General features: G+C 61.8%; 53 protein-coding genes and 1 pseudogene (1 of these 54 running past the window's edge). 17 read left to right on the forward strand and 37 right to left on the reverse strand.

Annotated features, from left to right (window positions below):
- The first annotated feature begins 389 nt into the window (after positions 1–389).
- Positions 390–1,277 (forward strand): threonine/homoserine exporter RhtA, encoded by an 888-nt coding sequence (gene rhtA / locus CKW13_RS20430; RefSeq protein WP_095110584.1) that lies wholly within the window; start codon positions 390–392, stop codon positions 1,275–1,277.
- Positions 1,278–1,440: 163 nt separating this feature from the next.
- Positions 1,441–1,722 (forward strand): hypothetical protein, encoded by a 282-nt coding sequence (locus CKW13_RS20435; protein WP_095110585.1) that lies wholly within the window; start codon positions 1,441–1,443, stop codon positions 1,720–1,722.
- A 4-nt stretch (positions 1,723–1,726) separates the two neighbouring features.
- Here the strand turns inward: CKW13_RS20435 and CKW13_RS20440 are convergent, their stop codons facing one another.
- Positions 1,727–2,296, reverse strand: coding sequence for a TetR/AcrR family transcriptional regulator (locus CKW13_RS20440; protein ID WP_095110586.1), 570 nt, complete (start codon positions 2,294–2,296; stop codon positions 1,727–1,729).
- Positions 2,297–2,389: 93 nt separating this feature from the next.
- Here CKW13_RS20440 and CKW13_RS20445 point away from each other — a divergent pair, with 93 nt between their 5' ends.
- The gene (locus CKW13_RS20445) at positions 2,390–3,130 is read left to right on the forward strand and encodes an SDR family oxidoreductase (RefSeq protein ID WP_095110587.1); all 741 of its coding nucleotides are present in this window, start codon (positions 2,390–2,392) and stop codon (positions 3,128–3,130) included.
- Positions 3,131–3,162: 32 nt separating this feature from the next.
- Positions 3,163–3,753, forward strand: a complete 591-nt coding sequence (locus CKW13_RS20450; RefSeq protein ID WP_095110588.1) for a 2-hydroxychromene-2-carboxylate isomerase — start codon at positions 3,163–3,165, stop codon at positions 3,751–3,753.
- Between the two features lie 40 nt (positions 3,754–3,793).
- On the opposite strand, the gene CKW13_RS20455 is transcribed toward CKW13_RS20450, so the two are convergent.
- The 4 genes from CKW13_RS20455 to earP form a co-directional block, all read right to left on the reverse strand.
- The gene (locus CKW13_RS20455; protein WP_095110589.1) at positions 3,794–5,590 is read right to left on the reverse strand and encodes an aminopeptidase P family protein; all 1,797 of its coding nucleotides are present in this window, start codon (positions 5,588–5,590) and stop codon (positions 3,794–3,796) included.
- A gap of 48 nt (positions 5,591–5,638) precedes the next feature.
- Positions 5,639–6,808: a cysteine desulfurase family protein gene (locus tag CKW13_RS20460; RefSeq protein WP_095110590.1), complete on the reverse strand. Its 1,170-nt coding sequence runs from the start codon at positions 6,806–6,808 to the stop codon at positions 5,639–5,641.
- Positions 6,809–7,046: 238 nt separating this feature from the next.
- A complete protein-coding gene (locus tag CKW13_RS20465) occupies positions 7,047–7,619 on the reverse strand; it encodes an elongation factor P (protein ID WP_095110591.1) in 573 nt (190 codons plus the stop codon).
- Positions 7,620–7,667: 48 nt separating this feature from the next.
- Positions 7,668–8,801 (reverse strand): elongation factor P maturation arginine rhamnosyltransferase EarP, encoded by a 1,134-nt coding sequence (gene earP / locus CKW13_RS20470; protein ID WP_095110592.1) that lies wholly within the window; start codon positions 8,799–8,801, stop codon positions 7,668–7,670.
- 136 nt (positions 8,802–8,937) lie between these two features.
- Between earP and CKW13_RS20475 the strand changes: the two genes are divergently transcribed.
- Positions 8,938–9,318 (forward strand): hypothetical protein, encoded by a 381-nt coding sequence (locus tag CKW13_RS20475; RefSeq protein ID WP_095110593.1) that lies wholly within the window; start codon positions 8,938–8,940, stop codon positions 9,316–9,318.
- 2 nt (positions 9,319–9,320) lie between these two features.
- Positions 9,321–9,803, forward strand: a complete 483-nt coding sequence (locus tag CKW13_RS20480; RefSeq protein WP_095110594.1) for a GreA/GreB family elongation factor — start codon at positions 9,321–9,323, stop codon at positions 9,801–9,803.
- Between the two features lie 8 nt (positions 9,804–9,811).
- On the opposite strand, the gene cysB is transcribed toward CKW13_RS20480, so the two are convergent.
- The 4 genes from cysB to CKW13_RS20500 form a co-directional block, all read right to left on the reverse strand.
- Positions 9,812–10,786, reverse strand: coding sequence for an HTH-type transcriptional regulator CysB (gene cysB, locus CKW13_RS20485; RefSeq protein ID WP_095110595.1), 975 nt, complete (start codon positions 10,784–10,786; stop codon positions 9,812–9,814).
- A 110-nt stretch (positions 10,787–10,896) separates the two neighbouring features.
- Complete coding sequence (locus tag CKW13_RS20490) at positions 10,897–11,397, reverse strand: universal stress protein (protein ID WP_095110596.1); 501 nt, start codon at positions 11,395–11,397, stop codon at positions 10,897–10,899.
- Positions 11,398–11,482: 85 nt separating this feature from the next.
- Entirely contained in the window at positions 11,483–12,376 is an 894-nt protein-coding gene (locus CKW13_RS20495) for a 5'-nucleotidase (RefSeq protein WP_095110597.1), read from the reverse strand.
- 34 nt (positions 12,377–12,410) lie between these two features.
- Positions 12,411–12,797, reverse strand: a complete 387-nt coding sequence (locus CKW13_RS20500; RefSeq protein WP_095110598.1) for a co-chaperone YbbN — start codon at positions 12,795–12,797, stop codon at positions 12,411–12,413.
- On the opposite strand from CKW13_RS20500, the gene CKW13_RS20505 reads away from it, so the two are divergent.
- Together CKW13_RS20505 and CKW13_RS20510 are read left to right on the forward strand one after the other, a co-directional pair.
- Positions 12,796–13,239, forward strand: a complete 444-nt coding sequence (locus CKW13_RS20505; protein ID WP_095110599.1) for a pilus assembly protein PilZ — start codon at positions 12,796–12,798, stop codon at positions 13,237–13,239. The genes CKW13_RS20500 and CKW13_RS20505 overlap by 2 nt on opposite strands.
- 135 nt (positions 13,240–13,374) lie before the next feature.
- Positions 13,375–14,451 (forward strand): 3-deoxy-7-phosphoheptulonate synthase, encoded by a 1,077-nt coding sequence (locus tag CKW13_RS20510; RefSeq protein WP_095110600.1) that lies wholly within the window; start codon positions 13,375–13,377, stop codon positions 14,449–14,451.
- Between the two features lie 60 nt (positions 14,452–14,511).
- Here the strand turns inward: CKW13_RS20510 and CKW13_RS20515 are convergent, their stop codons facing one another.
- Positions 14,512–15,273: an SDR family oxidoreductase gene (locus tag CKW13_RS20515; protein WP_095110601.1), complete on the reverse strand. Its 762-nt coding sequence runs from the start codon at positions 15,271–15,273 to the stop codon at positions 14,512–14,514.
- 233 nt (positions 15,274–15,506) lie between these two features.
- On the opposite strand from CKW13_RS20515, the gene CKW13_RS20520 reads away from it, so the two are divergent.
- On the forward strand, positions 15,507–16,514 hold the full coding sequence (locus CKW13_RS20520) for an NADP-dependent oxidoreductase (protein WP_095110602.1): 1,008 nt from the start codon (positions 15,507–15,509) through the stop codon (positions 16,512–16,514).
- 43 nt (positions 16,515–16,557) lie between these two features.
- Here CKW13_RS20520 and pyrF read toward each other — a convergent pair whose 3' ends face one another.
- The 5 genes from pyrF to CKW13_RS20545 all read right to left on the reverse strand — a co-directional run bounded on the left by pyrF (position 16,558) and on the right by CKW13_RS20545 (position 21,077).
- Complete coding sequence (gene pyrF, locus CKW13_RS20525) at positions 16,558–17,256, reverse strand: orotidine-5'-phosphate decarboxylase (protein WP_176465156.1); 699 nt, start codon at positions 17,254–17,256, stop codon at positions 16,558–16,560.
- 111 nt (positions 17,257–17,367) lie between these two features.
- The gene (locus tag CKW13_RS20530) at positions 17,368–18,420 is read right to left on the reverse strand and encodes an AI-2E family transporter (protein WP_095110604.1); all 1,053 of its coding nucleotides are present in this window, start codon (positions 18,418–18,420) and stop codon (positions 17,368–17,370) included.
- Between the two features lie 71 nt (positions 18,421–18,491).
- Entirely contained in the window at positions 18,492–19,298 is an 807-nt protein-coding gene (locus CKW13_RS20535; protein ID WP_095110605.1) for a DUF4892 domain-containing protein, read from the reverse strand.
- A 121-nt stretch (positions 19,299–19,419) separates the two neighbouring features.
- Positions 19,420–20,274 (reverse strand): alpha/beta hydrolase, encoded by an 855-nt coding sequence (locus CKW13_RS20540; RefSeq protein WP_095110606.1) that lies wholly within the window; start codon positions 20,272–20,274, stop codon positions 19,420–19,422.
- A complete protein-coding gene (locus tag CKW13_RS20545; RefSeq protein WP_095110607.1) occupies positions 20,271–21,077 on the reverse strand; it encodes an alpha/beta fold hydrolase in 807 nt (268 codons plus the stop codon). Before CKW13_RS20545 ends, CKW13_RS20540 begins: the two co-directional genes overlap by 4 nt.
- Positions 21,078–21,273: 196 nt before the next feature.
- Here CKW13_RS20545 and CKW13_RS20550 point away from each other — a divergent pair, with 196 nt between their 5' ends.
- On the forward strand, positions 21,274–24,258 hold the full coding sequence (locus tag CKW13_RS20550; RefSeq protein WP_095110706.1) for an RHS repeat-associated core domain-containing protein: 2,985 nt from the start codon (positions 21,274–21,276) through the stop codon (positions 24,256–24,258).
- 6 nt (positions 24,259–24,264) lie between these two features.
- Here the strand turns inward: CKW13_RS20550 and CKW13_RS20555 are convergent, their stop codons facing one another.
- The 5 genes from CKW13_RS20555 to CKW13_RS20575 all read right to left on the reverse strand — a co-directional run bounded on the left by CKW13_RS20555 (position 24,265) and on the right by CKW13_RS20575 (position 28,528).
- The gene (locus CKW13_RS20555; protein ID WP_095110608.1) at positions 24,265–24,708 is read right to left on the reverse strand and encodes a hotdog fold thioesterase; all 444 of its coding nucleotides are present in this window, start codon (positions 24,706–24,708) and stop codon (positions 24,265–24,267) included.
- Between the two features lie 31 nt (positions 24,709–24,739).
- The gene (locus CKW13_RS20560) at positions 24,740–26,395 is read right to left on the reverse strand and encodes an AMP-binding protein (protein ID WP_095110609.1); all 1,656 of its coding nucleotides are present in this window, start codon (positions 26,393–26,395) and stop codon (positions 24,740–24,742) included.
- A 303-nt stretch (positions 26,396–26,698) separates the two neighbouring features.
- Positions 26,699–27,139, reverse strand: a complete 441-nt coding sequence (gene sixA, locus CKW13_RS20565) for a phosphohistidine phosphatase SixA (protein WP_095110610.1) — start codon at positions 27,137–27,139, stop codon at positions 26,699–26,701.
- Positions 27,136–27,483 (reverse strand): DUF4389 domain-containing protein, encoded by a 348-nt coding sequence (locus tag CKW13_RS20570; protein ID WP_095110611.1) that lies wholly within the window; start codon positions 27,481–27,483, stop codon positions 27,136–27,138. Before CKW13_RS20570 ends, sixA begins: the two co-directional genes overlap by 4 nt.
- 19 nt (positions 27,484–27,502) lie before the next feature.
- A complete protein-coding gene (locus CKW13_RS20575; protein WP_095110612.1) occupies positions 27,503–28,528 on the reverse strand; it encodes an NAD(P)H-dependent glycerol-3-phosphate dehydrogenase in 1,026 nt (341 codons plus the stop codon).
- Positions 28,529–28,768: 240 nt separating this feature from the next.
- Between CKW13_RS20575 and CKW13_RS20580 the strand changes: the two genes are divergently transcribed.
- From CKW13_RS20580 to fabB, 5 genes are all read left to right on the forward strand, one after another.
- Entirely contained in the window at positions 28,769–30,850 is a 2,082-nt protein-coding gene (locus CKW13_RS20580; RefSeq protein WP_095110707.1) for a TonB-dependent siderophore receptor, read from the forward strand.
- Between the two features lies 1 nt (position 30,851).
- On the forward strand, positions 30,852–31,784 hold the full coding sequence (locus CKW13_RS20585) for an ABC transporter substrate-binding protein (protein ID WP_095110613.1): 933 nt from the start codon (positions 30,852–30,854) through the stop codon (positions 31,782–31,784).
- A complete protein-coding gene (locus CKW13_RS20590; RefSeq protein WP_095110614.1) occupies positions 31,781–33,682 on the forward strand; it encodes an ATP-binding protein in 1,902 nt (633 codons plus the stop codon). Before CKW13_RS20585 ends, CKW13_RS20590 begins: the two co-directional genes overlap by 4 nt.
- A gap of 247 nt (positions 33,683–33,929) precedes the next feature.
- Positions 33,930–34,445: a 3-hydroxyacyl-[acyl-carrier-protein] dehydratase FabA gene (gene fabA / locus CKW13_RS20595; protein WP_095110615.1), complete on the forward strand. Its 516-nt coding sequence runs from the start codon at positions 33,930–33,932 to the stop codon at positions 34,443–34,445.
- Positions 34,446–34,456: 11 nt separating this feature from the next.
- Positions 34,457–35,677, forward strand: a complete 1,221-nt coding sequence (fabB, locus tag CKW13_RS20600; protein ID WP_095110616.1) for a beta-ketoacyl-ACP synthase I — start codon at positions 34,457–34,459, stop codon at positions 35,675–35,677.
- Positions 35,678–35,814: 137 nt separating this feature from the next.
- Here the strand turns inward: fabB and CKW13_RS25045 are convergent, their stop codons facing one another.
- The 4 genes and pseudogenes from CKW13_RS25045 to CKW13_RS20615 form a co-directional block, all read right to left on the reverse strand.
- A complete protein-coding gene (locus CKW13_RS25045; RefSeq protein ID WP_371856249.1) occupies positions 35,815–36,678 on the reverse strand; it encodes a methyl-accepting chemotaxis protein in 864 nt (287 codons plus the stop codon).
- Positions 36,670–37,440, reverse strand: a pseudogene (locus CKW13_RS25050) (MCP four helix bundle domain-containing protein); the annotation flags it as partial. The gene CKW13_RS25045 and the pseudogene CKW13_RS25050, both read right to left, overlap by 9 nt.
- A 137-nt stretch (positions 37,441–37,577) precedes the next feature.
- Complete coding sequence (locus CKW13_RS20610; RefSeq protein ID WP_095110618.1) at positions 37,578–38,042, reverse strand: DUF3859 domain-containing protein; 465 nt, start codon at positions 38,040–38,042, stop codon at positions 37,578–37,580.
- Positions 38,043–38,112: 70 nt separating this feature from the next.
- Positions 38,113–39,117, reverse strand: coding sequence for an amidohydrolase family protein (locus CKW13_RS20615; RefSeq protein ID WP_095110619.1), 1,005 nt, complete (start codon positions 39,115–39,117; stop codon positions 38,113–38,115).
- A 168-nt stretch (positions 39,118–39,285) separates the two neighbouring features.
- Here CKW13_RS20615 and CKW13_RS20620 point away from each other — a divergent pair, with 168 nt between their 5' ends.
- Entirely contained in the window at positions 39,286–39,702 is a 417-nt protein-coding gene (locus tag CKW13_RS20620; RefSeq protein ID WP_095110620.1) for an OsmC family protein, read from the forward strand.
- Positions 39,703–39,818: 116 nt separating this feature from the next.
- Here CKW13_RS20620 and htpG read toward each other — a convergent pair whose 3' ends face one another.
- From htpG to CKW13_RS20635, 3 genes are all read right to left on the reverse strand, one after another.
- Positions 39,819–41,723: a molecular chaperone HtpG gene (gene htpG, locus CKW13_RS20625; protein WP_095110621.1), complete on the reverse strand. Its 1,905-nt coding sequence runs from the start codon at positions 41,721–41,723 to the stop codon at positions 39,819–39,821.
- A gap of 108 nt (positions 41,724–41,831) precedes the next feature.
- Complete coding sequence (locus CKW13_RS20630) at positions 41,832–42,275, reverse strand: PaaI family thioesterase (protein WP_095110622.1); 444 nt, start codon at positions 42,273–42,275, stop codon at positions 41,832–41,834.
- A complete protein-coding gene (locus tag CKW13_RS20635) occupies positions 42,272–42,748 on the reverse strand; it encodes a PaaI family thioesterase (protein WP_095110623.1) in 477 nt (158 codons plus the stop codon). Before CKW13_RS20635 ends, CKW13_RS20630 begins: the two co-directional genes overlap by 4 nt.
- A gap of 158 nt (positions 42,749–42,906) precedes the next feature.
- Between CKW13_RS20635 and CKW13_RS20640 the strand changes: the two genes are divergently transcribed.
- Positions 42,907–43,167, forward strand: coding sequence for a hypothetical protein (locus CKW13_RS20640; protein ID WP_095110624.1), 261 nt, complete (start codon positions 42,907–42,909; stop codon positions 43,165–43,167).
- Between the two features lie 63 nt (positions 43,168–43,230).
- Here the strand turns inward: CKW13_RS20640 and CKW13_RS20645 are convergent, their stop codons facing one another.
- From CKW13_RS20645 to sdhA, 10 genes are all read right to left on the reverse strand, one after another.
- Positions 43,231–43,632, reverse strand: a complete 402-nt coding sequence (locus CKW13_RS20645) for an MAPEG family protein (RefSeq protein WP_095110625.1) — start codon at positions 43,630–43,632, stop codon at positions 43,231–43,233.
- Positions 43,632–44,369, reverse strand: a complete 738-nt coding sequence (locus CKW13_RS20650; RefSeq protein ID WP_095110626.1) for a DUF599 domain-containing protein — start codon at positions 44,367–44,369, stop codon at positions 43,632–43,634. The genes CKW13_RS20645 and CKW13_RS20650 overlap by 1 nt, the downstream gene beginning before the upstream one ends.
- Before the next feature lie 188 nt (positions 44,370–44,557).
- Positions 44,558–45,871: a branched-chain amino acid transport system II carrier protein gene (brnQ, locus tag CKW13_RS20655; protein ID WP_095110627.1), complete on the reverse strand. Its 1,314-nt coding sequence runs from the start codon at positions 45,869–45,871 to the stop codon at positions 44,558–44,560.
- Between the two features lie 419 nt (positions 45,872–46,290).
- Positions 46,291–47,172, reverse strand: a complete 882-nt coding sequence (gene sucD, locus CKW13_RS20660) for a succinate--CoA ligase subunit alpha (RefSeq protein WP_020299222.1) — start codon at positions 47,170–47,172, stop codon at positions 46,291–46,293.
- A complete protein-coding gene (gene sucC, locus CKW13_RS20665; RefSeq protein WP_095110628.1) occupies positions 47,172–48,338 on the reverse strand; it encodes an ADP-forming succinate--CoA ligase subunit beta in 1,167 nt (388 codons plus the stop codon). Before sucC ends, sucD begins: the two co-directional genes overlap by 1 nt.
- A gap of 218 nt (positions 48,339–48,556) precedes the next feature.
- Entirely contained in the window at positions 48,557–49,993 is a 1,437-nt protein-coding gene (lpdA, locus tag CKW13_RS20670) for a dihydrolipoyl dehydrogenase (protein WP_095110629.1), read from the reverse strand.
- A gap of 99 nt (positions 49,994–50,092) precedes the next feature.
- Complete coding sequence (gene odhB, locus CKW13_RS20675) at positions 50,093–51,310, reverse strand: 2-oxoglutarate dehydrogenase complex dihydrolipoyllysine-residue succinyltransferase (protein WP_095110630.1); 1,218 nt, start codon at positions 51,308–51,310, stop codon at positions 50,093–50,095.
- 44 nt (positions 51,311–51,354) lie between these two features.
- The gene (locus CKW13_RS20680) at positions 51,355–54,186 is read right to left on the reverse strand and encodes a 2-oxoglutarate dehydrogenase E1 component (RefSeq protein ID WP_095110631.1); all 2,832 of its coding nucleotides are present in this window, start codon (positions 54,184–54,186) and stop codon (positions 51,355–51,357) included.
- A 262-nt stretch (positions 54,187–54,448) separates the two neighbouring features.
- Positions 54,449–55,153 (reverse strand): succinate dehydrogenase iron-sulfur subunit, encoded by a 705-nt coding sequence (locus CKW13_RS20685; RefSeq protein WP_095110708.1) that lies wholly within the window; start codon positions 55,151–55,153, stop codon positions 54,449–54,451.
- Positions 55,154–55,164: 11 nt separating this feature from the next.
- A protein-coding gene (sdhA, locus tag CKW13_RS20690) for a succinate dehydrogenase flavoprotein subunit (RefSeq protein WP_095110632.1) crosses the window boundary here: on the reverse strand, positions 55,165–56,057 show its 3' portion. Its footprint extends 880 nt past the window's final position; only the last 893 of its 1,773 coding nucleotides appear in the window; its start codon lies beyond the right edge, outside the window — the gene reads right to left on this strand; it ends in the stop codon at positions 55,165–55,167.

Below are 56,057 nucleotides of genomic sequence, written 5' to 3' on the forward strand. Positions count from 1 at the left end.
CTTTCAAAGTTTCGCTGGGAAATCTTTAACAACTTCAACCACTTGCGCTGACGATCGCTCGTTAGCGGGAGGCGAATTCTACAGCGTTACTCGCTGCTGTCAACACCTCTTTTTCAACTCCTTTCGGGCTTCGATGACCTGAAGCTCCGCGCTGTCGAAACCTGCATAACTCTTTGTTTACCAAGGAGTTTTCCGTTTCGACTGCGCCGGAAGTGGGGCGAATTATAGACAGATATAAATCGCCGTCAACCGTTAATTCAGGTTTTCTATCAATACAAAAGCATCGCAAACAATCTTAGCCCTGGGGAAGTGCGCACTATATTGCTCATTCCTCTAGATTTGAGCATCATACACCTCGTATTATCCCCCCTACAGGATGGCGCGACATCATGACCAGCCCTCAACGCAGCCTCGCCTCCACCCTGTTCCCGGTTGGCCTGCTATTAATAGCCATGACTTCCATCCAGTCCGGTGCGGCCCTGGCCAAAAGCATGTTTCCCGTGGTCGGCGCACAAGGCACCACGACGCTGCGTTTGATCTTTGCCAGTTTCATCATGCTGCTGCTATTGCGCCCTTGGCGTGCCAAGTTAACCTTTGCATCCTTGCGCACAGTGATCGTGTATGGCGTCGCACTGGGAGGGATGAACCTGCTCTTCTATATGTCACTGCAAACCGTCCCGCTGGGAATCGCGGTGGCGTTAGAGTTCACCGGGCCGTTGGCGGTCGCGATCTTCGCCTCACGCCGTGTCCTGGACTTTCTCTGGATAGCCCTGGCGATCCTGGGTTTGCTGTTGCTCATTCCCACAGGCGAGACCCGCGGTGGGATTGACCTGCTCGGCGCAGGCTACGCATTGGCCGCCGGAGTGTGTTGGGCGCTCTATATTCTGTTCGGGCAAAAGGCTGGGGCAGACAATGGCGTTCAAACCGCGGCCCTGGGGGTGATGATCGCCGCACTGGTTGTCAGCCCCATCGGCATTGCGCATGCGGGCGCAGCGCTGTTGACACCCGCCCTGATCCCCGTTGCGCTAGCGGTCGCTATCCTGTCTACCGCCCTGCCCTACACGCTGGAAATGGTCGCGTTGACCAAAATCCCCACCAGGACCTTCGGTACCCTTATGAGCATCGAGCCCGCCATCGGCGCGCTATCTGGACTGCTGTTCCTGCATGAACACCTTTCCCTGACGCAATGGCTGGCAATCCTGTGCATTATTCTTGCTTGCGTAGGGGCAACGACGACTATACGCAGGGAACCCCACGTCGTTGTTGCACGCGATTGAGTCTGATTTGACGAAGCTCTGGCATTTACCGCTCAATTAGGCCATGTTTAGCCGCAACCCGGTGTAAGCCATGGATTTTTTCGCAAGGGATAGCTTCAGTTGGCATATAGCGCGGATAAAGCCAGGCTCAGGGCCCGCTGCGAAGCAAGCTATAAGGAAGGGAATGAAACACGTTTTGATACTGCTAGCAGTACTGGCGATTGCGGGCTGCGCCGCGACGTCTAAAACCTCGGTCAAACACGGCAAGAAAGGCGTGCATATCAACTGCTCTGGCCTGTCCTCCTCGTGGGACAAGTGCCACACCCGCGCCGCCAACTCCTGCGGGGCAAAAGGCTATAAGGTCATCGCCAAGTCAGGGGACTCCGTGGAAGAACCGGGCGACTACCTCTTTGGCCTCAATCCGGCGGGCTACACCAGCCGAAGCATGATCGTGATCTGCAAGTAAGCACTCACTCGTCGGCTTGACGGGCAACCTGACGCCGGATTTGCAGACGATTGGTCGTCAACACGGTGTTTTGCAACGCTGGATCGACCATCATCCGCGCAACCACCAGCGCGCCCACGCATTGCGAAAGAACAGCCCAAGCCAAACTTTCGCTTTCCAGGGTACGAGCCCAGTTCTCGTGCAAGCGACAAATCCATTCCTGGGCCCGCAGTCGCACCTCAACATCAGAACGGGCAATCTCAGCCCCCAGCGCCGGCAAAGCACACCCAACCTCTGGCTGTTTAACGTGGGCCATGCTCAGGTAATGGTTCAGGCAACGCTCCAGCCGTTCCAGGCTCTGTTCGCCCTCACCACTTAACCGCTCAAGGCTATGCCGCAGTTCGCGCTCGACAATCGCGCCGAACAATTCGTCCTTTGATGAAAAGTGGCTGTAGAACGCCGCACCGCTAAGGCCGATGGCTTTCATCAAGCCATCGACGCCCACGGTAGAAAAGCCCTCTTTCTTGGCCGAGAGCGCACTGCTGGCCAGTAACCGTTCCCGGGTTTCCTGCTTGTGGCTTGCTGAATAACGCATGGCTTCCCCTCTGGCTGTCCATCTTGACGCAGTCGAAATCGTAGCATAACGTTCGCTTAGCTAACGACCGTTAACCAAAGAGAGAGGCGTTCCATGACCACGGCGATCAACAATAAGAAAGTGGTGCTGGTAGTAGGTGCGGGCGATGCAACCGGCAGCGCTATCGCCCAGCGATTTGCCCAGGAAGGTTTTATTGCCTGCGTCACTCGGCGCAGCGCGGGCAAACTGCAACCCTTGATCGACGCCATCCACGCAAGCGGCGGCCAGGCCCACGGCTTTGCCTGCGATGCACGCAAGGAAGATGACGTCATTGAGTTGATCGAGCACATCGAGAGCCAGATTGGCCCAATCGAGGCGCTGGTCTTCAACATCGGCGCCAACGTGCCGTGCAGCATCCTCGAAGAAACCGCACGCAAATACTTCAAGATCTGGGAAATGGCCTGTTTTTCAGGCTTTCTCAATGCCCGGGAAGTGGCCAAGCGTATGGTCACTCGCCAACGCGGCACCATCCTGTTCACCGGAGCAACTGCGGGGCTTCGCGGCGCGGCTGGGTTTGCCGCGTTTGCCGGGGCCAAACACGGGATCCGCGCACTGGCCCAAAGCATGGCCCGGGAATTGGGGCCGCTGAATATTCACGTCGCCCATGTGGTAGTCGATGGCGCCATCGACACCGATTTCATCCGCGACAACTTCCCGCAAACGTACGCCCTCAAGGACCAAGATGGCATCCTTAATCCACAGCACATTGCCGAGAACTACTGGTTCCTGCACAGCCAGCCGCGGGATGCCTGGACCTTCGAACTCGACCTGCGGCCCTGGAGCGAGCGCTGGTAACCCGACCATCACGACCATCAGAGGCTAACAACATGAGCAAGACGCTCGAATTCTTCTTCGACCTCGGCAGCCCCGCCACTTACCTGGCCTACACTCAACTCCCCGAACTCTGTGCCCAAGCAGGGGCCGAGTTGGTTTACCGCCCGATGCTCCTGGGAGGGGTGTTCAAGGCCACCGGCAATGCTTCACCCGTGACCATTCCAGCCAAGGGCCGCTACATGCTCCAAGACCTCGGGCGCTATGCGCAGCGCTATGGAGTCGCGCTCAACTTCAACCCGAATTTTCCCATCAACACACTGCTACTGATGCGCGCCGCAACCGGCGTGCAACTGCGTCAGCCCGAGCGCTTTATTGAGTTCATCGATTGCCTGTTCAAGGCGCTGTGGGTGGACGGGCGCGACCTGAACGACCCGGTAGCGCTTACCGCAGCGCTGGCCGAGCGCCATTTCAGTACCGATGAAATCCTGGCCTTGAGTAACGACGAAGAAGTGAAAGCTTTGCTCAAGGACACTACCGAGCAGGCCATCCGGCGTGGAGTCTTTGGTGCACCGAGCATGTTCGTCGGTGACCAGTTGTTCTTCGGCCAGGATCGTTTGGACTTTGTGCGTGAAGCGTTGGCTTGAACCAGTGGCCGCCGTACACAAGTGACGGCGGCCCTTGATATCAAATGGCCTCGGTGCGCTCAATCAACCACGCCAACGCCGCCCCCTCCACCAACGGGCGCAAACGCTGGCGCACTTGTTGGTGATAGTCGTTGAACCAGTCGCGCTCTTCCTGAGTCAGCAATGACGGCTCAAGGCAGCGGGTGTCGATGGGGCACAGGGTCAAGGTTTCGAACTTTAGGAATTGGCCGAACTCGCTGGTATCAGCTTCGCGGTTAAGGGCCAGGTTTTCGATGCGCACGCCCCAGCGGCCAGGGCGATAGGTGCCCGGTTCGATGGAGGTAATCATCCCCACTTGCATGGCGGTGTGCGGTGCGGGGGCTGCCTGGTAGGCGATGACCTGCGGGCCTTCGTGGACGTTGAGGAAGTAGCCCACGCCGTGGCCCGTACCGTGGCCGTAATCCACGCTTTCGGCCCAGATCGGCGCGCGGGCGATGGCGTCGAGCAACGGCGACAGGATGCCTTTGGGAAACCGGGCCCGGGACAAGGCAATCACGCCCTTGAGCACGCGGGTGCAATCGCGCTTCTGCTCCTGGCTCGGTGTGCCAACCGGCACCATGCGCGTGATATCGGTGGTACCGCCCAAGTACTGGCCACCGGAGTCGATCAGCAGCAAACCGTCCCCTTCGATCACCGCGTGTTCTTCTTCGGTTGCGTGGTAGTGCGGCATCGCACCATTGGCATTGAAAGCCGCAATGGTGTTGAAGCTCAGCGACACATAGCCCGGACGCCGCGCCCGGGCGGCGGTCAGTTGTTCGTCGATGGTCAACTCGGTAATGCGCTGCCGACCCCAAGCTGCTTCCAGCCAGGCGAAGAATTCGCACAGGGCCGCGCCGTCTTGCTCCATGGCCTGACGGATATGCTCGGCGTCGGCCTGGCTCTTCTGCGATTTGGCCAGGGTGGTCGGGTTCAGGCCTTCGACCAATTTGACGGCGCTGTCCAGGTTATCCAGCAGGCCTACGGTCACCCGCGCCGGGTCCACGTGCAGGCTCGCCCCAGCCGGCAGCGCGCTCAAGGCCACGGCCACCTCGCTGTAGTCACGCACGCTCACACCATCGCGCTCAAGCACGGCACGCAGCGAGCTGTCGACTTTGTCCAGGGCCACGAACAACGTGGCCTGCTCTTGGCCGATCAAGGCAAAGGAGACGAACACCGGGTTGAACGACACGTCGGCGCCACGCAGGTTGAACAGCCAGGCGATGTCATCGAGGGTGGCGATAAAATGCCACTCGGCATTGGCGCTCTTGAGGCTCTGGCGCAACGCGGTGAGTTTTTCCACGCGGCTGACGGTGGCTTGTGGTGGCAGGTGTTGATAGATCGGCTGGCTGGGCAGAGCCGGGCGATCATCCCAGACACATGCCAGCACGTCGATATCGGTACGCAGGCTCGCGCCACGGGCAGTGAGTTTGCCGCCCAGAGTACGTGCCGCGGCCACGGCCATCACCGCGCCATCGACCGCCACCACCGCACCTTGCGGAGTTTGTTCCGCCAGCCAGTCCAACGGGCCGGGTTGCCCAGGCAAAAGCTTGACCAACTCGATACCGCTGTCCTTGAGTTCCTTGGTGGCCTGCTCCCAATAGCGGCTGTCGGCCCACACACCGGCGAAATCCTGGGTCACGATCAGTGTGCCCACAGAGCCATGGAACCCAGATAGCCATTGCCGCCCTTGCCAGTAGGCCGGCAGGTACTCCGACAAATGCGGATCGGCCGACGGCACCAGCAAGGCATGAATGCCTTCGCGGCGCATCTGTTCACGGGTGCGCGCCAGGCGCTGGGGGATCAAGGGCTGCGTGCTCATTACATCTCCTGCTTGTCACGGATCATTGTTATGGGTGGGCCTGCCCGTTCAAGGCGCGGTAACGGCCCAGAACGCGGGGGCACTGGCGATTGCCGCTTTTATCAGTAGAACAGCCTGGTCGATGTCCTGCTCGCAGGTGAAGCGCCCCAGGCTCAAGCGAATAGTGCGCCCGGCGGCGCGAGCATCATGGCCCAAGGCCAACAACACGTGGGACGGCGCATTGCTCGCCGAATTGCACGCCGATGTGGCGGAAAACGCGATGGACGCACTCAACGCCGCCGAATCGAACTCACCTTCATTAAAGGTCAGGCTCAAGGTATGAGGGATACGCTGCGCGGCGCTGCCGTTAAGGCGTACGCCGGCAAGTACCCTCAGTGGCCCGATCAGCCGTTCGTGCAGCGCTGCGATGCTCGCCGCTTCCTCGTCGAAAAACTCGGCGGCCAGAGCAAACGCCGCGCCCATGCCTGCGATCTGGTGCGTGGCCAGGGTGCCCGAGCGCAAACCGCCCTCATGCCCGCCCCCATGAATCTGCGCCTGCAGGCCCTGGCGCGCGCGTGGCCCGACATACAGAGCGCCAATGCCCTTGGGGCCGTAAATCTTGTGGGCGGAAAAGGACATCAGGTCCACCGCCCACTCCTTCAGGTCGATGGCAACTTTACCCGCACCCTGGGCCGCGTCCACATGCAGCAAGGCACCGTGCTCGCGCACGACCTGGCCGATGGCGGGGATGTCGTTGACAGTGCCCAACTCGTTGTTGACCAGCATCAGCGACACCAGGAAGGTGTCGTCGCGCAGCGCCTCGCGCACCGCTTGGGCAGTGATGAGGCCTTCGGCGTCGGGCGCCAGGTAAGTCACCGCAACGCCTGCCTCTTCGAGTTGGCGGGCGGTATCGAGAATGGCTTTGTGTTCGATCTGGCTGGTGATGACATGGCCGCCCGTAACACCGCGAGCCTGGGCCACGCCCTTGAGGGCGAGGTTATTGGATTCGGTTGCGCCGGAGGTCCAGACAATCTGCCCGGCCTCGGCGCCGATCAGGTCCGCGACCTGCTGGCGCGAGCGCTCGACCGTTTGCCGGGCCTGCTGGCCATAGGCGTGGGAGCTGGAGGCGGGGTTACCAAAATTTGCGTCAAACCCAAGACACTCAACCATGACTTGAATGACTCGCTCATCCACAGGGGTGGTGGCGGCATAGTCGAAATACAACGGGCGCTTATTCATGCTTCATGTCTCATAGAGCATATTCCGGGATCAGGTCGGCTCGTCACTGGAAATCTGGCGAGGGGCCAAAACGGCAGGACGTCAGCAATACCTGATCGGATGCAGTTAAAGAAGAACGACTTCATTTAAAAGTGCGTAGGAACGCTCCTAAAGTTGAGCTTAACAGCCCCAGTGTTTATGTGGCGCCCATAAAAAAGCCCGACGCGAAGTCGGGCTTTCATCACGCACGAACCAGGCGTTAAACCTTGGCGCGGCCCTTGTAGGAGCCACCTTCGCGGGTGTCGATCTCGATCCAGTCGCCGATTTCAACGAAATCTGCAACGCTGAGCTCGGTACCGTTTTTCAGTTTGGCAGGCTTCATCACCTTGCCCGAAGTGTCGCCGCGAGCGGAACCTTCGGTGTAGTCAACCTGACGCACGATGGTGGTCGGCAGCTCTACGGAAACCAGACGCTCTTCGAAGAAGATCGCTTCGCAAACATCGGTCATGCCTTCTTCAACGAAAGGCAGAACGGCTTCGATGTCTTCGGCGTTCAGTTCGTACATGGTGTAGTCAGTGGTGTCCATGAACGTGTAGGCGTCGCCGCTGATGAAGGACAGGGTCGCTTCTTTGCGGTCGAGGATCACGTCATCGAGCTTGTCGTCGGCGCTGTAGACGGTTTCGGTCTTGTAACCAGTCAGCAGGTTCTTCAGCTTGGTCTTCATGATTGCGCTGTTACGACCGGACTTGGTGAACTCAGCTTTCTGAACCAGCCAAGGGTCGTTGTCGATACGGATGACCATACCGGGTTTCAGTTCTTTACCAGTTTTCATTACGAATATCCGAATTTGGATGGGATTTACAAAAATCAAGGCCGCGTATCATATCCAATTTCCCCGAAACTGCACCAGCGCCGCAGCAAGATCGGGCCGTGAGGCCTGTTCCAGACACCAGGCGCGGGCATGCTGCTGGAGTTCTGGCCAGTGTTTTTGTGCCCCGCGCCACGGGCCGGCCATGTCCACGCCCCCATTCCACGCCCGCCAGAGGTCGGCCAGGGCCTGCCCGGCGGCGGGCGAAAGGCCTTGGGTGTACAGGGCCAGGAAGGCTTCGAGCTTGTCCAGGTGGATGTCTTCTTCCTGCTGGTAGATGTGCCACAGCAGCGGCTTGCCCGCCCATTGCGCACGCACGAACGAGTCCTCGCCGCGCACGCCGTTGAAATCGCAGCACCACAGCAAGCGGTCGTAATCGTCCTGGGGAACAAATGGCAACACCTGCACCGTCAGGGCCTGGCGCTGCTGCACCGCGCCCACCGCCAGGGCCTCGACACCCAGCCAGCGCTGCACATCCCCCAGTACCCGCCCTTCGGGCACCAGCAGATGGGTGGGCGCGGGGTCTTGGGCCAAGGCGTCGAGCCAACTGGCCAAGCCGGTATTTTCATAGGCGAACAATGAGATCAAGCGGGCACCCGGCGTGGGAACAACCCCCAACCCCTGCAGAAACTCGGATTGGGCCTGCCCATCGCGCTGAAATGCCGCACAACGCTCCAGCAACCCGGCCTCGCGCAGCAAACCGCCAGTACCGGCCTGAAACCCGGGGAAGAAGAAGAACTTCTGTACCTGTTTGTACTTCACCGATGGCAAACCGTGGCAACCGATTACCCAGGGCTCGGCGCTCAAGTAGTCGAGGTTGAGCCACAACGGTGTGGGTTGCCTTGCGGCCATGGCGTCCATGTAGGCCGCCGGCAATTGACAGGCGAATGCGGCAATCACCACGTCCGCCGCGTCGGTGGCCGACCACTCGGCGGCCCAGTGCCGCACCTCGACACGCTGCTGCACCTGCTGCTCGGCCTGCACATCAATGGCCGGGCACAAGCGCTCGAAAGCGCGCAGGTCATCGACCCACAGGCGCACAGCGCAGGGGTGTTCGGCCACCAGTTGCCGGGCCAGGCGCCAGGTCACGCCGATGTCGCCGTAGTTATCGACGACGCTGCAAAAAATATCCCAGCGGGCTTTCATTGCGGGCTCCCTGTGGCGAAAAGCTCGATTGTCCGCATAAATGCCACCGCGCAGAAGGGCCGTGGCCGATTAATCTGCCCCGGGCCTGTGCGACAATCGCCGCCATGCCCGATCAAGCCGCCATTAGGAGGCCACCATGCCTTACCGCTCTCGCTCGCGCCTTGTACCGCACCTGCGCTTGAGCCTGTCCATCGCCCTGGGCCTATGGTTGGGCTTTTTAGCCATTGCCCTGACCTGCTGGCTGGCCTCGCGCTTTGTCTTCAGCGCACAACTGGCACCCGTCAGCCGCGCCGTCGAGCAGTTGGCCCAGCTGCCCGTGGTGCAGGCCCCGGCCAGCAACCCGATGTTCGAGCAATACCAGGAAAACCTGCGCCGCAACGAGCAGCGTCAGGCCCTGGACAACAGCCGCAGCGATGCGCGCAACCTGGCCAACCCCAAGTGCCAGTTCTGGCTGCAACAAGACCAGACCGCCCCCAGCGACAAGAGCCGGGCCAATGTCCTGCAATTTTGTGATTGAGCATGAATAAGCACAGCGTCCACGCCCTGATCCTCGACAAACTCCAGGCCGATCTCGACATCGCCCAGCGCGCCGCGCAGACCGCCTACGAAACCGCCACACACGAAGAAAACATCGCCGAGAACAAATACGACACCCTGGGCCTAGAGGCCTCTTACCTGGCGGCCGGCCAGGCCAAGCGCGTGGAGGAAATCCGCCAGGCCCTGGCGTTGTGCCAGAACATGGCCCTGCGCCCTTATGACGAGAGCACCGGCATCCAGGTCGGCACCCTATTGGGGCTGGAGGATGAGCAGGGGCGCCAGCAGTGGCTGTTTCTTGCCCCCGATGGCGCGGGCCTGAAGGTGCAACTGGTGGGGCAACCGATTACCGTCATCACCCCGCGCTCGCCCCTGGGCAAAAGCCTGTTGGGCAAGTTCGAGGGCGATGAGGTGGACATTAGCGTGGCGGGCGCTCGGCAACAGTTCACTGTCACCGAGGTGAAATAAACCGCGTTCTAGTGCACCGGCAACTCGACGCCGTGGAACAGTTCTTCCAGCTCCTGCTTGTTATGGCAGGCAATCGCCTTGGCCATCACTTCGCGGGTCAGGTGTGGGGCGAACTTCTCGATGAAGTCGCACATAAAGCCCCGCAGGAAGGTGCCGCGGCGAAAGCCGATCTTGGTCACGCTGGACTCGAACAACTCGCTGGCGTCGAGTACCACCAGGTCATTGTCGAGCTTGGTGTCGACCGCCATTTTCGCCACGATGCCTACGCCCAGGCCCAGGCGCACGTAGGTCTTGATGACGTCGGCGTCGGCGGCGGTGAACACCACTTTGGGGGTCAGGCCGCGATGGCTGAAGGCTTCGTCGAGTTTGGAGCGGCCGGTAAAACCGAACACGTAGGTGACGATGGGGTATTCGGCCAGGGCTTCGAGGGTCAGCTTCGGCAGCTTGGTCAGCGGATGGCCCTGGGGCACCACGACGCAGCGGTTCCAGCGGTAGCACGGCATCATCACCAAATCACCGAACAGCTCCAGGGCTTCGGTGGCGATGGCGAAATCCACAGTGCCATCGGCGGCCATTTCGGCGATCTGCATCGGCGAGCCCTGGTGCATGTGCAGCGCCACGTCCGGGTATTGCTTGATGAAGTTGCTGATGACCGGCGGCAGCGCATAACGCGCCTGGGTGTGGGTGGTAGCGATGGACAGGGTGCCCTTCTTCTCGTTGGAGAATTCCTGGGCGATCTGCTTGATGCTCTCGACCTTGCGCAGGATTTCGCCGGCGGTATTGATGATCCGCTCGCCGGCGGGGGTGACGCGCGTCAGGTGCTTGCCGCTGCGGGCGAAAACTTCGACACCCAGTTCGTCTTCCAGCAAACGGATCTGTTTGCTGATGCCCGGTTGCGAGGTGTAGAGGCTTTGGGCGGTGGCGGAGACGTTGAGGTCGTGGTGCGCCACTTCCCAGATGTAGCGCAATTGTTGGAGCTTCATATGTATCCCTCAAAGCAGATAAACGCCGCGGGCATCAGCGGCGGTATATAACTATAAGAATGGTTTGAAGAATAAATCTAGAACTTTTTTATCAAAGCCACATTTGCGTTTCACACATCGCTCTGGCGTCTGCGCTGCAATAACGGCACCAAATAAACCGGCACCCGGGACAACTGCAACACCCGCGCCGCCGTACGGCCCAAGGGCGTTTCCCCGCCCGCGCCGTGGCTGTGACTTCCTACGATCAACAAATCGACTTCAAGTTTCGACACCTGCTCCAGAATCACCTGCGAGGGATCCCCTTGCAGCACCCGGACCGAGCGGATCAGCGCCAGGTCCTGCTGCCCTTCCCCCAACTCCTCACGAAAACTGTCGAGCACCCGTTGCTCGATACTGGCCATCACCGTACTCAGGCCTTCACTGTGAAACTCGTTCAGGGCCCGCTCGTCAAGATAGCTCTGCAGTACAGACTCAGCGAACAAGCCCATGGGCTCCACGGCGTGAACGACATGCAGGTCTGCCTTGAAGGTCCGGGCCAGAGCCAAGGCGTGTTGCAGCACAAGCGGTGCATACAAACCGAGGTCTGTGGCGTACAGCATCGAACGAATCATACGGCCTCCTCGCATGCCAACATGGCGCGGATTGACTCAGCTTAGCAGCGCCTCGGGGAGTGCGACGGGCCCTGCGCCCGCAGGTTCAAGGACGCGGTTCGTTGCTCACGCCATGGGGCACATGGCCGGTGGCAACCACCTCGCGGGCCAACTCGCAATGGCCAGCCTGGTCGTCGAAAAACACGTCGGCACCAAAGGCCTCCAGAAACGCCGACTTGGTCAACCCGCCAAGAAACAGCGACTCATCGAGGCGGATGTCCCACTCGCGCAAGGTGCGGATCACCCGCTCATGGGCCGGGGCCGAGCGGGCGGTGACCAGGGCGGTGCGAATCGGGCAGGTTTCGCTGGGAAATTCGCGCTGCAACAGGTTCAACGCCGCCAGGAAGCCCTTGAACGGGCCACCGCGCAACGGCTCGCGGGCCGACTGCCGTTCACTGGCCTGGAAGGCTTCCAGGCCGCCGGTCTGATAAACCCGCTCAGACTCGTCAGAGAACAGCACCGCATCACCATCAAAGGCAATGCGCAATTCCTCACTGGCCGCCCGCTGCGCCCCGCCGGACAGGATGGTGGCCGCCGCGAACCCGGCATCCAGAGCGCTGCGCACATCGTCGGCGTGGGTCGACAAGAACAGGTCGCAGCCAAACGCGGCCAGGTACGGGTAAGGGCTGCGCCCACCGACAAAGGCCGCGCGGGAAATGTCCAGGCCGTAATGCTGGATTGAGTTGAACACCCGCAACCCGGTGTCGGCGCTGTTGCGCGACACCAGCACCACCTCCACCCGCGCGCGCCCCAGGCTGGCGTTGAGGCTTAACAATTTTTGCACCAGGGGAAAGGCATCCCCCGGCGCCAACTGCTCTTCTTCGTGCTCGATCTGGTACTGGCGATAGGCTTCGACCCCCTGGGCCAGGTAAACCTTGTGGCTGTCGCTCAGGTCAAACAGGGCCCGGGAAGAAATGGCCACCACCAATTTGTCGCTCATGCCCTTCTCCTTATATGCAATGCATCGCACCCGATCATGGCAATTCCTCGGGCTCTCGTTCCAGGGCCAACGCCAGCGCCGCTTTTAACTCATCGGTGCCGAGGCGCGAACGCAACGCGCCGAAAAACTGCCCATCGCGCACCACGAACAGCGCCGGCAGATGGAACACCTCATAACGCTGCACCAAGCCACCGTTGTCGGCGGCGTCGATCCAACACAAACGCGCCACCGGCAACGCCAGTGTCGGCAATTGCTGGCGCGCCCAGCGGCAACTGGAGCAGCCGACACTGGTGAAAATCACCAGGCTGACACCACTCATCGCCAATAGCCGCTGGTCGGCGTCGAAATCAGTCAGTTCCCATTGCACTTCTATACTGGGTAAATCGCTGTCAGATAATTGAGACTTGGAGTCCAAGTTCATGGGACGTTTCCTACCTCACCCAGAGGAAATTCCGGTCGAGTTGACCTTGCAAAAACACGAATGCATCTCTGGCCAACGGCTGCACACTATCAGCCTCGGGGGCGTCGCGTGCAATTACCACCGCGCCTGGCGGCGCGGCACGGCGCTGCAAATACGCATGCCCAGCCTGGGCGAAAGCGCCTGCTACCTGGGCTACGTGGCGTGGTGCCTGCGGCGCAAGCACGGTTACCTGGTGGGCATCGCTTTTGTCGACGAACAGACCCTGTTCGGCGCGCGCATGGGCGAGCAGATCTGCCAGATGGAACGCTACCGGCGCCAGTACGGCGCACACGCCCAGGCCAACGACATTGAGGCCCTGGCCCTGGAGTGGGTGCACCAGCATGCCGCCGAGTTCTCCCACGACAGCGTGCGCCAGGCGTTTATGCCGCCCCTGCGGGATTAAACCGGTGTCTGCCCATTGTCGAACCGGCGCTTAACGCGCTAAGGTTCGGCACCCCGACGCGCCCCAATAAATCTGCTGTGCTCCGCCGCGCGGGGATCGCTGGCGGCCGGCACCCGTGACCTGACGAGTAACACGATGGCTGATTTACCGATCAATGACCTTAACGTCGCCTCCAACGAGACACTGATTACCCCCGATCAGCTCAAGCGTGATATCCCCTTGAGCGACGTGGCGCTGCGCACCGTGACCAAGGGCCGCGAAGTCATTCGCAATATCCTCGACGGTACGGACCATCGCCTGTTCGTGGTCATCGGGCCCTGCTCGATCCACGACATCAAGGCCGCCCACGAATACGCCGAGCGCCTCAAGGCGCTGGCCGCGGAAGTGGCCGACACCCTGTACCTGGTGATGCGCGTCTACTTCGAGAAGCCGCGCACCACGGTGGGCTGGAAAGGCCTGATTAACGACCCGTACCTGGACGACTCCTTCAAGATCCAGGACGGCCTGCACATCGGCCGTAAATTGCTCCTGGACCTGGCGGAAATGGGCCTGCCCACCGCCACCGAAGCCCTGGACCCGATCTCGCCGCAATACCTGCAGGACCTGATTAGCTGGTCGGCCATTGGCGCGCGCACCACCGAATCCCAGACCCACCGGGAAATGGCCTCCGGCCTGTCCTCGGCGGTCGGCTTCAAGAACGGCACCGACGGCGGCCTGACCGTGGCGATCAACGCCCTGCAGTCGGTTTCCAGCCCACACCGCTTCCTGGGCATCAACCAGGAAGGTGGCGTATCCATCGTCACCACCAAGGGCAACGCCTACGGCCACGTGGTGTTGCGCGGCGGCAACGGCAAGCCCAACTACGACTCGGTCAGCGTCGCCCTGTGCGAACAGGCGCTGAACAAGGCCAAGATCAAGCCCAACATCATGGTCGATTGCAGCCACGCCAACTCCAACAAGGACCCGGCCCTGCAACCCTTGGTGATGGAAAACGTCGCCAACCAGATCGTCGAAGGCAACCAGTCGATCATCGGCCTGATGGTCGAAAGCCACCTGAACTGGGGTTGCCAGGCAATCCCCAAGGACCTGGCCGAATTGCAGTACGGTGTGTCGATCACCGACGCCTGCATCGACTGGGCCAGCACCGAAACCACACTGCGCAGCATGCACGCCAAGCTCAAAGACGTGTTGCCCAAGCGCGAACGCCAGTAACCGGCACAAAAAAACCGGAACCCTTGAGGGGTTCCGGTTTTTTTGTGCCCGGTTTTTTTATCAGATCGCCGTCGCTCCGCCATCCACCGCCAACGCGTGGCCGGTGGTGAAGGCCGCGCCGTCGCTGCACAGGTACAGCACGGCGCTGGCGACTTCCTCCACCGTGCCGATGCGCCCCACCGGGTGCATGGCCGCGGCGAACTCGCCCTTACGCGGATCCGCCTCATGCGCGCGGCGGAACATGTCGGTGTCGATCACCGCCGGGCATACCGCGTTGACGCGGATTTTCTTCTTCGCGTACTCGATGGCCGCCGATTTGGTCAGGCCAATCACCGCGTGCTTGGAGGCCGCGTAAATGCTCATTTTCGGCGCCGCGCCCAAGCCCGCCACCGACGCGGTGTTGACGATCGCCCCGCCGCCCTGGGCCAGTAACAGCGGCAATTGGTACTTCATGCACAGCCAAACGCCCTTGACGTTGACCGACATGATGGCGTCGAACTCGTCCAGGGTGCCGTCGGCCAATTTGCCCTTCTCGATTTCGATACCGGCATTGTTGAAGGCGTAATCCAAGCGACCGTAGGCATTGACTACCTGTGCCATCAGATTTTGTACATCGGCATCCTGGGTCACGTTGCAGCGCACGAACAACGCCTCGCCCCCGGCTTCGCGGATCAACTGCACCGTGCCCTCGCCGCCCGCCACGTCCAGGTCCGCCACCACCACTTTCAAGCCTTCGGCGGCAAAAGCCTGAGCCGTCGCGCGGCCGATGCCGGCAGCGGCCCCCGTGACCAGCGCCACTTGCCCGGAAAACGTCATGCTCATTGTGCTGCCCTCGATGAATGCCCACATTTGGATGCCCGCAGTCTAGCCAGCGCACCCTGGCGCGCGGCAGCACTATCAAAAGGCCAGTTGGGCCCTTATGCGTTCCAGTGATGAATAACCCAGGCCAACTATCACCCAACTGGATCAACCCCTATTCGCTATCACGGCAAAGCTTGCCGCCACGGCCATCCGGGTCTATCACTCTGGCTTCCCCTCAGACTTGAGTGCGCACCATGACTGCCCAGACCAACCGCCAGTTCCTCCTCGCCAAACGCCCGGTGGGCGCCGCGACCCGCGAGACCTTCAGCTTCCAGCAGGTGCCCGTGGCGGAGCCGGGCGCCGGGCAGATCCGGGTCAAGAACCACTACCTGTCCCTGGACCCGGCCATGCGCGGCTGGATGAACGAGGGCAAATCCTACATCCCGCCCGTGGGTATCGGCGAAGTCATGCGCGCCCTGGGCGTGGGCCAGGTCGAGGCCTCCAACCACCCGGGTTTCGCCGTGGGGGACTACGTCAATGGTGCCCTGGGCGTGCAGGATTACTTCGTCGGCGAGCCGCGGGGTTTCTACAAGGTCGATCCGAACCTGGCACCGCTGCCGCGTTACTTATCCGCATTGGGCATGACCGGCATGACCGCCTATTTCGCCCTACTGGACGTCGGCGCACCCAAGGCCGGTGACACCGTGGTGCTGTCCGGCGCGGCCGGGGCGGTGGGCAGCATTGCCGGGCAGATCGCCAAGATCAAAGGCTGCCGCGTCATCGGCATCGCCGGTGGCCAGGACAAATGCAAGTTCCTGATCGAGGAATTGGGCTTCGACGGCGCCATCGACTACAAGAGCGAGGACGTCCACGCCGGGCTCAAGCGCGAATGCCCTAAAGGCGTGGACGTGTACTTCGATAACGTCGGCGGTGACATCCTCGACGCGGTGCTCAGCCGCTTGAACTTCAAGGCGCGGGTAGTGATCTGCGGCGCCATCAGCCAGTACAACAACAAAGAGGCGGTCAAGGGCCCGGCCAACTACCTGTCGCTGCTGGTCAACCGCGCGCGCATGGAAGGTTTCGTGGTGATGGACTACGCCGCGCAGTTCGCCGCGGCGGGGCAAGAGATGGCGGGCTGGATTGCCCAGGGCAAGCTCAAGAGCAAGGAGGATATCGTCGAAGGCCTGGAGACCTTCCCCGAAACCCTGATGAAACTGTTCAACGGCGAGAACTTCGGCAAGTTGGTACTGAAAGTCGACTAACCCCCCTGTAGCAAGCGGGCTTGCCCGCTTGCTAAAACCAGGGTCAGTTGAGTTCGGCCACCACCGCCGCCAACGCCTGGGCCGGGTCGGCGGCCTGGCTGATCGGGCGACCGATCACCAGGTAGTCGGAACCGGCGTCCAGGGCCTGGCGCGGAGTGAGGATACGGCGTTGGTCGTCCTGGGCGCTGCCGGCCGGGCGAATGCCCGGGGTCACCAGTTGCAGGCTCGGGTGCGCCGCTTTCAGGGCCTGGGCTTCCATGGCCGAACACACCAGGCCATCCATCCCGGCCTTCTGCGCCAAGGCCGCGAGGCGCAGCACCTGCTCCTGGGGCTCGATATCCAGGCCGATGCCCGCCAGGTCTTCACGCTCCATGCTGGTCAGCACGGTCACGCCAATCAACAACGGCTGCGGGCCGCTGCGCTGGTCCAGCACTTCGCGGCACGCGGCCATCATGCGCAGGCCACCCGAGCAATGCACATTGACCATCCACACGCCCATTTCCGCCGCCGCCTTGACCGCCATGGCGGTGGTGTTGGGAATGTCGTGGAACTTGAGGTCCAGGAACACCTCGAAACCCTTGTCACGCAGGGTACCGACGATCTCCGATGCACAACTGGTGAACAGTTCCTTGCCGACTTTGACCCGGCACAGTGTCGGGTCCAGTTGATCGGCCAGTTTCAGTGCGGCGTCACGGGTGGGGAAATCCAGGGCGACGATGATGGGAGTCTGGCAGGCGGACATGGGTATGCTCTCAGGCAAGTCGAAATCGGCGCGCATTGTAGCGGAACCTAAACGGCTGCGGGGCCCGAAGATGGCTAAATCCACCCCGCAGCCGATTGGCGGGCCGTGGCCTCAGCGTTTTTCCTCGACCCGCGCCTGGCTGGAGCTCCAGTCGGTGAGCAGGCTATAGGCCACTGCCAGCAGCGTCGGGCCGATGAACAGGCCGATAAAGCCAAAGGCGATCAACCCGCCGAACACCCCCAACAGCACGATCACCAGCGGCAAAGTGCCGCCGCGGCTAATCAGGTACGGCTTGAGCACGTTGTCCACGCCGCTGATTATCAGCGTGCCCCAGATGCCGAGGAACACCGCCATACCGTACTCGCCCTTCCAGGCCAGCCATGCGGTAGCGGGAATCCATACCAGCGGCGGGCCCATGGGGATCAGGCTGAGCAGGAAGGTAACGATGCCCAGCACCAGCGCACCCGGCACGCCGGCAATCAGGAAGCCGATCAGGGCCAGGATCGCCTGGGCCGCCGCCGTGCCGATCACGCCGTTGACCACCCGCTGCACCGTGCCGGCCACCAGTTCGATGTAGTAGCCGGCGCGGTCGCCGATCAGGCGTTCAAGCAGGCGATGGACGAACATCGCCAGGCGCGGGCCGTCGCGGTAGAAGAAAAACACGAAGACGATGCTCAGGGTCAGCTCCAGGATGCCGCCGCCGATCTGCGCGCTACGGGCCAGTAGCCAGTTGCCGACCTGGCCCAGGTACGGTTTGATCGCCACCATCAGCGCCGCACCTTGCTCGTCGATGCTGTTCCAGATACCCACGAGGCGCTCGCCCACCAGCGGCAGGCCCGCTAGCCACGCGGGGGCTTCGGGCAAGCCATCGACCTGCACATCCTTGATGAACCCCGTGGCGTCGCGCACATGGTCGGCCAGGTTGAACCCCAACCACACCAGCGGCACCGCCACCAGCAGCATCCAGCCCAGGGTCAGCAACGCCGCCGCCAGGGATTCGCGGCCATTGAGCCAGCGGGTCAGCAGGCGCATCAGCGGCCAACTGGCGAACGCCAGCACCGCGCCCCAGAACAGCGCCGACCAGAACGGCGCCATCACCCAGAAACTGGCGCCAAACAGCACCAGCAGCAGGATCTGCACCAAGAGGCGGTCATTATTAATCATGGAAAATCTCGTGAAGGGCCCGCGACTGAGAATAGGCGAACGTCAGTGGGACGCTCGCCTCGCGGCGCAGCTTAACGCAACAGGTCGATGTGCAGGCCGCGGGTTTCCTTGCTGGCCACTTCCATGCGCGCCGCGCGCACACCCTGGCCGATCAAGGCCTGGCGCCAGGCTTCGGCCTGGCGCCCAGACAGGCTGACGCGCGAGGTAGTGTCCAGGTTCAACGCCCGGGACAGCAGGGTCAGCCAGGCCGGTTGCGGCTCGCCGCCCAGGGCGGGTAAGTCCAGCTCGCCGGTGCTCTTGAGCTGGCGCAGCAAGGTTGCCGAGGTGGGCAGTAGCTCACCCAGCGGTGCGCTGGCGTCGAACTGTTCGACATGCAGGTAGGCGCGGCGGTTGCCCCGGGTGATGCCGTACAGCGCCACCAGGGTGTTGTCTTGGGGGGCAGCCAGGCGCAGCAGCAGGTACGCCTGCTGTTCATCGGCACCGTAGAGCTTGGCGTTACCGAACACGTCGTTGGCCCACAGGCTGCTGGCGCCGCAATCACGGGCCTGGCACCAGAACAGCAACTGCGCACCTTGCTTTTGCAAGGCTTCGCGGGCGGAGGTAAAGGCCTGGGCGGAGGAATGTTCCGGCGGCAGTTCGTAGGTGACGGCTGTGGTTTGCCCACGGGCGGTAACCTGGCCATCAAAACGCAATTGCCCGCTGATCCGGCGGATCGAGCCCAGTGGGTAGGTGCGTTCCATTTCGGCGACGGGGCGGTAGTCGACGATCTGCGCGTCTGGCATGCGCGGCACCAGCGCCAGGTCCTGGCTGCCGGTAACGTCGGTGGCGAACAACAAGGGACTGGCGCAGCACAAGCCCAGCAGACTGAGTAGACGCATGGGCTCTCTCATCGGTTGGGCAGCGCCTGTGTGGCGTCGGGGCGGGGCGCGGCGAGGTAGCGGTTTGACATGGTTGACTCCCGTTTCAATCCGCCCAGCCTCGGCAGTTGCCCGCGTCAAGTCAAGGAACGGCGAAGAAGCGATTGAAACAGTCTGCAACAAGGATCGCACCCGCCTCGTCATTCAGGTGTAAATGATGGCCACCCGGTAGCAGCTCATGGCCGAACGGCAGGCGCGCCAGCAACTCGGGATGTTGGGCTAGCATGCCGTCGGCCGCGACCACCAGCCGCGTCGGACACGCCACCCGCTGGACGAAGGCCATCGCCTGCTCTTCGGTCAGGCGTACCGGTGACGGCAAGGTTAAACGGCTATCACTGCGCCAGGTGTAACCGCCCGGCACCGGCATCAGCCCGCGCTGGGCGAGCAACTGCGCGGCCTCATGGCTGACCGCCACCAAGCCTTTCATGCGCGCGGCGATGGCCCGGTCCAGGCTGTCATGGACGTTCTTGCGCTTGTCCTGCAGGTTCATTTGCGCTTGCAACGCCATGCCCAGGCGTTCGGCCGCGTTGTCGGCCTTGGCCGTGGGCGGGATCACGCCGTCGATCATCGCCAAATGGCTGACCCGCTCTGGCACCGCCCCGGCCAGCACCAGCGACACAATAGCGCCCATAGAATGCCCAAGCAGGGCGAACCGCTGCCAGCCCAGTTGCTCGGCCACCTGCAACACATCGTAGGCGTAGTCCCACAACGCATACCCGGCGCCGGGCGGGCGATGGTCGGAATGCCCATGGCCGGCCATATCCAGGGCGACGATGCGCAGCCCCTCAAGCTTGGGTGCCAGGCGCGCGAAGCTGTTGGCGTTGTCCAGCCAACCGTGCAGGGCGATCACCGGCAAGCCGTCCTCGGGGCCGAACAAATGCGCCGCTAACTCGATGTGGGGCAGGCTCAGGCGCACTTCTTCCACGGCGCTGGTCATTGCCCGCTCCCGCAGGGGCGGCGCTGCCAGCGCTCGAACAGGTTTTTGAGCAGGGTCGCAGTGTCCTGCGGGCGCTCCAGGGGGAACATGTGCCCGCCCGGCATGCTCAAAGACTCGCCGTGGGGCATGCGCCCGACGGAACTGGCGTGATGGCGCATCACCACGCGGCTTTTCTGCCCGCGCACCACCGCCAGTGGCACCTGCAACTGGCGGGTGCGGCCGGGGCTGGTGTGGGGCACGCCACGGTAGATGCTGATTTCCGTGGCCGGGTCGAAACGCAAACGTAAGCGATCGCCGACCTGATGCAAGCCGTGCTGCAGGTATGCATCGAAGCAGTCCGGATCGAAGCCGCGAAACAGCGTCTTGCCGGAGAAGTAATGGCGCGCCGCCGCCAGGTCGCTGAATTCCTCGCGCCGCCCCAGGGTGCGCCCGGCCGGTGTCAGGCGGTCGATGAAGCCCAAGCGTTTGGCCGCGCGGATCACCCATTGGTCGGGGCGGGTCAGCACGGGCGAGTCGAGCATCACCACGCCCCGGTAGAGCTGCGGGCAACGCAGCGCCGCGTGCAAATGCAACACGCCGCCAAAGGAATGGCCCACGCCCCACACCGGCTCAGGTTGCTGCTCCAGGTGATGGATCAGCTCGTCCACCAGGTTGTACCAGTTGTCGTCTGCCGGAAAACGCGGGTCATGGGCATGCTGGGGCAAATGTGCCACTTCAAACTCCGGCGCCAACGCCGCGAACAACTTGCCGTAGGTGCCCGAAGGGAAGCCGTTTGCATGGGCGAAAAATATCTGCTGCGACATAGCGACGCGTCCGAAAAATTCAAAACAAGGGCTCGATTGTCTGTAAGAAAGCGCCTCACAGCAATGACCGTAAACGCCAGGAATGATGACAGTCCGGTCACGGTGATGGCCGCTACCTGTAAGTTCTGACAGTTGACAGCCACACGCCAAGCGCCCACAACAGCAGAACCTGATGGCCCGCGCCGAGGTTTGTGTGATGCTCCACACCCATACGCCGAACATTATCGCCACAGACCCCCGCGGCCTGGTTGTACGCACCGTGGCTTACCAGCGCCGCAGCGCCGAGGAGGCGGCCCGACGCTGCGTCACCCAACAGCGCTACGACGCAGCTGGGCGCTTGGTGCAAAGCCGCGACCCGCGCCAATTCCAGCGCCTGGAAGAGGGCCAGCCCGGTATTGCCAACCAAACCACGGTGTTTTCCCTGTCGGGCGCGGCGCTGCTGTCAGACAACAGCGACGCCGGTTGGCGCCTGAACCTCTCCGGCGACGCCGGGCAGGCCCTGCACGGCTGGGACCAGAAGCACAGCCACACCCGGCAGACCTACGACAATCAACTGCGGGCACAGGCTGTTTTCGTACAGGCCGATGCTGAAGCACCACACTGCATCGCCCGCCTTTCCTACGCCGACGCTAGCGCCGAACACGCGGCCCACAACCGCTGCGGCCGCTTGATCCGCCATGACGACACCGGCGGCGCGCAGTTTTTTGCCGAATTCAGCCTCAGCGGCGCGCCCCTGGAACATGGCCGCCGCTTCCTCGCCCAACCCCAGTGGGCCGTGGACTGGCCCGCAACCGAGGCCGAGCGTGACGCCCATTTGGAACCTGAACTGACGGCTAGCCACTTTGCCTACAACGGCGCCGCCGAACTGATCGCCCAGACCGATGCCCTGGGCAACCGTCAGCGCCTGCGCCACACCCGCGCCGGCGAATTGCACGAAGCGCACCTGAACTTGCAAGGCAGCACACAAGAGCAACTCGTGCTCAGTGAGGTCCGCTACAACGCCTTCGGCCAGATCGAGCAGCAACGGGCAGGCAACGGCGTGCTGTCCAGTGCGACGTTTCGCCCCGAGGATGGGCGCCTGGTGCACCTCAAAACCCAGGCCAACAACAAAGCCCCCAGCCAGGACCTGACCTACACCTACGACCCCGTGGGCAATGTGGTGTCCATCACGGACGCCGCCCAAGCCGTGCGTTCCTCGCGCAACCAACGCATTGCGGCCATCAGCACGTTTCGCTACGACAGCCTCTATCGCCTGATCGAGGCCACTGGCCGGCAAATCCGCAACGCGCCGGGCGGGCCCCAGGCCCCGGCCTTCCAGTCGCCCCCTGACCCCAGCCAATTGGAGAACTACACCCAGGCCTACTACTACGACGCCGCCGGCAACCTGGAGCTGTTGCAACACAGCGCCGCCAGCGGCAACCGCAGCGAACGCACGGCCATCGCCGCCGACAACAACCGCAGCCTGCCTTACACCGACCCGGGCCAAGCCCCCGGCGACGGCGAAATCCGCGATGGCTACGACGACAACGGTAACCTGAAGATCCTGCAACCGGGACAGCACCTGGCTTGGGACGCCCAGAACCGTTTGCAGCAGGTCGATCAAGTAGTACGCGAAGACGGCCCCAACGACAGGGAGTTGTACCTCTACGACAGCAACGGCCAGCGCCTGCAAAAAATCCGCGAGGCCTACACCGCAAAACTGACCCGCACCCACGAAACCCGCTACTTACCAGGGTTGGAAATTCGTACAGGGCCAACGCAAACCCTGCACCTCATCACCCTGCACGCCGGGCGCTGCACGCTGCAGGTGCTGCACTGGCAACAGGGCCGCCCTGCCGACATCCCCCAGGACCAGATGCGCTACGGCTTCACCGACCACCTGGGCTCCAGCACCCTGGAACTGGACGCCAACGCCGCCCTTATCAGCCAGGAAAGCTATTACCCCTACGGTGCAACCTGCTGGTGGGCAGGGCGCAACCAGGCAGAGGCCAGCTACAAGACCCGGCGCTACTCAGGCCAGGAACGCGATGCAACCGGGTTGTACTACTACGGCCAACGCTACTACGCGCCGTGGCGCCAGCGCTGGCTCAATGCCGACCCCAGTGGCACCGCCGATGGCTTGAATCTATTTGCCATGGTGCATGGCAACCCGGTGCGGTTTGTCGACATGCAAGGGTTGGGCGCGCTTGAGGCCTTGCGAGCATTTGCCTGGACCTTCGGGCGCGAAAGCGTTTCAGCCATCGCCAGCGCGGTAGTGCGCTACGGCAGCACGTTAGTCATCACGGCCCTGCACAGCGCCGTTGGGAACCCACTAGGGTTCACGGTGGCAGGCGTCGTCGTAGGCGGCGCAATAGGCATGGCGACCGGCATGGCGGCCGCCAACAACTGGGCCCATGGCTCCCGGCACCGAATGGCGCTGTTGGCCGCTGGGGCAGCGACGGGGTTGGCGCTCAATGCTGGGCCCTCAGTCCTTGGGCATTTCATCCCTGTGCTTGATGTCGCAGGCGCCGCTATTAATGTGCCAGCAATCTTCACCCTCGCCACGCCACTGGCGAACCTGGCACGGGAGAGTGTCTCGCAAGCGGTCAATCATATTGGCCAGACCAACCCCTGGGTCGGCGTGCCGCCCGCCGCGGCGTTCAGTTACAGCCTCGCCGCCTCCGGCGCCACGGCGGGTTCCGTGGGCGCCTTGACCAGCCTCATGCTGAGCAATGATCCCTACGACCCTTTAACCATCGTCGAAGGCACGTTGGGGGCAGGTATCGCCACCGGCAGCGGAGTGGGCGCATCCGCGGCGGCCCGGACCGGCAACGCGAGCGCCCCCACCAAACCCGCCAAGGGCGGCTCCATGACGGTAGACGCCGAAAAACTGATAGTGAACACCGTGATGCGTTCTGCGTTTTCCCTTCCAGTTCAATTGGTCACCCACCCACTGGCGGTGACCGAAGTCCTGGGGCCGGCCCTGGGCTTGGCCACCCGCGGTGTGAGTCGCGCGTCCACCAGCGTCATCGCGGGGCTGCGGTTGGCGGTCAAGCCTGCAATCGAACAAGGTGTGGAGAACTTCCTGAACCCCGGCGCCAACGAGGCGGCGACGCCGATTCAAGAGATTGAACTGAGCGAAATCCAGACCCTTTCCCGCAGGCTTCAGGTCCCTCTAGGCGGGCATGAACGCTTGGTCTGAGGGCGGTTACCGCACCGGCGGTGTCTGCCCCAGCGGCACCACCGCCATGGTCAGGCGCGACACGCAACTGGCCTTGCCTTCGTCGCTGGTCAAGCGGATGTCCCAGACGTGGGTGGTGCGCCCGATGTGGATGGCCCTGGCCACCGCCGTGACCCGGCCGCTGCGCAAGCCGCGCAGGTGGTTGGCGTTGATTTCCAGGCCCACGCAATAGAATTGGCTGGCGTCGATGCACAGGTAGCTGGCCATGGAGCCGACGGTTTCGGCCAGCACCACCGAGGCGCCGCCATGGAGCAGGCCGTAGGGCTGGTGGGTGCGATGGTCGATGACCATGCTGGCGGTGAGGGACTCTTCGTCAAAGGACTCAAAACGGATATCCAGCACTTGGCCAATGGTGTTTTTCTGGATCGCGTTCAACTGCTCGATATTGGGAGTGGTACGCCACAGGCTCATCGCTACTTCCTTTTATGGTTTTTGGAAACGCTCAATCCTGCCACAGGACGGCCTCGCCCTGCTCGCTCCAGGCCTCCAGACGCGGGCCGTAGGTGGCTTCGATGACGTTGCGCTTGATTTTCAGGGTGGGGGTCAAAAAGCCGTTATCCACTGCCCAGCGCTCCTTGACCACCACCAGGCGTTGCAGCCGTTCGTGTTTATCCAGGCTGGCGTTGACCTGGTGCAAGAGGCTCTCCAGGCTGGCGCACAAGTGCTCGCGGGCCTCGGCCAGGCCTTCGGCCGAGAGCACGCATAAGCCCAGCGGTGCTTTCAGGCCATCACCTACCAGGCATACCTGCTCGATGCGCGGGTGTGCGGCCAGGCGATTTTCGATGGGCGCCGGGGCGACGTACTTGCCAGTGCTGGTTTTGAAAATGTCCTTGAGGCGCCCGGTGAGGCGCAAGTGGCCCTGGCTGTCCTGCTCGCCTTTGTCGCCGGTACTGAGGAAACCGTCCGCCGTCAGGGCTTCGGCGGTTTTTTGCGGCTCCTTGAAGTAGCCGAGCATGGTCGCCGGGCTACGCACCAACACTTCGCCGGTGGGTTCGATGCGCACCTCGACCTGCGGGCAAGGCTGGCCGATCCACCCCGGTTTGCTCTGCCCTGGCGCACACACGTGGGAATAGCCGCAGTTCTCGGTCATGCCGTACACCTCCAGCACATCCAAGCCCAGGCGCCGATACCAGTGCAGCAGGCTCAGGGGCACCGGCGCCGCGCCCGAGAGGGCGATGCGCACGGCGTCCAGCCCCAACCCGGCGAGTACCTTGCGCCCCACCCGCGGCCCTATCCAGGGCAAGCCCAGGAGAAAGTCCAGGCGCTGGGCCGGGATCTTGGCGTACACGCCCAACTGGAACCGGCTCCAGATGCGCGGCACGGCAAACAGCGCCGTGGGCCGCGCGCGTTGCAGGTCGGCAACGAAGGTGTCGAGGCTTTCGGCGAAAAACACGGTTTGGCCGCTATAGATCGACGCCAGTTCGACGAACATCCGTTCGGCCACATGGCACAAGGGCAAGTACGACAGCAAACGGTCGCCCTCCCCCAGGCCAAACAACTGGGTGCCTTGGGTGGCGGCAAACCCCAAGCTGGCGAAGCTGTGCATCACCCCTTTGGGCAGGCCCGTGGTGCCGGAGGTGTAGACGATGGTTGCCAGTTGCCCGGCGTCGGGGCTGGGGTTGCCCTGGATCGGCGAGCAGGCTTGCAGGTCGGCCCAGGTGAAATCGAACGAGCCCTCGGGGCACAGCGGCAGGCTGATACGGGGCAGGCCAGGGGCAACGCCGGGGGCCATGGCCGGCCAGTCATCGAGCTTGCCGATGAACGCCAGCGCCGCCTCCGAATGCTCCAACACCTGGGCCACGGCTTCGGCGGTGAGGTTGGGGTACAGCGGCACCGAGACATGGCCGGCCATCCAGATCGCCAGGTCGGCGATGATCCAATGGGCACAGTTCTTCGAGATGATGGCGATGTGGCTGCCCTGGGGCAGCTCCCGCGCCCGCAGCCAGTGAGCCGCACACCGCGCCTGATGGCCGACATCGGCCCAAGTCAGGGTTTCGACCCGCCCACCGCCCAAGGGCTGGACCAGAAAACGCTGGCCGGGGTGGCGCGCTTCGCGCTCGTAGAACGGGTCCAGCGGCAAACGCAAGGCAGCAGGCATGGGTGTGCTCCATTATTGTGTTTGCCGGCAAGCGTAGTTCAGGCGCTGGCACTTGGCTGCCAATGCCCCCTCCTGCACCCGCTACGCCTAATCCTGGGGGAGCAGGCTTTTATGGGAACCCGCAATGGCGATTTGTCAGAAGCACCCATGTCGACTGTTCTGCCGCCATCGCGGGCAGGCCCGCTCCCACAGTTGAACTGTGCGGGTGGGGGGTTCATCTCCCCTCTGTGGGGAGCCTGGAGTGGCGATGACGACGGGTAGGCGCCCTCTTCGACAGAGGTTTGCTGCTACCTAAGCATCCGCTCAGGGGTGTTTGACGCTGTTGAGGGCCATCGCCGCCGCCAGCGGCCAGTCGCCTTCGAGTTCAGCGAGGCTGGCGGTGCTCATGGGTTGCGGGGGGCCGCCGTGCAGCAGGCCGATCAAGTTGCCCACCAGGGGTTGGTGGCTGACCAGCAGCAGGTTGTCGGCCGAGTCCAGTTGCGCCAGGGCCGTCAACGGGTCGGTGTCGGGCGTGAGCCAAGGCACGGTGCGGATCTCGGGTTCGAAACCCAGGGCCTCGCGCACCAGTTGCGCCGTTTGCTGCGCCCGCACGTAAGGGCTGGCGAGGATGGCCTGGATCGGCTGGCCGACCAGGTGGGCGGCGCTGCGCAACACCTCCCGCTGGCCCTGCGCGGTGAGGTTGCGTTGCGCGTCACTGGGGGCATGGGGCTGGGCCTCGCCGTGGCGCAACAGCCACAGCTTCACAGCTTGGGTTCCTCGTCACGCACTGGGTGCGGTGCCGGGGGCACGGTGTGGGGCGCTTCGCCTTCGGGGCTGCGCGGGGTCGGCCAGTCGGCGAACGGCCAGGGTTTCTGGTCGCTGTGGAAACTGCCGAAGCGGCCGATCTGCGCCAGAAACTGGCTCAGGCTATCGCCAAAATTCATCAGGCTGGCGCTGGGTGCGCCGTAGATCAGGCGATAGACCAGTTGCACCAGCACCACCGCGCCGAGGATCAACTGCGCCACCTGCCACACCAGCAGGTACACCAACATCCACACCACGCGCAGCAGGATGGATTCGTACTTGGCCGCCGTTTTTGCATCGTTCATGGCTTGCTCCCGTTGTCGTTCAGTTGAAACCGCTGGTGGAAATAAAGTCGACGTCGGTCTTGGGTTCGCCGCGCATCAGCAACTCGATCACTTGGCTGAGGGTACGCCCTTCGAACAGGATCGCGTGCAACCCGGCCACCAGCGGCATGTACACGCCCACTTCCTGAGCCTTGGCCTTGAGCACCTTGAGGGTATTGACCCCTTCGGCCACCTCGCCCAGGCGTGTAACCGCCTCCTCCAGGCTCAGGCCCTGGCCCAGGGCGAAACCAACCTGGTAGTTGCGGCTCTTGGCCGAGGAGCAGGTGACGATCAGGTCGCCCACCCCGGCCAGGCCAAGGAAGGTCATGGGGTTGGCGCCCTGGTTTACCGCAAAACGGGTCATTTCCGCCAGCGCCCGGGTAATGAGCATGCTCTTGGTGTTTTCCCCCATGCCCAGGGCCACCGCCATGCCGGCGATGATCGCGTAGACGTTCTTCAGCGCCCCGCCCAGCTCCACGCCAAAGCGATCGGCGCTGGCATACACGCGAAAGGTGCGGCCATGAAGCGCAGCCTGGACCTGCTGGCACAAGGCTTCGTCTTCACTGGCCACCACTGTGGCGGTCAAGGCATGCTCGGCCACTTCGCGGGCCAGGTTGGGCCCCGACAACACACCAATGCGCGCCTGGGGGGCGATTTCTTCGAGGATCTGGCTCATCAGCTTGAAGCTCTGGGCCTCGATGCCCTTGGTCAGGCTGACCAGAAGCTTGCCGCTCAGGCGTTCGGCGTGGGGCGCCAGCACCGAGCGCAGGGCGCTGGAGGGCAGCGCGACGAAGCACAGGTCGCAATCATTGAGTGTGGCGGTGAGGTCGGTGACCGGCGCTACGCCCGGGTGAATCTTGATGCCCTTGAGGTAGCGCGGGTTCTCGCGGTTGACCCGAATGGCCTCGGCCTGCTCCGGGTCACGCATCCACTGGCGTACCTGATGGCCGTTTTCGGCCAGCAGATTGGCCACGGCGGTGCCGAAGCTGCCGCCTCCCAGGACCGCAATGGGCTGCTGTTGAGTCATAGGTGATCCGTTAATCCATACCGAGGGCGATGGCGCATTATACGGAGCCGCCGACCTGCGGCCAGCCCCGTGGCCATTTACCTGAACATGCGGCAATCGCCGGGGTTAATCGGGGGAAAATGCAAGTAACTGGACTGGAAAACTCCAGCGCCTCGGTTAACATGCGCGCCCATTACCGGTTTTCAAGGCTGTACCGTGTCTTTTGGCCCCCGCCCCTCGTGTTCGCCCCTGTTGCTGCTGATGCTACTGCTCAGCGACAGCTTGCTGGCCGAGGACCTGTTCCTGGACAACCCGCCCCTGCCCCACGTGCTCACCGCCACGCGCCTCAAGCAGGCCCCGGCGGCGGTGCCGGGCAGCATGACGGTGCTCGACCGGGCGCTTATCAACGCCAGCGGCGCGCGGGACATCAGCGAACTGCTGCGCCTGGTGCCGGGGATGATGGTCGGGCACATCAGCGGCAACCAGGCCCTGGTCAACTACCACGGCACCAACGCCAACGAAGCGCGGCGCATGCAGGTGCTGATCGACGGGCGCTCGGTGTACCGCGCCGGGTTGGCCACCGTGGACTGGAGCGATATCCCGGTGGCCCTGGAAGATATCGAGCGCATCGAAGTGTTCCGCGGCCCCAACACCGTCAGCTACGGCGCCAACGCACTGATGGCGGTGGTCAACATCCTCACCCGCGCCCCGGCCGACAGCCATGGCACGCGGCTCAAGGCCACGGCCGGCCAGCGCGGCATCGGCGACTGGTACGCCAGCCAGGGCCAGGGCTGGGACGGCGGCGACCTGCGCCTGTCCCTCTCCGGCCAGCAGGACGATGGCTTCGACAACGACCGCCGCGGCGCCGACTACCGCGACAGCCGTCGCCTGAACCGCGTCAACCTGGCCTTGAGCCAGGCTCTGGACGAGCGGCAAAGCCTGGACTGGCAATTCAACGCCAAGGAAGGCAGCAACCAGCGGCCTTATACCTACCGCCCCGTGTTCCATGGGGTGACACGCGGCGGCGATAATTCTGACGTGAGCGCCAAAGACTACGCCGGCTCGCTGCGCTGGAACCTGGAGCTGGACCCACGCCACAGCCTGTATATCCAGGGCTCGGCGCAGCAGTGGGACCGCCAGCAGACCTGGCGCGCCTGCGACGCCGCCATCTCCTTCAGCCCCGAGCTGAGTCGCCTCTGGCAGCTCAACCCGCACTACACCGAACGCCTGGCGCGCAACATGGACAAGCACGCCGGCGGCCCGGCCCCCGCTGGCACCGCCGAGGAGCGGGCCCTGGCCGAGCAGGTGCTCGCGCAATGGAAGCAAGGGGGCAACCAGACCCTGTGCGGCGACATCGACCAGAGCATCCGCGAATCGCGCTACGACCTGGAAATCCAGGACACCCTGAGCCTGTCCGATAGCCTGCGCCTGGTCAGCGGCATGAACTATCGTTACGACCGGGCAGATTCCGAGACTTACTTCAATGGCACCCTCGACGACACCACATGGCGCCTGTTCGGCCAGTTGGAGTGGCGGGCTAGCGAACACTGGCTGCTGCAAGGCGGCGCGATGTTCGAGGACACCCGTTTGAGTGGTCATTCGCTGACCCCGCGGGTGGCCCTCAACTACCTGATAACCCCGCGCCACGGCCTGCGGGCGGTGTATGCCGAAGCAGTACGCTCGCCGGACATGTTCGAGAACAACATCGACTGGAGCTACCGGGTCACCGGCCTGTCGCCGCGCCCCAACGGCCAGGACAGCGGCCGCTACTTCGTGCGCACCCGGGGCCCGGGCAACCTCGACAAGGAGCACATGCGCTCGCGGGAGCTGGGCTACAACGGCCACTTCGCCGACCTGGGCCTGGCGCTGGACGTCAAGCTGTTCCACGACGACATCAGCGACATGATTAGCGAGCCCCTGCGCAACAATCAGTACATCGCCACTAACGCCAGCAGCGCCCGCTTCAGCGGCGCTGAAACCCAGCTCGACTGGCAACTGGGCAGCGCCGACCGCGTGCGCCTGACCTACGCCTATGTCGACGCCCACGCCAGCAATGCCCTGGACCGCAAACTCTCGGCGCGCAACAGCGGCTCGGCGGGCTGGATGCGCGATTGGGGGCGGGGCTGGTCCAGCGCCCTCTTCTACTATGGCGACAGCGCCCTCAACGGCTACCGCTTCGAGCGCCTCGACACGCGCATCGCCAAGCGCCTGAGCCTGGGCAAAGCCCAACTGGAACTGGCCGGCGTGCTGCAACAGCGCCTCGACCAGCAACCCAGCACCTTCGCCGACAACGCCTATGACTCGCGCCACCAGGCGTACTTCAGCGCGCAGTTGGAGTTCTGACATGGGCGCCCAGCGGTCACGAGTGGCATCTATTGTGCGACGCAGGCTCGGCACCCTCGGCCTGGCGCTAGCCTGCGTGATCGCCAGCCTCGGCGCGCGCGGTGCCGACATCCTGCTGGTGGGCGCACAACACAACGACGGCATCGCCGCGTTCACCCAGGCCCTGCGGGACCTGCGCCCCGCCGACAGCGTGCGCTTCCAGCCCCTGGCCGACGCCCCCGCGCCTGGCAGGCTGGCCGCCGACACGCGGCTGATCCTGCTCGACCCGCCGAGCCTGGACTGGCGCCTACAAGAGCACCGCGGCCCGGCGACCCTGGTGCTGCGCATCAGCCGCCTGCAAGCGCGCCAACGCCTGGGCGAGCAGGTGCCGCCCAGGCTCAGCCTGCTGTGGAGCGACCCGCCCCTGGCGCGGCAACTGCGCCTGACCCGCCAACTCCTGCCACAGGCCAAGCGGGTGGGCGTGCTGTACAGCGACGGCAGCGAATTCCTGCTGCGCGAACTGCATCACCTGGCCGGCCCCATGGGCCTGGAACTGGTGGCCCAGCGCTGGGACAACATCGCCGACAGCCGCCCCTTGCAACATGTGCTGGGCAGCAGCGATGTGCTGCTGGGCCTGGACGATCCGCAGTTGTACAACTCCAAAACCGCGAAAAACCTGCTGCTCAGCACCTACGCCCGCCAGCAGGCGCTGATCGGACCCAACGCCGGTTTCGTCAAGGCCGGCGCCCTGGCCAGCACCTACAGCGACCAGGACGATTGGCTCGCTGTGCTCGACACCCTGCTCGACCGCCCTCCCAGCCAATGGCCGCGCAGCCTCTACCCGACGCAATTCAAAGTGCAGAGCAACCCTCAGGTGGCACGCTCCCTGGGGCTGGAACCGATCGATGAGCCCGCCATGGCCACCCGGCTGGCCGAAGGAGAGCAGCGCCCATGACCTTGCGTCGCCGTTGGGACATCCATACCCGCACCCAGGTCATCAGCGTCGGCCCGGCGCTGTTGCTGACCCTGTTGCTGGTCAGCTTCTTCACCTTCGTGCGCATCCAGGATTTGCGCCAAGAGCTCAACCACACCGGCCAATTGATCGCCAACCAGTTGGCCCCGGCCACCGAGTACGGGGTGATTTCCGGCAACAACGAAGTGCTGGAGAGCTTGCTGCAAGCGACCCTGTCGATCCCCCACGTGCGCTTTCTAGAGGTGCAGGACCGGGCCAACAATATTCTGGTGTACGTCGAGCGCCCTTCCGACACCCACAACCTGTCCCAGCAAGTCGAGGTTTTCCAGGCGCCGGTACGCTTGCAGCGCATCGCCTTGAACAATGACTTTTTCCAGAACCGTGGCGCCGCTCCCGGCGCACCCGCCGAGGATTACCTGGGGCGGGTGATTGTCGGCATGTCCAATGACGCCTTTAGCCAGCGCCAACAGGAAATCCTCTTGAAAGCGGCGGTGCTGGCATTGTTCGCCCTGCTGTTCACCTTCCTCCTGGCCCGACGCCTGGCGGCGAGCCTGGCGCAGCCGATCAGCGCCATGGGCACGGCGGTCAAGGCCATCCAACAGGGCGACTACAGCAAACCGCTGCCGGTGGTGGACGATGCCGAACTGGGTAGCCTGGCCAAACACATCAACAACCTCGCCCGAGGCCTGGACCAGGCCAGCCGCGAGCAGCAGCAGGCCATGGCGCAACTGATCCAGACCCGCGAAGAAGCCGAACGGGCCAACAATGCCAAGTCCGATTTCCTGGCCATGATGAGCCACGAACTGCGCACGCCGATGAATGGCGTGCTGGGCATGCTGCAACTGCTCGAAACCACCGAGTTGACCGAGGAGCAGATCGAGTACGCGGCCCTGGCCTGCGAATCCACCGAGCACTTGCTCAAGGTCATCAACGACATCCTCGACTTCTCACGCATTGAACGCACGACCCTGGAACTGGAGCACATCCCGTTCAACCTTGCCGAGCTGATTAACAGCTGCGCCCAGGCCTTCGCCCACGACGCCACGCAGCGTGGCCTGAGCCTGGAGGTAGACATTCCCGCCGGCATGCAGGCACTGGAGGTATGCGGCGATCCGACGCGCATCCGGCAAATATTGGTCAACCTGGTGGGTAACGCGCTGAAGTTCACCGAGCAGGGCCGCGTCACCATTGCCCCGCAATGGCAAATCCTGGACCACGACCTGCTGTGGTTCACCTGCAGCGTCAGCGACAGCGGCATTGGCATTTCCAAGCAGAGCCTGGAACTGATGTTCAACGCCTTCCAGCAGGCCGACAGCTCAATCTCCCGGCGCTACGGCGGCACCGGCCTGGGCCTGCCCATCGCCCGCACACTGGCTGAACGCATGGGTGGCACCCTGCGCGCCCAGAGCGAGGAGGGCCGGGGTTCGGTGTTTACCCTGCAAATCCCCCTGGAACTGTGCCGCCGGCCCCTGCCGTCGCTCGTTCCACGCACCCTCAGCGCCAAGGCGCACGGCGAAGGGCGCAATGTGCTGCTGGTGGAAGACAACCCGGTCAACCAAACCGTAATAGAAGCCATGTTGCGCAGCCTGGGCTTTACCGTCAGCGTCGCCACCGATGGCGAGCAAGCGGTGCGCAGCGCCGAGAGTCTGATCTTCGAGGCGATCCTGATGGACTGTCGCTTGCCGCTGATCGACGGCTACGAGGCCACCCGGCAAATCCGCCAACTGCCCGGTTGCGCCGAACTGCCAATCATCGCCCTGACCGCCAATGCCCTGCAGGGCGACCGCGAAGCCTGCCTGCGGGCGGGAATGAACGATTACCTGGCCAAGCCGTTCAAACGCACTGACTTGCAGCAGATTTTGCAGCGCTGGGTGCGGTAGCACAGAGCTTTCATCGATCTGCGACTGGCGTGAAAGACGAAAGTGCGGCAGTCTTAGGCACCCTAACGGGCCTCTAAAAGGGCTTGAATAAAAATTTCAGTGCACAAGTGTACATTCATGTCCTTGGTGCTGTGACTTTCACTACAACGCAATAGTCTATGAGTAGGCTACCGGCTCGGGGCATCACCGCTCCGGGCGCCTGGGAAGATTCGCCCCACCTGCCGCATGGGATTATTGAGGAGCTCGCATGACCAAACAAAACGCCTTTACTCGGGAAGAACTGCTGCGCTGCAGTCGCGGTGAGCTGTTCGGCCCGGGTAACGCGCAATTGCCCGCCCCGAACATGCTGATGGTGGATCGCATCACCCATATCAGCGAAGAGGGTGGCAAGTACGGCAAAGGTGAATTGGTCGCCGAGTTGGATATCACCCCGGACCTGTGGTTCTTCGCCTGCCACTTCGAGGGCGACCCGGTCATGCCCGGCTGCCTGGGCCTGGATGCCATGTGGCAACTGGTCGGCTTCTTCCTCGGCTGGCAAGGCCTGCCGGGCCGCGGCCGCGCCCTGGGTTCTGGCGAAGTGAAGTTCTTCGGCCAGGTCCTGCCGACCGCCAAGAAAGTCACCTATAACATTCAGATCAAGCGCGTGCTCAAGGGCAAGCTGAACCTGGCCATCGCCGATGGCTCGGTCAGTGTCGACGGCCGCGAAATCTACACCGCCGAAGGCCTTCGGGTCGGCGTTTTCACCTCCACTGACAACTTCTAAGGGTTATCCGCATGCGCCGCGTCGTAATCACTGGTCTGGGCATCGTTTCCTGCCTGGGCAATGACAAAGAGACCGTCTCCGCTAACCTGCGTGCAAGTCGCCCTGGCATCCGTTTCAACCCGGAATATGCCGAAATGGGTCTGCGTAGCCAGGTTTCCGGCTCCATTGACCTGCCCCTCGAAGAACTGATCGATCGCAAGATCTACCGCTTCGTCGGTCACGCCGCCGCCTACGCCTACCTGGCCATGAAAGACGCCATCAGCGACGCTGGCCTGACCGACGAGCAGGTGTCCAACCCGCGTACCGGCCTGATCGCCGGCTCCGGCGGTGCGTCGACCCTCAACCAGATGGAAGCGCTGGACATCCTGCGCGAAAAAGGCGTCAAGCGCGTCGGCCCGTACCGCGTCACCCGGACCATGGGCAGCACGGTGTCCGCCTGCCTGGCCACGCCGTTCAAGATCAAAGGCCTGAACTACTCGATCTCCTCCGCCTGCGCCACCAGTGCTCACTGCATCGGTACCGCGGTCGAGCAGATCCAGATGGGCAAGCAGGACATCGTCTTTGCCGGTGGCGGTGAAGAAGAACACTGGAGCCAATCGTTCCTGTTCGACGCCATGGGCGCCCTGTCCAGCCAGTACAACGAAACCCCGGAAAAAGCCTCCCGCGCCTACGACAAGAACCGCGATGGCTTCGTCATCGCTGGCGGCGGCGGCATGGTAGTGGTCGAGGAACTGGAACACGCCCTGGCCCGTGGCGCGAAGATCTACGCCGAAATCGTCGGCTATGGCGCCACTTCCGACGGCTACGACATGGTCGCGCCAAGCGGCGAAGGCGCCATCCGCTGCATGCAGATGGCAATGTCCACCGTTGACGGCCCGATCGACTACCTCAACACCCACGGCACCTCCACGCCAGTGGGCGACGCCAAGGAAATGGAAGGCGTGCGCGAAGTGTTCGGCGCCAACGCCCCGGCCATCAGCTCCACCAAGAGCCTGTCGGGTCACTCCCTGGGCGCCGCTGGCGTTCACGAAGCGATCTACTGCCTACTGATGATGGAAGGCAACTTCATTGCCGGCTCCGCCAACATCGAGGAACTGGACCCGGCTGTCGCGGACATGCCGATCCTGACCAAGACCCGCGAAAACGTCACGCTCAACAACGTGATGAGCAACAGCTTCGGCTTCGGCGGCACCAACGCCACGCTGGTGCTGCAACGCTGGCAGGGCAAGTAAGCCAAGCCCCGCGATTGAAAACGCCCCGACTGGTTCGGGGCGTTTTTTTTTGGGGGGAGCCATATCCGGCACCTGAATCGCGCTCCCACAAAACAGCACCAGTGCCCGCGATAACGGCGCGAGCCCACAGGCACCGACTACACCGAAAACCGCGCCACCATCGTGTTCAAGTCCACCGCCAGGCGTGACAACTCCTGGCTGGCGGCGCTGGTCTGGTTGGCGCCCGCCGAGCTCTGCATCGCCAGGTCGCGGATATTCATCAGGTTGCGGTCCACCTCCCGGGCCACCGCAGCCTGTTGCTCCGAGGCGCTGGCGATCACCAGGTTACGTTCGTTGATCTGGGTGAAGGCCGTGGCGATATCCTCCAGCGCCACGCCTGCTGCCTTCGCCACTTCCAGGGTGGTATGGGCGCGGGAGTTGCTCTGCTGCATGGAACTGACCGCCTCCTCCGTACCCTGCTGGATACCACCGATCATCAGTTCGATTTCCCGGGTCGACTGCTGGGTGCGGTGGGCCAGCGCCCGCACCTCATCGGCCACCACCGCAAAACCGCGCCCGGCGTCCCCCGCCCGCGCAGCCTCGATGGCGGCGTTCAGGGCCAGCAGGTTGGTCTGCTCGGCAATGGCGCGGATCACATCCAGTACCTTGCTGATGCCATAGACCTTCTGCGCCAGGTCACCAACCCGCTCTACGTTGGTATTGACGTCATCGGCCAGGGACTCGATGGACAGCACGGTCTGGTGCACCTGCTCGCGGCCATGGCGGGCGATGCGGTCGGATTCGCGTGACGCCTCGCTGGTGGCCACCGCGTTGCTCGCCACCTCCTCCACCGCCGCCGTCATCTGGTTGACCGCCGTCGCTGCTTGCTCGATTTCCTGGCTCTGCTGATGCAAGCCACGGGTGGCGTCCTCGGTCACGCAACTGAGCTCCTCGGAGGCCGAGGCCAATTGGCTGGAAGATTCGGAGATACGCCGGATGGTGTCACGCAGGCTCTGCTGCATGGTCTTGAGGGCCTGCAACAGACGGGCCGGCTCGTCCTTGCCGCTGATGGCAATGTCGCCGGTCAGGTCGCCCTCGGCCACCCCCTCAGCCAATTTCAGTGACTGGGACAGCGGCACCACGATGCTACGGGTCAGCAACAAGGCCAGGGCAATGGTCATCACCCCCGTCACCAGCACCATGCCAATCACCCATCTGCGCGATTCGCTGAATACATCGCGGGCCAGCACCGTGGCCTGGTTGGCATTGCTGCGGTTCAAGTCGAGCAGTTCATTGAGGGTTACGGCCAACTCATCGGCCATTTGGCTCATTTCACCGTTGAGTTCAGTCACCGCCTCGGGCACCTGGTTGCGGGCGGACAGGGCCATCACTTCGCCTTGGTGCTGGAGATAGGTTTTTTCCTTGGCCTGAAAGCGATCAAATAGCTCCCGCTCGCGGGGCAGCACAATCAGGGCTTCATAGCGCTTCTGGGCGGCACCCAAGTTGCGCTTGACGTCATTGAGTTTGCTTTCGTTGCTGGCCAGCGCCTGGGGGTCGCGGTTAATCAGCAACCTCATGGTCAGGGCCCGCACCCGCAGCAGGTCTTGGTTGATCTCGCCGACCGCCATCACGCTGGGCAACCAGTTGTTGTCCACCTCGTCCGACTGCTCGCGCATGTTGGACATCTGCATCAGGGCAAACGCCCCCAAGCCAAACACCATCAACGCCAACAACCCGAACCCCAGGCCTGCCCGGGGTGCGATATTGAGATTCCTGATACTCATCCTCTGGTTCCTTCCAAAAGCGCTGCATCATCCATGCAGTTGGCTGCTCTTGAAGGTATCGGCCCAAAGGAGATTTGCGTAAGACGAAAACGTGATATCAAAGTGCCCAAGCACTCCGAATCGGGCGGCGCCTGGCCTCAGCGCACCGTGAAGCGCTGCTGCGCCAGCAAGCGGTCGCCCTGGAACACCATAAACCGCCACTCACCACGCACCACTTCGTGGTTTTCGGTGAACTCGAAGGCCATCACATCCTGGGGCGCACCCGGCACCAGTTTCTGCACCACTTCGAGTTTGTCGTGGCGCTGGCCGTCGGGGGTCTGGATGCCTGGGGTGAAATACAACAGGGTCAACGGCTGCTCCGACTCGACCTTGCCCAGCAACTGATACCGCAGGCCAAACTTGGTACCCAATTTGGCCGGGACTATGTCAGTGCGCTCGATGGTCTCGTTACTGCGCCGCAGCACGCGCTCCCCGGCTTGCAGGTCGGCCTTGGCACCGGCAAACACGCCATACTCCACCGGCCCTTCGACGCGCACCTGGGCGCTGGCCAAGCCACTGGCCAGCAACAGCGCCGCCAGACTGGTTAAACGAAAAAAAGACATAGCGCGCTCCTTGATTGAAATTGAGCGCGAGCTTATGACGTAGGCATGACGAACTGATGACAAAGCGACATCAACGTTTGCGCGGCAAAATCGCCAAGAAGTTATCCCGCGCCACCTTACGCGCCACCGCTTCTGGCAGGGCATCGAGGAACGGGTCGAAGCTGTGCATTTCCTCACCCAATTTGTTGAAGCGCCCTACCACATCCGACCCCAGCATGAAGCGCTCCGGGAAGCGCTCTACCAGCGCCAGCCACTGCGGCCGTGGCTTACCCGCCTTATCCAGCAAGTAAGGCCTGAGCACGCTCCAAGACAGGTCCACATACAAATTGGGATAGCTCTCCAGCAACCGTGTCAGGGTGGGCAGCAAAAAGTCCATCTGCACTTGGTGCCGGTGGATTTCCAGGCTGGTGCCGGCGTGGGCCCAAATGAAGCGCGTGTGAGGGTGGTTGCGCAGAGGCTGTTCGATTTCAGCCAGGTAAAGCGGGTTTTTCTCACGCTTGGAGGTGATGTTGGAATGCAGCAACACCGGCAAATCGTTTTCCGCCGCCAAATGATAGATCCGCGTCATCGCCTCATTGTTGGCCCGGGGCGTATCGCCGGAGGTCAGGGCGGTGAGGTCGTCGTGGCGGGTGAACACTTCGCCGATGCCCTGCCACAGCCCGGGGTTGAGGTCGAGCATGCGCTGGATATGGGCGTCACTGTTTTTGTCGTTGGGGTTGAAACCGGACAGGAACGGATGGAAGTACGGGCGCTTGTCCGCCGGCAACTTGCTCACCGCCGCCGCGACTATCACGTCAGTGGCGCTGTACCAGTACGCATCGGCGTCGTCACCGGCGTAGTAGCGCGGGCGCTTGGGTTCGTCTTCGTGCCATTTCTTGGCCACAGGCACGCCGGAAATCATCACGTGCTCGATGCGATTTTTCGCCATGGCCTCAAGCAACGCGTTCATGCCCGCCGATTCCTGGAAGAAATCCACGTAATGCAGATGGGCGTCGCTGTAGCGGTATTCGCGGGCGCTGGCGAACACGGAACAAAGGGCCAACACACAGGCCAGGCTCAACCGGGTCGCGACCACGGGCAATCTCCACAAAGACAGGAGCAAGGTAGACCGCCGCCCGCGCCCCAGGGTTCAGCAGAAAAAAGAGGAACGCTCGGGCACAGGGATGCTCTATAACAACAGCTGCTTAATACCGCGACAGGCTACAACGCTGCGCGACCTTTCCTACTGCCAATGAGGTGCCCCATGACCATTACCGTCAATACCGAGTCCAGCGAAGGTTTTCGCCACAGCATCCAGATCGATGACCATGAAGTCTTCACTGACCTGCCCAAGACCGCCGGCGGCGAAGGCACCGCCCCCGATCCCCACGATTATTTCGACGCCGCGCTAGGCGCCTGCAAGGCCCTGACCCTCAAGCTCTACGCGCAGAAAAAAGACATCCCGCTGACCGGGGTCACGGTGGAGCTCAAGCACGACAATAGCCAGGAGCAGCAAGGCAAGTACGCCCTGCACGTCAAGCTGACCCTCAAGGGCGTACTCACCGATGCGCAGCGCGAAGAACTGCACCGCGTCGCCGACCGCTGCCCGATCCACAAGTTGATGACCACCGCGCAAGTGACCGTGGAAACCCACTTGTCCGAAGGCGCGTTTAGTCAGTAAGGGAACGTTTTGCTGCTGGCGCCGCGGCGGGCCAGCACAGAACCGGGTGGTTGGGCCATCGAACCAGCCCCCATGAAAAAACCCGCCGAAGCGGGTTTTTTCTACTACCTACCGGGTCAAACCGAGAGTTCGACCAACAGCTTGTTCAGTCGGCGCACATAGGCCGCCGGGTCTTTCAGGCTGTCGCCGGCCGCAAGGGCCGCCTGGTCGAAGAGGATGTGCGACAGGTCGCCAAAACGCTCTTCGCTCTGCTCGCTGTCGAGTTTCTCGATCAGCGGATGAGTCGGGTTGAACTCGAAGATGGGCTTGGAATCCGGCACTTTCTGCCCACTGGCTTCGAGGATCTGGCGCATTTGCAGGCCCAGGTCCTGCTCGCCAATGGCCAGGATCGCCGGCGAATCGGTCAGGCGATGGGACACCCGCACTTCGCTGACGGCATCGCCCAGGGCGGTCTTGATCCGCTCCACCAGGCCTTCCTTGGTCTTGGCCACTTCCTCGGCGGCTTTCTTGTCTTCCTCGGAGTCCAGGTTGCCCAGGTCCAGGTCGCCGCGCGCCACGTCGACAAAACTCTTGCCGTCGAACTCGTTGAGGTAGCTCATCAGCCACTCGTCGATGCGGTCGGTGAGCAGCAGCACTTCGATGCCTTTCTTGCGGAAGACCTCCAGGTGCGGGCTGTCCTTGACCGCTTCGTACTTCTCGCCGGTGAGGAAGTAGATCTTGTCCTGGCCTTCCTTGGCGCGAGCCAGGTATTCACCCAGGGAAACCACTTGCTCGCCGTCGTTGCCGTGGGTGGAAGCGAAGCGCAGCAGGCCGGCGATTTTTTCCTTGTTGGCGAAATCTTCGGCCGGGCCTTCTTTCATCACCTGGCCGAAGTTCTTCCAGAAGCCCTTGTATTGCTCAGGCTCGTTCTTCGCCAGTTTTTCCAGCATGTCGAGGACGCGTTTGGTCAGCGCCGACTTCATGGAGTCGATGATCGGGTCTTTCTGCAGGATTTCCCGCGAGACGTTCAGCGACAGGTCGTTGGAGTCGACCACACCTTTGATGAAGCGCAGGTACAGCGGCAGGAACGACTCAGCCTGGTCCATCACGAACACGCGCTGCACGTACAGCTTCAGGCCTTTAGGCGCTTCACGCTGGTACAGGTCAAACGGCGCGCGGGCCGGCACGTAGAGCAGCGAGCTGTATTCGAGCTTGCCTTCGACCTTGTTGTGGCTCCAGCTCAGCGGGTTCTCGAAGTCGTGGGCGATGTGCTTGTAGAACTCCTGGTATTCCTCGTCTTTGACCTCGGTGCGCGGACGGGTCCACAGGGCGCTGGCGCGGTTGACGGTTTCCCATTCCAGGGCCGGCGCCTCTTCGCCTTCGGCGGGGGTGGCTTCCTTGGGCAACTCGATCGGCAGGGCGATGTGGTCGGAATACTTCTTGATGATGTTGCGCAGGCGCCAGCCATCGGCGAATTCGTCTTCGCCGGACTTGAGGTGCAGGACGATACGCGTACCGCGATCAGCCTTTTCGACGGTGGCGACTTCAAATTCGCCCTCGCCCTTGGACGACCAATGCACGCCTTCGCTGGCAGGCAGGCCGGCGCGGCGGCTGAACACTTCAACCTGGTCGGCCACGATGAACGCAGAATAGAAGCCCACGCCGAATTGGCCGATGAGGTGGGAGTCTTTCTTTTGATCGCCGGAAAGGTTCTTCATGAAGTCGGCCGTGCCGGATTTGGCGATGGTACCCAGGTGGGTAATCACATCGTCGCGGCTCATGCCGATACCGTTGTCTTCGAGGGTGACGGTCTTGGCGTCCTTGTCGAAGCTCACACGGATTTTCAGTTCGGCGCCACCTTCCAGCAACTCAGGCTGGGAGAGGGCTTCGAAGCGTAATTTGTCGACAGCGTCAGAGGCGTTCGAGATCAATTCGCGAAGGAAGATTTCCTTGTTGGAATACAGCGAATGGATCATGAGGTGCAGCAGTTGCTTCACCTCGGTCTGGAAGCCCAGGGTTTCCTTTTGAGTTTCCACACTCATGGTTATCAAACTCCAATTGGATGGCAGTGGCCGCGCCCTTGCGGGTTGGCGGCGGGTTGTCATCAAAGTTGGGGGCTTGGGTAGGGATTTCAAGGGGTGAAGCGAAGATCAGCCTTCTTCGATTTTGAAATGGGCCCGAGCGGTGGCGATAGGCTCGTCGCGCGTGCTCTGCCACGCGGTAATCGCCACGTTGGCCACCCGTCGGCCCTGGCGGCATACCTGGCACGTGGCGTAGGTGTCGCGAAACTGCCCGGCGCGCAGATAATCGAGGGAGAAATCGATGATCTTCGGCACGCCCGGCGAGCCGGTGAGCACCAGCAGATGCAGGGCCGCCGCCAGTTCCATGAACCCGGCGATCACCCCGCCGTGGATGGCCGGCAGTAGCGGGTTGCCGATGTTGTCCTTGTTGGCCGGCAGGCGAAACAGCAGCTCATCCCCCACCCGTGAGCATTCGATGCCAATCAATTTGGCGTAAGGGATCTGATGCAGCAGCGAGGCATAGTCGCCCTGGGCGTGGGCCTGTTGCAGTTGTTCCTTGAAGTGATCGCTCATGCTGCACCGCCATTGATCGCGCCGCCAAAGCCGCGGGTGCCTTTGATGCCCTTGCCCATGCGCATGAACGTGCCCACCACATGGGCCACCGGGCGCTCGCGGTCGTCCTGGTAGGCAAAGCCGCGGGCGAAGATCACATCGGTGGTGACCCGGTAGCACTCGGCAAAACCGTAGACATCTTTATTGGGCTCGGCCGGGTGCATGTAGTCGATGCGCAGGTCCAGGGTCGGGCAGACCTCGAACTGCGGCAGCACGCACAACGTGGCCATGCCACATGCGGTGTCCATCAGCGAGGTAATGGCGCCGCCATGAATCACCCCACTCTGGGGGTCGCCGACAATTTGTGGGCCGTAAGGCAAAATCACCGTGATGCCGTCCGTCGAGGCATCGTGCACCTGCATCCCCAGTACCTGGCAATGCCGCAACGCCGACAAAAAGCGGGTCGCACGCTCAAAAATAGGGTTTTGCACCATGGGTTTACTCGCTGGCTGAATATCGAATGAGGGCAATCAACGCACAGGCCGTTAGTTCCATGAAATAAGAAGTTAATATATCTGCAGGTTTCTGGAACTTAACCTGCGCAGCCATGCTCGAAAGGCCAGAAGATATCTTCAATAAGGAGAAACACCCCATGCGTAAGACTTTAGCTATTGCCTTGATGTTGACCGCTTCCCTCGGTCTCGCTGCCTGCGATAAAAAATCCGAGGACAAAGCTCAAGATGCCAACCAACATGCTGAGCAAGCCCAGCAAAAAATGAACGAAGCTCAGGATAAAGTGAACGAGGCCGCGAAAGAAAACGTCGAAGCCGCCAAAGATCAGGCTGAATCGAACAAGGCCGCCGCAGAAGAAGCCGCTCCGGCCGCCCCTGCCGAAGCCCCTAAAACCAACTAATCGGGTTTTAGCACTGCAAAAAGAAACCCGCCAAGTGCGGGTTTTCTTTTGCCTGGGATTTAACTAAAGCAGCACAGTGCGAAAGGTCGGGCTGAGCATCAACAACAATGAACACACTAAACCGACAAACCACACTAGGCTGCGCTGCCATGCCAAGTCAGCCCAGTAGCACAGCAAGTAAACAACCCGCGCAATGACAAAGATGATCGCCAGGCTATCGATCAGCCAACCGGCGGTCTGGGTGGTGTGCGCCATCAACACGCCGACGGAAAACAGGATGAACGCCTCGAAACTGTTTTGATGGGCCGCCACGGCGCGGGCGCCGAACCCGGTCAACTGCGCCTGTTGCTGGCGTGGCAGGTGGTTGTTGTAGCCGCCCTGCTCTTTCATCGCCTTGGCCACCGGCATGCGGGCCACGAAGATCAACAACGCACTGATAAACACGCACCAGAACGGGATACTCATTAATTCACCTCTTTATTGGCATCAGGCAAGGGCGCCTCTGTAGGGGTATAGACCATGACTTCAAGAACGTCGGAATGAAACTCGCGGCGATAGAGCACCAGCACCACCCCCGTACTCATCAACATGAACAACCAAGGGCTGACGAACCAGGCCAGCATGGTCATGCCGAAGTAATAGGAACGCAGGCCAAAGTTGAACTGGTTGGCAGCCATGGAGATCACACGGGCAGCCCGCGACGCGAACGCCTTGCGCTCCTGCTCGGAGACATGGCGTTCGCCGATCATGGGTGCGGAACCTACCAGAATCGCCGCGAAGTTGTACTGACGCATGCACCAGCTAAAGGTGAAAAAGGCGTAGACGAAGACCATCGCCAGGCACAGCAGCTTGATCTCGGACATGCCCTGGGACGCCTGCTGCACCATCGGAATGTCCGCCAATAACGATACGGCGCGCTCGGAAGCCCCCAGTACAGTCAGAATGCCCGCCAGGATAATTAGCGTGCTGGAGGCGAAGAATGAGGCGTTGCGCTCCAGATTGCCGATCACGCTGGCATCGGCGATGCGGTTGTCACGCAACAGCATGCGGCGCATCCAGTCTTCGCGGTACAGGTGCAGGACACTGGCCAGGCACGCGGTGTCGCGGCCCTTCCAAGTGGCGTAACGGGTATACCCGCCCCAGCAGATGACAAACCAGAGGGCGGCGAGAAGGTGGGTCAGATTGGCCTGGATAAACGACATGCAATTCCCTGTGAGACGTTGGCGAATATAAATCTGGCCGGCCCCAGGCAGCTTCCGGTGCCGACAGACAGACCTTCGACGTTAGCCCACGAAAAAAGACACGACCACGCGCCCATAAAAAATGCCCCGCATCGATTGATGCGGGGCATTTCAGTACGGCTCGGCGCGCTTGTGGCGGGCCGGCAGATCTACGCGATGGCTTCGCTGCGCTTGCCCAGCAGTCGGTCGCAGACTACGGCCAGCATCAGGGTGAAGACACACGGCACCAGCCAGGCCAGGCCTTGCTCGGCCAGCGGCAGGTTGCTCAACTTGGCCGGCAACCAACCCGCCAGGCCCGCCCCCTTGAGGGCATCGATCAGGCCGAACAGGAACGACACCAGCATCACCGGGCCGACAATGCGGCCCTGCTCCTGCCAGAAGTCTTTGCAGAAGCTCAAGGCCACCAGCACGATGCACGGCGGGTAAATGGCGGTCAGCACCGGGATCGAGAACGCGATCAACTTGGTCAGGCCCAGGTTGGAAACCAGCAGCGAGAACGCAGCGAGGATCACCACCAGTGTTTTGTACGACAGCGGTAGCACGCGGCTGAAGTATTCGGCGCAGGCGCAGGTCAGGCCCACGGCGGTCACCAGACAGGCCAGGGAAATCAGCACCGCAAGGAAACCGCTGCCCAGGGAACCGAAAGTGTGCTGCACATAGGCATGCAGTACCGCCGCGCCATTAGTGGCACCGGCCGCCACTTCATGGCTGCCCGAACCCAGGCGGAACAGGCTGATGTACACCAACGCCAGGCCCACGCCAGCAATCAGGCCAGCAATGATGGCGTAGCGGGTAATCAGCGCCGGCGAATCGACGCCACGGGAACGAATGGCGTTGACGATGACGATGCCGAATACCAGTGCGCCCAGGGTATCCATGGTCAGGTAGCCACTGATGAACCCTTGAGAGAACGGTGCGGCGACGTATTCAGGGGTGGCGGTGCCAACATCCCCGGCCGGCAGGGCAAACGCGGCGATCCCCAGGGCTGCGAGGGCAATGATCTTCAAGGGTGCCAGGAAACGCCCGACAGTATCGAGCAGACGGCCCGGGTACAGGGAGATGAAGAACACCAGCAAGAAGTACACGGAGCTATAGAGGAACAGCGCCAATGGGCTTTCACCGGTCAGCGGCGCCAGGCCCACTTCAAAGGATACCGTGGCCGTGCGCGGAGTAGCGAACAGCGGGCCGACCGCCAGGTAGCATGCCGCCGCCAGGATGCCGCCGGCCAGTTTACCGATGGGGCTACTCAGCGCGTCCATCGCACCGCCGACCTTGGCCAAGGCCACGACGGTAATCACCGGTAGGCCCACGGCGGTAATCAGAAAGCCCAACGCCGCCATCCAGACATGAGGCCCGGACTGCAAACCAACGATAGGCGGGAAGATGATGTTGCCGGCGCCCACGAAGAGGGCAAAGGTCATAAAACCAAGTGCCAGGATGTCCTGGCCTTTCAACACTTTCATTTAGGGAAATACCACACTACTGAATCGGAATTTAGAGAGGGACTTCCCTATGGATGAGGGAAATGCTGTCGGTCCGTTTGGGACTGACCCGTTTAGCGCGGCACTTCCTTGTGGGGAGCAGACGCATAAAGAGGCGGCTAGCGTACAGAAATTGCGTGATAAACGCACTGTTAGGGGGCGCACTGTCCGATAAACGACATCTCAATGTCGTGTTCTTGTAAAAGCAGCACGTGACTCGCTACAACCGGCAACCATGCCCACGTGCTTTTCTCTTGCAGCTCAAAACTTGCCGCTTACGCCTGCGCTTGAAGCACAAAGGCCACCCCGAGGGGTGGCCTTTGTAGTAGAGCGCTACAAGCTGCAACTCAGAGAACGAACGCTCTTCTCTACAGCTTAAAACTGGCAGCTTGCGGCGGCTCTTACTTGATCGCCCAGCCAGTCAGCTCGGACAGTGCCTTGCCGATGTCTGCCAGCGAACGCACGGTTTTCACGCCGGCGTCTTCCAGGGCAGCAAACTTCTCGTCTGCAGTGCCTTTGCCGCCGGAGATGATTGCGCCCGCATGGCCCATGCGCTTGCCCGCAGGGGCAGTCACACCAGCGATGTAGGAAACAACCGGCTTGGTCACGTTTGCCTTGATGTAGGCAGCCGCTTCTTCTTCAGCCGAACCGCCGATCTCACCGATCATCACGATCGCTTCGGTCTTCGGGTCTTCCTGGAACAGTTTCAGGATGTCGATGAAGTTCGAGCCTGGGATCGGGTCACCGCCGATGCCGACGCAAGTCGACTGACCGAAACCGGCGTCAGTAGTCTGCTTCACAGCTTCGTAGGTCAGGGTGCCGGAACGGGAAACGATACCGACCTTGCCTGGCAAGTGAATGTGACCTGGCATGATGCCAATCTTGCATTCGCCCGGGGTGATTACGCCTGGGCAGTTAGGGCCGATCAGGACCACGCCCAGTTCGTCGCACTTGACCTTGGCATCCAGCATGTCCAGGGTAGGAATGCCTTCGGTGATGCACACGATCAGCTTGATGCCGCCGAACGCCGCTTCAAGGATGGAGTCCTTGCAGAAAGGAGCTGGAACGTAGATCACGCTGGCGGTTGCGCCAGTGGCTGCTACAGCGTCTTTCACGGTGTTGAACACTGGCAGGCCCAGGTGTTCGGTGCCGCCTTTGCCTGGAGTCACGCCGCCAACCATCTTGGTGCCGTATTCGAGGGCTTGCTGGGTGTGGAAGCTACCCTGGGAACCGGTGATGCCCTGGCAGATAACCTTGGTGTCTTTGTTAATCAGGACGCTCATTATTTGCCCTCCGCAGCTTTGACGACTTGTTGAGCAGCGTCGGTCAGGCTGGTAGCAGCGATGATGTTCAAACCGCTTTCTGCCAGTACTTTAGCGCCCAGTTCAGCGTTGTTGCCTTCAAGGCGAACAACAACCGGGATTTTCACGCCGACTTCTTTCACTGCACCGATGATGCCTTCGGCAATCATGTCGCAACGAACGATGCCGCCGAAGATGTTGACCAGTACTGCAGCGACGTTAGCGTCGGACAGGATGATCTTGAACGCTTCGGTAACGCGTTCCTTGGTAGCGCCGCCGCCCACGTCGAGGAAGTTGGCTGGCTTGCCGCCATGCAGGTTGACGATGTCCATGGTGCCCATGGCCAGGCCAGCACCGTTGACCATGCAACCGATGTTGCCTTCCAGCGCTACGTAGTTCAGCTCGAACTTGGCAGCGTGCGCTTCGCGCGGATCGTCCTGCGACGGATCGTGGAAAGTCTTCAGCTTAGGCTGGCGGTACATTGCGTTGGCGTCGATGTTGATCTTGGCATCGAGGCAGTGCAGGTCGCCATCAGCCTTGATAACCAGCGGGTTCACTTCCAGCAGGGCCAGATCGTGATCCTGGAACAGCTTGGCCAGACCAACGAAGATCTTGGCGAACTGAGCCACTTGCTTGCCTTCCAGGCCCAGCTGGAAAGCCAGCTCGCGACCCTGGAACGGCTGAGCGCCGACCAGTGGATCGATGGTGGCCTTGAGGATTTTCTCTGGGGTGTCGTGAGCGATTTTCTCGATGTCCACGCCACCTTCGGTGGAAGCCATGAACACGATGCGACGGCTCGAACGGTCAACGACAGCGCCCAGGTACAGCTCTTTGGCGATATCAGTGCACGATTCAACCAGGATCTTGGTGACTGGCTGGCCGTTGGCGTCAGTCTGGTAAGTCACCAGACGCTTGCCCAACCACTGTTGAGCGAATGCTTTGGCGTCTTCTTTGCTGCGAACCAGCTTTACGCCGCCCGCTTTACCGCGACCACCAGCGTGGACCTGGGCTTTGACAACCCACTCGGTGCCGCCGATTTTGTCGCAAGCTTCTGCTGCCGCTTCCGGAGTGTCTACTGCAAAACCCTGGGATACTGGCAGGCCGTATTCAGCGAACAGCTGCTTACCCTGATACTCGTGAAGATTCATGCTTATTACCGTCTTCGTTAGGTACTGCGCATTCGGCGCTGCACTTTCATAAGTGCCGCACCACCTGTGACTGCTGCTTGCGCAGTTTCATCGCCTGCCCCACCCGAAGGCCGGGCAGTCGGTGAAACTACACAAGGCTGCGTCCAGCGGACATTCCGCGGTGAGTCTTGCGCGCAAGGCTCACGACGGGCAACCGCCGTGGTTTCTTATTATCTTGCTTAGCGTTTCTTGCGGTTGGCGATGTGGATGGCTTGGCCATTCACCGCCAACGCGGCTTCGTGCAACGCTTCGGACAGGGTCGGATGGGAGAAGACCATCATGCCGATATCCTCGGCACTGGTGCCGAATTCCATACCGATAGCGCCCTGCTGAACCAGTTCTGCAGCGCCCGGGCCGATCACGTGAACACCCAGTACGCGGTCGGTCTTGGCGTCGGCGATGACTTTGACAAAACCACCGGTGTCGTTGGCTGCCATGGCACGGCCACTGGCGGCGAACGGAAAGGTGCCGACGTTAACTTCAACGCCTTCAGCTTTCAAGGCTTGCTCGGTTTTACCGACCCATGCGATTTCCGGATGGGTGTAGATAACCGAAGGGATCAGGTCGTAGTTCATCTGGGCTTTGTGGCCCTTGATGCGCTCGGCCACCATGATGCCTTCTTCGGAAGCCTTGTGCGCCAGCATCATGCCGCGCACCACATCGCCGATCGCGTAGACGCCAGGAACGCTGGTCGCGCACTGGTCGTCAACGAAGATGAAGCCACGTTCGTCGATGGTCACACCGCTGTCAGCCGCCAGCAGATCGGTGGTCACCGGACGGCGACCAACGGCTACGATCAGCTTGTCGAAGGTGATGGTCTGTTCGCCGTTGGCGTCGGTGTAGGTCACCACGACTTCTTCGCCGTTGACCTTGGAGCCGGTGACGCGAGCGCCCAGCTTGATGTCCAGACCTTGTTTGGTCAGGGTTTTCAGGGCTTCTTTGGACACAGCGGTGTCGGCAGCCATCAGGAAGGTATCCAGGGCTTCCAGGACAGTCACTTGCGCGCCCAGACGGGACCAGACGGAACCCAGTTCCAGGCCAATCACGCCAGCGCCGATCACGCCCAGGCGTTTTGGCACGGCCTGGAATTCCAGGGCACCGGTGGAATCAACGATGACGTTGTTGTCCACTGGAGCTGGTGGAATGTCGATCGGACGCGAGCCAGAGGCCAGGATCACGTGCTCGGCTTCGATCACTTCAACCGAACCGTCAGGCTTGGTCAGCTCGACTTTCTTGCCGGCCAGCAACTTGCCGTGGCCTTGCAGGGAAGTCACGCCATTGGCTTTGAACAGGGTCGCAACGCCGGAGGTCAGGCCTTTGACGATATTTGCCTTGCGGCCAACCATGGCAGCAACGTCCATGGTCACGCCTGCGTGATTGATACCGTGGATGGCAAAACCATCCTGGGCTTCGTGGAATTTCCAGGAGCTGTCCAGCAGCGCCTTGGAAGGAATGCAACCTACGTTCAGGCAAGTGCCGCCCAACGCCAGCTTGCCTTCCTTGTCGGTGTATTTCTCGATGCAGGCAGTCGTGAGGCCCAGTTGCGCAGCCTTGATGGCCGCGACGTAGCCGCCAGGGCCCGCACCAATCACTACAACGTCAAATTTCTGAGACATGAAAATAGATCCTCTATTTAGCGACAAGCTTTAGCGTCAAGCTGCAAGCCAAGCTGATTTTTCTTACAGCCTGCAGCTCGCAACTTGACGCTGCTTCTATCAGATATCCAGGAGCAAGCGAGCCGGGTCTTCCAGCAGGTTCTTGATGGTTACCAGGAAAGTCACGGCTTCTTTACCATCGATCAAACGGTGATCGTAGGACAGGGCCAGGTACATCATCGGACGGATCACGACCTGACCATTGATCGCCATAGGGCGTTGCAGGATGTTGTGCATACCCAGGATCGCTGCTTGCGGCGGGTTGACGATCGGGGTCGACATCATCGAGCCGAATGTACCACCGTTGGTGATGGTGAAAGTACCACCGGTCATTTCGTCCATCGACAGCTTACCGTCGCGAGCCTTCTTACCGAAAGTGGCGATGCCACCTTCGATTTCAGCCAGGCTCATCAGTTCGGCGTTACGCAGAACCGGTACAACCAGACCGCGATCGCTGGAAACCGCAACACCGACGTCGGCATAGCCGTGGTAGACGATATCGCCGCCATCGATCGAAGCGTTGACTGCCGGGAAGCGTTTCAGCGCTTCGGTGGCCGCTTTCACGAAGAACGACATGAAGCCCAGGCGTACGCCGTTGTGGGACTTCTCGAACAGGTCCTTGTACTTCGAACGCAGGGCCATGACTTCGGTCATGTCGACTTCGTTGAAGGTAGTCAGCATCGCCATGTTCGACTGGGCTTCAACCAGGCGCTTGGCCACGGTGGCGCGAACGCGGGTCATCGGAACACGCTTCTCGACGCGATCACCGGCAGCGAACACCGGGGCAGCGGCGGCAGGCGCAGCAGCCTTGGCAGGTGCGGCGGCCGGGGCGGCTTTCTTGGCCGCAACGGCTGCAACGACGTCTTCCTTGGTCACACGACCACCTTTGCCGGTGCCGGCAACGGAAGCAATGTTGATACCGCTTTCTTCAGCCAGCTTGCGCGCAGCAGGTGCGGCAACAGGATCGTCTTCACCACCGGCAGCAGGCGCAGCGGCCTGTGCAGGAGCGGCAGCAGCGGCTGCGGGAGCCGCGGCAACACCGCCCGCCTCGATCGAACCCAGTACCTGGTTAGAAAGGACGGTAGCGCCCTCTTCGGCAACGATGGCACCCAGGACGCCGTCGGCTTCGGCCAACACTTCCAGTACAACCTTGTCGGTCTCGATGTCGACGATCAGGTCGTCACGCTTTACAGCGTCGCCTGGTTTTTTGTGCCAGGTGGCAACGGTGCCATCGGCAACCGATTCCGGGAATGACGGGGCTTTGATTTCGATAGCCATTATCTGTGGGTCCTTAAAATTCGGTTTCAGTCAGCGCGAAGGCGTTAAACAGTAAAGGCATCTTGCAGGAGTTTTTCCTGCTGCTCAGCGTGCATCGATGCATAACCACAAGCAGGTGCAGCAGAAGCGTCACGGCCCGCGTACTCGAGTACGAGCGACTTGTTGTGACCACTGATGATGCGGCGCATGTGGTGCTGGCTGCAGTACCAGGCACCCTGGTTCATCGGCTCTTCCTGACACCAAACGATGTGTTTGAGGTTGGAATAAGGAGCCAGGACTTCGATCAAGTCGTCCTCAGGGAATGGGTACAACTGCTCAAGACGCACGATGGCGATGTCGTCACGACCTTCGGCGCGGCGTTTTTCCAGGAGGTCGTAGTAGACCTTGCCGCTGCAGAGCACAACGCGCTCGACCTTTTTCGGGTCCTGGGCGTCGATTTCCGGGATAACGGTCTGGAACGAACCTTCCGCGAGATCTTCCAGGGTCGAGATGGCCAGTTTATGGCGCAGCAGCGACTTAGGAGTCAGGACTACCAGCGGCTTGCGCAGCGGGCGAATCACCTGGCGACGCAGCAAGTGGTAGATCTGGGCCGGAGTGGTCGGCATGCACACCTGGATGTTGTGCTCGGCGCACAACTGCAGGTAACGCTCCAGACGGGCCGAGGAGTGTTCCGGCCCCTGACCTTCATAACCGTGCGGCAACAACATGGTCAGACCGCAGAGACGGCCCCACTTGTGCTCGCCGCTGGTGATGAATTGGTCGATCACCACTTGGGCGCCGTTGGCGAAGTCACCGAACTGGGCTTCCCAGATCACCAACGCATTAGGCGTGGTGGTCGAGTAACCATATTCAAATGCCAGTACGGCTTCTTCGGACAGGAACGAATCGTACAGGTCGAAACGTGGCTGGCCTTTGTACAGGTTCTGCAGCGGGATGTAGGTGCCCGCGTCTTTCTGGTTGTGCAACACGGCGTGACGGTGCGAGAACGTACCGCGGCCAATGTCCTGGCCAGTCATGCGGATCGGGTGACCTTCAAACGCCAGGGTCGCGTATGCCATGGTTTCGGCATAACCCCAGTTGATCGGCAGGCCGCCGGCTTGCATTTTCTGACGGTCTTCGTAGATCTTCGCGACCTGGCGCTGGACTACGAAGCCTTCCGGGATTTCCAGCAGCTTGGCGGACAGCTCTTGCAGGGTCTTGAGGTCGAAACGGGTGTCGTGACGCGCAGTCCAGGCGTGGCCCAGGTACGGGCGCCAGTCCACGAACAACTCTTTGTTCGGCTCTTTGACCAGGCTTTTTACCACATGCAGGCCGTTATCCAGCGCGTTGCGGTATTCGTCGATCTTCGCTTGCACGCGCTCGATGTCCAGGACACCGCTCTGGGTCAGGTGATCGGCGTACAGCTCACGGGTGGTGCGCTGTTTGCTGATCTGCTGGTACATCAGAGGCTGGGTGCCGCTAGGTTCGTCCGCTTCGTTGTGGCCGCGACGACGGTAGCAAACCAGGTCGATCACCACGTCGCGCTTGTACTGCATGCGGTAGTCGATGGCGAGCTGGGTCACGAACAGCACAGCTTCCGGATCATCACCGTTAACGTGCAGGATCGGCGCCTGAATCATCTTTGCAACGTCGGTGGCGTACTCGGTGGAGCGCGAGTCCAGCGGGTTGCTGATGGTAAAGCCGACCTGGTTGTTGATGACCAGGTGGATCGTGCCGCCCGTCTTGAAGCCGCGTGTCTGCGACATCTGGAAGGTTTCCATGACCACGCCCTGACCTGCGAATGCAGCGTCACCGTGGATGGAAATCGGCAGGACCTTTTCCCCAGTCGGATCGTTGCGACGATCCTGGCGGGCACGCACGGAACCTTCAACCACCGGCGAAACGATTTCCAAGTGGGAAGGGTTGAACGCCATTGCCAGGTGGACTTCGCCGCCGGCAGTCATGACGTTGGACGAGAAGCCCTGGTGATACTTGACGTCACCGGAACCCAACTCAACCTTTTTCTTGCCTTCGAATTCGTCGAACAGCTCACGCGGGTTCTTGCCGAAGGTGTTGACCAGTACGTTCAGACGGCCACGGTGGGCCATGCCGATGACGATTTCCTTGGTGCCGTAGGAACCGGAACGCTGGATCAACTCGTCGAGCAACGGAATCAGGCTCTCGCCGCCTTCCAGACCGAAACGCTTGGTGCCCGGGTACTTGGTGCCCAGGTACTTTTCCAGGCCTTCAGCGGCCGTAACGCGCTCGAGCAGGTGGCTCTTGATGTCCGCGGAGAAGGTCGGACGGCCGCGCACGCTTTCCAGACGCTGCTGGAACCACTGGCGCTGCTCGGAATCGACGATGTGCGTAAATTCAGCGCCGATGGTGCGGCAATATGTCTGCTGCAACGCTTCGTGAATTTCGCGTAGGCTCGCTTCCTCTTTGCCGATGAACAGGTCTCCGGCACGGAAGGTCGTATCAAGATCGGCATTGGTCAAGCCGTAGTGATTGATCGACAGGTCTGCAGGTGCAGGACGCTGCCACAGCCCCAGCGGATCAAGCTGGGCTGCCTGGTGGCCACGCATACGGTAGGCCTGGATCAGTCGCAGCACTTCAACTTGCTTCTTCTCGTGCTCACTGCTCACGCTGCCGGCGGAAACCGGTTGGGCGCGGCGCTGGTTCTTTGCCAGCAAGACGAAATGATCGCGAATTGTCGAGTGCGAAACATCGGTGGCAGTGTTGCCATCAGCAGGCAACTTCTGAAAATAGGTGCGCCACTCTTCTGGCACAGCGTTAGGGTCGTGCAGGTAGAGCTCGTAGAGCTCTTCCACATAGGCAGCGTTACTACCGGATAGGTAGGCGCTGTTCCACATGCGCTGCATCACGCTTTCTTGCATGCTTGGTCACCCTCGGTTAGGGGAACACCACCGGCGAAGACACCGAGCAAACTTGCAGAAGTCCGAGTGCAGCGACCAAAACAAGCCACTTAGGATCACGCTGATAGTCCGGGTACCAGCCCGGATGCCCCTGCTTGTCTCATTTCTTCAAAATAAGAACCGCGGCCTTTTAGGCTGCTGTTCAGGTTAAAACTACGGCGCCGGTTGAAGCCTGCGCCGTAGCATCTACGGGTACAACGGTGTTACGGGTACTGCAGCTGTATCACACGCCGCTCTGCAGCAGCATGTTACGGATGTGACCGATGGCCTTAGTCGGGTTCAGGCCTTTGGGACATACGTTGACGCAGTTCATGATCCCGCGGCAGCGGAATACGCTGAACGGGTCGTCCAGTGAAGCCAGACGTTCGGACGTCTGGGTGTCACGGCTGTCTGCCAGGAAGCGGTAGGCTTGCAGCAAAGCGGCCGGGCCCAGGAACTTGTCCGGGTTCCACCAGAAGGACGGGCACGAGGTCGAGCAGCAGGCGCACAGGATGCACTCGTACAGACCGTCGAGCTTTTCACGCTCTTCCGGAGACTGCAGACGTTCGATGGCCGGAGCCGGCGTGTCGTTCTGCAGGTAAGGCTTAACCTTCTCGTATTGCTTGTAGAAGATGCTCATATCGACGACCAGGTCACGAATAATCGGCAAACCTGGCAGAGGACGAACGATCAGCTTGTTACCCTTGACCACGGCGGACAGTGGCGTGATGCACGCCAGGCCGTTCTTGCCGTTGATGTTCATGCCGTCGGAACCGCAGACACCTTCACGGCAAGAGCGACGATAGGAGAAACCCTCGTCCTGCTCTTTGATGAGGGCCAGCACGTCCAGCACCATCAGGTCTTTACCACCGGTATCGACCGAAAATTCCTGCATGAACGGCGAAGCGTCCTGATCGGGGTTGTAGCGATAAACACTGACTTTCAACATGGCGGCCACCCTTAATAAGTCCGAATCTTAGGTTCAAAAGTCGGAACAGTCTTCGGCGAGAAGTTCACAGCACGCTTGGTCACGCGCTTGTCACCCGGGAAGTACAGGGTGTGGCACAGCCAGTTTTCGTCGTCACGGTCTTCAAAGTCTTCACGGGCGTGAGCGCCGCGGGACTCTTTACGCACTTCTGCGGCGATGGCTGTAGCTTCGGCCACTTCCAGCAGGTTCTGCAGCTCCAGAGCTTCGATACGCGCGGTGTTGAAGGCCTGGGACTTATCGTTGATCTTCACGTTGGCGATACGCACACGCAGATCGGCCAGTTGGGCAATACCCTTCTGCATGTATTCGCCGGTACGGAATACACCGAAGTAGTTCTGCATGCAGTTTTGCAGCTCGCGACGCAGGGTTGCTACGTCTTCGCCATCGGTGCGCTCGTTCAGAGCGGACAGGCGTGCCAGGGCCGCCGTGATGTCGGCGTCGGTGGCGTCGTCGTACTCGATGCCTTCGGTCAGGGCTTTTTCCAGGTGCAGGCCAGCAGCACGGCCGAACACCACCAGGTCGAGCAGCGAGTTGCCGCCCAGACGATTGGCACCGTGAACCGATACGCACGCGACTTCGCCTACCGCGAACAGGCCTGGGATGATCTGGTCCACGCCTTCGTCGTTCTGGGTGATCGCCTGGCCATGAATGTTGGTGGCAACGCCGCCCATCATATAGTGGCAAGTCGGAACAACCGGAACCGGCGCAACCACCGGGTCAACGTGGGCGAATGTCTTCGACAGTTCGCAGATACCTGGCAGACGGCTGTGCAGCACTTCCTCGCCCAAGTGGTCGAGTTTGAGCATCACGTGGTCGCCATTCGGACCGCAACCGTTGCCGGCGATGATTTCTTTAACCATCGAGC

Source organism: Pseudomonas sp. Irchel 3E20, assembly GCF_900187645.1.
Lineage (GTDB): Bacteria > Pseudomonadota > Gammaproteobacteria > Pseudomonadales > Pseudomonadaceae > Aquipseudomonas.

Coding starts and splice junctions, on each gene's coding strand:
- rhtA (WP_095110584.1), top strand. CDS start 390: ATGACCAGCCCTCAACGCAGCCTCGCCTCCACCCTGTTCCCGGTTGGC.
- CKW13_RS20435 (WP_095110585.1), top strand. CDS start 1,441: ATGAAACACGTTTTGATACTGCTAGCAGTACTGGCGATTGCGGGCTGC.
- CKW13_RS20440 (WP_095110586.1), bottom strand. CDS start 2,296: ATGCGTTATTCAGCAAGCCACAAGCAGGAAACCCGGGAACGGTTACTG.
- CKW13_RS20445 (WP_095110587.1), top strand. CDS start 2,390: ATGACCACGGCGATCAACAATAAGAAAGTGGTGCTGGTAGTAGGTGCG.
- CKW13_RS20450 (WP_095110588.1), top strand. CDS start 3,163: ATGAGCAAGACGCTCGAATTCTTCTTCGACCTCGGCAGCCCCGCCACT.
- CKW13_RS20455 (WP_095110589.1), bottom strand. CDS start 5,590: ATGAGCACGCAGCCCTTGATCCCCCAGCGCCTGGCGCGCACCCGTGAA.
- CKW13_RS20460 (WP_095110590.1), bottom strand. CDS start 6,808: ATGAATAAGCGCCCGTTGTATTTCGACTATGCCGCCACCACCCCTGTG.
- CKW13_RS20465 (WP_095110591.1), bottom strand. CDS start 7,619: ATGAAAACTGGTAAAGAACTGAAACCCGGTATGGTCATCCGTATCGAC.
- earP (WP_095110592.1), bottom strand. CDS start 8,801: ATGAAAGCCCGCTGGGATATTTTTTGCAGCGTCGTCGATAACTACGGC.
- CKW13_RS20475 (WP_095110593.1), top strand. CDS start 8,938: ATGCCTTACCGCTCTCGCTCGCGCCTTGTACCGCACCTGCGCTTGAGC.
- CKW13_RS20480 (WP_095110594.1), top strand. CDS start 9,321: ATGAATAAGCACAGCGTCCACGCCCTGATCCTCGACAAACTCCAGGCC.
- cysB (WP_095110595.1), bottom strand. CDS start 10,786: ATGAAGCTCCAACAATTGCGCTACATCTGGGAAGTGGCGCACCACGAC.
- CKW13_RS20490 (WP_095110596.1), bottom strand. CDS start 11,397: ATGATTCGTTCGATGCTGTACGCCACAGACCTCGGTTTGTATGCACCG.
- CKW13_RS20495 (WP_095110597.1), bottom strand. CDS start 12,376: ATGAGCGACAAATTGGTGGTGGCCATTTCTTCCCGGGCCCTGTTTGAC.
- CKW13_RS20505 (WP_095110599.1), top strand. CDS start 12,796: ATGGGACGTTTCCTACCTCACCCAGAGGAAATTCCGGTCGAGTTGACC.
- CKW13_RS20500 (WP_095110598.1), bottom strand. CDS start 12,797: ATGAACTTGGACTCCAAGTCTCAATTATCTGACAGCGATTTACCCAGT.
- CKW13_RS20510 (WP_095110600.1), top strand. CDS start 13,375: ATGGCTGATTTACCGATCAATGACCTTAACGTCGCCTCCAACGAGACA.
- CKW13_RS20515 (WP_095110601.1), bottom strand. CDS start 15,273: ATGAGCATGACGTTTTCCGGGCAAGTGGCGCTGGTCACGGGGGCCGCT.
- CKW13_RS20520 (WP_095110602.1), top strand. CDS start 15,507: ATGACTGCCCAGACCAACCGCCAGTTCCTCCTCGCCAAACGCCCGGTG.
- pyrF (WP_176465156.1), bottom strand. CDS start 17,256: ATGTCCGCCTGCCAGACTCCCATCATCGTCGCCCTGGATTTCCCCACC.
- CKW13_RS20530 (WP_095110604.1), bottom strand. CDS start 18,420: ATGATTAATAATGACCGCCTCTTGGTGCAGATCCTGCTGCTGGTGCTG.
- CKW13_RS20535 (WP_095110605.1), bottom strand. CDS start 19,298: ATGCGTCTACTCAGTCTGCTGGGCTTGTGCTGCGCCAGTCCCTTGTTG.
- CKW13_RS20540 (WP_095110606.1), bottom strand. CDS start 20,274: ATGACCAGCGCCGTGGAAGAAGTGCGCCTGAGCCTGCCCCACATCGAG.
- CKW13_RS20545 (WP_095110607.1), bottom strand. CDS start 21,077: ATGTCGCAGCAGATATTTTTCGCCCATGCAAACGGCTTCCCTTCGGGC.
- CKW13_RS20550 (WP_095110706.1), top strand. CDS start 21,274: ATGCTCCACACCCATACGCCGAACATTATCGCCACAGACCCCCGCGGC.
- CKW13_RS20555 (WP_095110608.1), bottom strand. CDS start 24,708: ATGAGCCTGTGGCGTACCACTCCCAATATCGAGCAGTTGAACGCGATC.
- CKW13_RS20560 (WP_095110609.1), bottom strand. CDS start 26,395: ATGCCTGCTGCCTTGCGTTTGCCGCTGGACCCGTTCTACGAGCGCGAA.
- CKW13_RS20570 (WP_095110611.1), bottom strand. CDS start 27,483: ATGAACGATGCAAAAACGGCGGCCAAGTACGAATCCATCCTGCTGCGC.
- CKW13_RS20575 (WP_095110612.1), bottom strand. CDS start 28,528: ATGACTCAACAGCAGCCCATTGCGGTCCTGGGAGGCGGCAGCTTCGGC.
- CKW13_RS20580 (WP_095110707.1), top strand. CDS start 28,769: ATGCTACTGCTCAGCGACAGCTTGCTGGCCGAGGACCTGTTCCTGGAC.
- CKW13_RS20585 (WP_095110613.1), top strand. CDS start 30,852: ATGGGCGCCCAGCGGTCACGAGTGGCATCTATTGTGCGACGCAGGCTC.
- CKW13_RS20590 (WP_095110614.1), top strand. CDS start 31,781: ATGACCTTGCGTCGCCGTTGGGACATCCATACCCGCACCCAGGTCATC.
- fabA (WP_095110615.1), top strand. CDS start 33,930: ATGACCAAACAAAACGCCTTTACTCGGGAAGAACTGCTGCGCTGCAGT.
- fabB (WP_095110616.1), top strand. CDS start 34,457: ATGCGCCGCGTCGTAATCACTGGTCTGGGCATCGTTTCCTGCCTGGGC.
- CKW13_RS25045 (WP_371856249.1), bottom strand. CDS start 36,678: ATGCAGCAGAGCCTGCGTGACACCATCCGGCGTATCTCCGAATCTTCC.
- CKW13_RS20610 (WP_095110618.1), bottom strand. CDS start 38,042: ATGTCTTTTTTTCGTTTAACCAGTCTGGCGGCGCTGTTGCTGGCCAGT.
- CKW13_RS20620 (WP_095110620.1), top strand. CDS start 39,286: ATGACCATTACCGTCAATACCGAGTCCAGCGAAGGTTTTCGCCACAGC.
- htpG (WP_095110621.1), bottom strand. CDS start 41,723: ATGAGTGTGGAAACTCAAAAGGAAACCCTGGGCTTCCAGACCGAGGTG.
- CKW13_RS20630 (WP_095110622.1), bottom strand. CDS start 42,275: ATGAGCGATCACTTCAAGGAACAACTGCAACAGGCCCACGCCCAGGGC.
- CKW13_RS20635 (WP_095110623.1), bottom strand. CDS start 42,748: ATGGTGCAAAACCCTATTTTTGAGCGTGCGACCCGCTTTTTGTCGGCG.
- CKW13_RS20640 (WP_095110624.1), top strand. CDS start 42,907: ATGCGTAAGACTTTAGCTATTGCCTTGATGTTGACCGCTTCCCTCGGT.
- CKW13_RS20645 (WP_095110625.1), bottom strand. CDS start 43,632: ATGAGTATCCCGTTCTGGTGCGTGTTTATCAGTGCGTTGTTGATCTTC.
- CKW13_RS20650 (WP_095110626.1), bottom strand. CDS start 44,369: ATGTCGTTTATCCAGGCCAATCTGACCCACCTTCTCGCCGCCCTCTGG.
- brnQ (WP_095110627.1), bottom strand. CDS start 45,871: ATGAAAGTGTTGAAAGGCCAGGACATCCTGGCACTTGGTTTTATGACC.
- sucD (WP_020299222.1), bottom strand. CDS start 47,172: ATGAGCGTCCTGATTAACAAAGACACCAAGGTTATCTGCCAGGGCATC.
- sucC (WP_095110628.1), bottom strand. CDS start 48,338: ATGAATCTTCACGAGTATCAGGGTAAGCAGCTGTTCGCTGAATACGGC.
- lpdA (WP_095110629.1), bottom strand. CDS start 49,993: ATGTCTCAGAAATTTGACGTTGTAGTGATTGGTGCGGGCCCTGGCGGC.
- odhB (WP_095110630.1), bottom strand. CDS start 51,310: ATGGCTATCGAAATCAAAGCCCCGTCATTCCCGGAATCGGTTGCCGAT.
- CKW13_RS20680 (WP_095110631.1), bottom strand. CDS start 54,186: ATGCAAGAAAGCGTGATGCAGCGCATGTGGAACAGCGCCTACCTATCC.
- CKW13_RS20685 (WP_095110708.1), bottom strand. CDS start 55,153: ATGTTGAAAGTCAGTGTTTATCGCTACAACCCCGATCAGGACGCTTCG.